Raw genomic sequence first — 55,359 nt, 5'->3', positions numbered from 1 at the left:
CCACAGGCCCAGCACGGGGAGACCGACGAGCAGCGAGCCGAGGACCACCCGCGGGCGGTCGTCGGGCTTCGGTTCGGTCCGCATGAGCGCGACGTCGAGCGGATCGCCGTACCCGGGCTCCGCGGCGTACGGGTCGAGGTCGTCACCGTCGGCGTAGTCGGTCCCGTAGGCGTCGTGGTAACCGTCGGCCGTGTAGTCGTCGTACTCGTCGCCGCCGCTGGCGGTGCCGAAGAGCGACCGCAGCCGATCCGGGACGTCGCGCACCGTCGTCCCGGTGAGCAGCAGAACGCCGAACAGGATGGCGAGCAGGAGCAACGGAACCGCCAACCACACGGTCACACCGCCGGCCAGAGGACCACCGACGACGAATCCCAGGACGCCGCCACCCGTGGCGCGACCGTCCGCGTCGGTCGGCGAGCCCGCGCCCAGATGCCACAGGCCCAGCACGGGGAGACCGACGAGCAGCGAGCCGAGGACCACCCGCGGGCGGTCGTCGGGCTTCGGTTCGGTCCGCATGAGCGCGACGGCGAGCGCGACGCCGAGCAGCGGCAACACCATGGCCGCGCTGCCGACCATCGCGCGGAGCCCGATCTCGATCCACTCCCCCACCGGGCCGCCGGCGGAGAACCACAGCCCGGCCGCGACGACGACGCTGATCGCCAGCGCGCCCAGCGCGAGTCCGTCGCGCCGGTGACCGTGCTCGATGTCGCCGGCCCGACCGACGGTGCGGGTGGTCGCGCCGACACCTCTCGCGGCGAGGGCCCACCCCGACGCGATACCGCGGCCGACGGCGCGGACGGCATTGCCACCGGCCGACGGGCCGGACGTGGTCCTGCGGGCGGGTGCGCGGCCCGTCCCGCCACGGGACGCGGCGGGCTTGCGTGAAGCCGCCGCCCTGCTCGATCCGGCGGCCTTGCTCGACCCGGCGGTCTTCCGGGGAGCGGTCGGCTTGCGGGGGGTGGTGACGGTGCGGCCGCCCGACCCGCCGCGCGCGGCGGTCGACCGGGACGATCCGGTCGTACCGGATCGGGACGCGCGCGTACTCGCCTTGCCTGCCATACCGCTCAGGTTAGTCGGTCGAACCTCACGAGGACCATCCGCAACACGAGCACCACGCCGTCAGAACGACCGGTCGAGCGCCTTCACCGCGGCGACGTCGGCCTCGTCCCCGTCGAACTCCAGCGCGACGGCGTCGCGCCCGAAGGCGTGCAGCGCCAACTCCGACGCCGGTCCCCGCAGGACGACACGCCGGGAACCGGACCCGAAGGACCGCGTCCCGAACTCCGGCGCCTCCCACACCACGGTCACCGGGGACGACCGGTACGCCTTGCGTCCCATCAGGCCGCCGAGACCCCAGAGCGCCTTCTCGAGACCGCGATCGAGGTCGCGGGGCTCGACGACACCGCGCCCGCGCCGTACGTCCTCGTGATGGACGAACATCTCGCCGATGTTCGCCACGGCGTCGAGCAGCTTGAACGGCGACCAGATCGGCGGACCCGACCGCACGTCGGCGAGCAACCGGTCGAACGGCCGCCGCGCGACGCCGTCCTGCACCGACTGCGTGTAGCCGGCCAGGGGCGGGAGCAGGATCCCGACGGACGCATCGGGGCGCCGTTCGCGGACGACGAGATGGGCGGCGAGATCGCGCACCGTCCACTCCCCGCACAGGGTCGGGGCGTCGGGGCCGGCCGAGCTCATGGTGTCGACCAGGCGGAGGCGTTCGTCGTGGGCAAGGCTCATGCGAGACGAATCTAGCCGTGTCGTAGCGTCCCAGTCGTGCCGGTCACCGAAATCGTCCTGATCCTGCTCGCGGGCTTCGCGGCCGGCGCGATCAACGCCATCGTGGGGTCCGGAACGCTGGTCACCTTCCCCACCCTCATCGCGTTCGGCTACCCCCCGGTGACCGCGACCATGAGCAACGCCATCGGCCTCGTCGCGGGATCGGCCTCCGGTACCTGGGGCTACCGCGAGGAACTGAAGGGCCAGTGGGGACGGCTGAAGTGGCAGTTGCCCGGGTCGCTCCTCGGCGGAATCCTGGGCGCCTGGTTGCTGCGCCACCTGCCCGAGAAGACCTTCACCGCCGTCGTTCCGGTGCTGCTGATCCTGGCGCTGGTGCTCGTGCTGGCCGGCCCCCGCATCCAGCGGTGGGCCCAGCAGCGGTCCGAGCGCAGCGCCGAGTCCGGCCTCGGCCGGGGACGGTTCGCGCTGCTGATAGTCGGCACCTTCGCCGTCGGCGTCTACGGGGGCTACTTCACCGCCGCGCAGGGCATTCTGCTGATGGGCGTGATGGGCGCCCTGCTCCCGGAGAGCATGCAGCGGATGAACGCCGCGAAGAACCTGCTCTCGCTGGTGGTCAACATCGTCGCCGCGCTGTCCTTCACGCTGCTCGCGTTCGATCGGATCAGTTGGGCCGCTGCGGGACTGATCGCCGTCAGTTCCCTGGTCGGTGGGGTGGTCGGCGCGAAGTACGGCCGACGCCTGTCCCCCACCGCCCTGCGACTGTGCATCGTGGCGATCGGGTTGGTGGGACTCTGGCGGCTCCTCGCGTCCTGAGAGGACGCCGGAGCCCCACCCAACCCGACTGCGTCAGTCGGTGTTCACCTCGAGCACCGTCGGCACGATCATCGGGCGACGACGGTACTTGTCCGCCACCCACCGACCGACGACGCGCCGCACGGCCTGCGCGATGCGGTGCGTGTCCTTGACGCCCTCGCCCGCGAGGCGCACCATTTCGCTCTCGACCAGCTTCGCCGCCTCGCCGAGCGCGTCGGGATCGTCGGAGAAGCCGCGACCGGAGACCTCGGGCGTCCCGACGGAGCGCCCCGTGGCGGCGTCGACGGCCATGGTGATGGCGATGAACCCGCCCTCGCCCAGTACCAGTCGATCGGACAGGGTCGAGTCGCCGACGTCGCCCACCGAGAGGCCGTCGACGTACACGTGGCCGACCGGGACCTGACCGACCACCTTCGCCAGACCGTCGACCATGTCGACGACGACGCCGTCCTCCGCGAGAACGATGCGCTCCTCCGGCACACCGGTGGCGGCGGCGAGAGCCGCGTTGGCCCGCAGGTGCCGCCACTCGCCGTGCACCGGCATGGCGTTGGTCGGGCGCACCGCGTTGTAGAGGTAGAGCAACTCGCCGGCCGACGCGTGGCCGGAGACGTGCACCTTGGCGCTCTGCTGGGTGATGACCTTGGCGCCGCGCTTGGCTAGCCCGTTGACGACGGCGAACACGGAGTTCTCGTTGCCGGGGATCAACGACGACGCCAGGACGACGAGGTCGTCGGCACGCACGTTGATCTGGCGGTGCTCGCCGCGCGCCATCCGCGACAGCGCCGACAGCGGCTCGCCCTGCGAGCCGGTGGAGATGAGGACGAGCCGGTCGTCGGGCAGCTTGGTGGCGGTGTCCATGTCGACCTCGACGCCGTCGGGCACCGTGAGGTAGCCGAGTTCCTGCGCGATCGCCATGTTGCGCACCATCGAGCGACCCACGAACGCCACCTTGCGGCCGTACCGGGCCGCCACGTCGATGACCTGCTGGATGCGGTGCACGTGCGAGGCGAACGACGCGACGATGACGCGGTTCCTCGCCTTGCCGATGACCGTGTCCAGCACGCCGCCGATCTCGCGCTCGGGGGTGACGAACCCCGGCACCTCGGCGTTGGTGGAGTCGACCAGGAACAGGTCCACGCCCTCGTCGCCGAGGCGGGCGAAGCCGCCGAGGTCGGTCAGGCGACCGTCGAGCGGCAGCTGGTCGAGCTTGATGTCACCGGTGTGGAGCGCCACGCCCGCGTCGGTGCGGATGGCGATGGCCAGCGCGTCGGGAATCGAGTGGTTGACCGCGAAGTACTCGAGGTCGAACGGGCCGTGCTGGGTGGAGTCGCCCTCGCGGACCTCCACGAGGTTGGGCCGCTGCCGGTGCTCGCGGCACTTCGCGGCGAGCAGGGCCAGGGTGAACTTCGCGCCGATCACCGGGATGTCGGGGCGCAGGCGCAGCAGGAACGGCACGGCGCCGATGTGGTCCTCGTGCCCGTGGGTGAGCACCAGGGCGACCACGTCGTCCATCCGGTTCTCGATGTGGCGGAAGTCCGGAAGGATCAGGTCGACGCCGGGCTGCTGGTCCTCGGGGAACAGCACGCCGCAGTCGACGATGAGCAACTTGCCCTGGTGCTCGAACACCGTCATGTTGCGGCCGATCTCGCCGATGCCGCCGAGAGCGACGACGCGCAACCCCTTCTTCGGGGCCTTGGGCGGGGTGCCGAGACGACCGCTGTGGTCGACCGTGCTGCGGGTGTCCGGCCGCTGCGTCGCGGCAGCTCGCGAATCCGGCCGCTGCGTCGCGGCAGCTCGCGAATCCGGCCGCTGCGTCGCGGCAGCGCGCGAATCCGGCCGCTGCGTGGCGGCCGAATTTTGCGGCACGCGCGGCGCGGACGCCGCCGGCCGGGATGCGGAGGGTGCCGTCGGCGGCGCCGGCGGGCCGGCGCGTCGAGAGGCGGATCGCCGCCGGGGCGGTCGGGTCATGTGAGAACTCCTGCGTGGTGGAGATCGACGGCGAGTGCGTCGATCTGTTCGGTGGTCGGCGCGACCTGCGGCAGGCGCGGGTCACCGACGTCGATACCGACCAGGCGAAGCCCGGCCTTCGATGCCGTGACGCCGCCGAGACGCGCGACCGATCGGACGATGGGGAGCAGTCGGACGTTTATCCGCTGCGCGGTGGCCACGTCGCCGGCGGACCAGGCGGCGTGCAGCTCACGCAGCGGTCCGGGCACGAGATGGCCGATGACACTGACGAACCCGACGGCTCCGACACTGAGCCACGGGAGATTCAACGGGTCGTCACCCGAGAAGTACTGCAGGCCGGTCTCGGCGATGATCTCGGCGCCGGAGGCCAGGTCGCCCTTGGCGTCCTTGACGGCCACGATGTTGGGGTGGTCCGCGAGGCGCCGGAGCGTGTCGCTCTCGATGGGCACCACCGAGCGCGGCGGGATGTCGTAGAGCATCACGGGCAGGTCCGTCGCGTCGGCGACCGTCGCGAAGTGCGCGAGCAGGCCCGCCTGGGGCGGCCGGGAGTAGTACGGGGTGACGACCAGCAGACCGTGGGCGCCCGCCGCCGCGGCGGTGCGCGCCAACTCGACGCTGTGGGCGGTGTCGTTGGTGCCGGCGCCCGCGACGACGCGGGCGCGGTCGCCCACGGCGTCGACGACGGCGCGGAGCAGGTCCGCCTTCTCGCGGTCCGTGGTGGTGGGCGATTCACCGGTGGTGCCGGAGACGACGAGGCCGTCGCAGCCGGAGTCGACCAGGTGCGCGGCCAGCGACACCGCGGCGTCGACGTCGAGTGCCCCGGCGGAGGTGAACGGCGTCACCATGGCGACGGACACCGTGCCGAACGGCGACTTCGGGCCCACGGTGGCGGTCGCGTGGTCGGGGCGCACAATTCCCACATGCGTGGTGGGGTCACCGGTGATCATGGTCCGGAAGATTACCCGCCGTCAGGGGTGGATCCGTCGCTCACTCCCCCGGGTACGACGAGCGCGCCACCTCGGTTCCGTCCGGGAGCGTGCGGATCTCGAAGTCGCCGAAGACGGCGGGCGCCACCTCTGCGAGTCGTCGCAGGCAGGCCACGGCGAGTCGGCGGATTTCCAGATCGGCGTGCTCGGTCGCGCGCATGGTGACGAAGTGGCGCCACGAGCGGAAGTTGCCGGTCACCACGAGCCGCGTCTCGACGGCGTTGGGCAGGACCGACCGCGCGGCCTGGCGGGCCTGCTTGCCGGCGACGACGGCGGGAGCGTCCGGCCCGGCGGCGGCCTCGAGGGCGGTCAGCAGGCGGTCGTAGGCCGCCCGGGACTCGTCCGTCGCCTCGCGGAAGAGGTCGCGGAGGGTCTCGTCGGCGTCGATGGCCGGCGGGACGACCATGCGCGCGTCGCGTTCGCTGACCGATCTCTGGGACAACTGCGAGAACGAGAAGTGCCGGTGCCGGATGAGCTCGTGACTGCAGGAGCGGGAGATGCCCGTGACGTAGAAGCTCGCGGTCGCGTGTTCGAGCACGGAGAAGTTGCCCACCGCGAGAAGGTGGCGCAGATATCCGGCGTTGGTGGCGGTGCGCGGGTTCGGCTTGTCCCAACTCTGGTAGCAGGCCCGCCCGGCGAATTCGACCAGCGCCTCGCCGCCCTCCGCGTCGGTCTCCCACGGCACGTCGTCCGGCCGCTGGAAGTCGGTGAGCGCGATCAGGGAGACGGACAGCGGAGCGGTGTGCACCCGGGAAGCCTAGGAGACGGCGGCCCGCAGGTCGGCGGCCAGGTCGCCGCGCTCACCCACGGCGACGTCGACGTCCAGCCACGCGGCCATCGCCCGCACCGAGCCCGCCAGGGCGGCCGCGACCTCGGCGCGGCGACCCCGCGCGTCGACCGAGTCCTCGGTGAACGCCCCCGGCACGGTCAGGACCCCGGCGGCACGGTCCACCCGCAGGTCGACGCGCGCGACCAGCTCGTCGTTCAGCAGGAACGGGAAGACGTAGTAGCCGTAGCGTCGCTGCGCTTCGGGCGTGTAGATCTCGATCCGGTAGTGGAAGTCGAAGACGCGCTCGGTGCGGGCCCGGCCGAAGACGAGCGGGTCGAACGGGCAGAGCAACGCGGCCGTGTCGACGGCGCGGGGCCGGCGGGCATCGGCGTGCAGGTAGGCCGGGTCCTTCCATCCGGCGACCGTCGTCGGCACGACGCGTCCCTCGTCGACGAGGTCGGTGAGGGCAGCGGCGGTCTGCGCCGCGGAGAGCCGGTAGTAGTCGCGCAGGTCGGTCGCGGTCGCGATGCCCATCGCGGCGGCCGAGTGGTCGACGAGACGGCGCACCGCGTCGTCCTCGGGGATGCGCCGCGCCGCGACGTCCGGGGGCAGAACCCGGTCGGTGAGGTCGTAGACCCGCACGAAATTGGTCCGTCGCGGCACCGTCAGCACGCCGCTCGCGAAGAGTTGCTCGCAGACCACCTTGACGTCGCTGTGGTCCCACCAGGGCCCCTTGGGCCCGGGGCGCCGACGATCGAGCGCCACCTCGAGGTCCCGTGCGGTCGCGGGGCCGCCGTCGCGGATCGCGTCCAGGACGTCGTCGACCAGGCGGGGGTGGCGTTCGGCGACGCGCTGCGCGCCGCCCCACCGGCCGTGCACGTAGCGGTCCATGCGCCACCGCAGCAAGGGCCAGTCCTCGACGGGGACGAACGCGGCCTCGTGCGCCCAGTACTCGACCATCAGGCGTGGGGATCGGGCCGTGTTCGACCACGCGGCGGTGTCCAGCGCGGCACGGTCGTAGGGACCGACGCGGCTGAACACGGGCGCGTAGTGGGCGCGGACGGCGGCGGCCACGGAATCGATCTGCAGCAGACGGGTCGTCGCGAGCACCGACGACACGGCGCGCCGACCGGACGACGTGGGCCGCAGCCGGCCGAAGCCCTGGGCGGCCACCGCGATCCGCCGCGCCGCGGCGGCCGAGACCTCACGCACGGACGGTCCGCGGACGACTCGTGTCGACCACCGCCACCAGCAACAACGCGGCTCCGACGAGACCGACGAGCGTCAGCCGCTCGCCCAGCACGATCATGGCCAGCACCGTACCCGTGAGCGGTTCCAGCAACCCGATCACCGTCGCCGTGGACGCCGGTGCCGTGCGGAGTCCGCGGAACCAGAACGTGTAGGCGGCCGCGGTCGGGATCACCGCCAGTGCCAGCAGCAGGACCACTGCCGTCGCCGTCACCGTCGGCGCGCGGAGTCCGCCCGTCGGCCCCAGCACCGCCACGAGGATCGCGCCGCCCAGGAGGAAGGACCACCCCGTCATCGCCGATTCCGACAGTCCCGCGACCGGACGTCGTCCCACCAACGTGATGGCGGCGAACGACGTGCCGGAGAGCAGCGCCGTCGCCGCGCCCACCACCGCGGTCGTCGTCGGCACGTCCGCGGGCGCGCCCACCAGGAACACCAGTCCGATCACCCCCACCGCCACCGTGCGGACGGCGACGGGATCGGGGCGTCGTCGATCGGTGAACGATTCGACGGCCACGCAGACCACCGGAGCCGACCCGATGGCCACCAGCGTCGCCGCGGCCACGCCCAGCAGCGAGGTGGCGGCGAAGTACGCGCCCTGGAATACCGCGGCCAGCGCCCCGATGATCGCGATGCGGCGGTACGCGGCCGTGCCGTGCGGTCGCCCGAGTCCACCGGCGACGGCGTACAGGACCAGCAGGACGCCCCCGCCCCCGAGCCGACAGGCCGCGACCGCCGTGGACGGCAGGTCCGCCGCCGCGCCGAAGGCGGTGCCGAGCACTCCCCCCGTGCCCCACATCAGTCCGGCCGTCACCAAGGCCGGAACACCGGGCGTCGTCACCGAACGGACCCTCCTCGGGCATGTATTGCAGTACGGTCGTACTGTAAGGCTGAGCAGACCACGGAGGCGCCCATGTGGAACCCGTCGCAGTATCTGCGGTACGCCGACCATCGTCATCGACCGTTCGTCGAGCTGATCGCCCGGGTGGACCTCGACGCGCCTCGGCGCATCGTCGACCTCGGATGCGGGCCCGGTAACTCCACCCGGCTGCTCGCCGACCGGTGGCCCGACGCCGCTCTCGACGCCCTCGACTCGTCCGCCGAGATGGTGGCCGCAGCGCGCCGCACCGGGCTCGCGGCCGAGCAGGGCGACGTGCGCGACTGGACGCCCACCGAGGACACCGACCTGGTGGTGTCCAACGCTCTCCTGCAGTGGGTTCCGGAACACCGCGAGCTGCTGGGCGCGTGGGCCCGCGCACTACCCCGCGGCGCCGTGATCGCGGTGCAGATGCCGGGCAATTTCGGGGCACCGTCGCACCGTGCCCTGCGGGAGGTCGCGGAGTCGGCCGGGTGGTCCGATCGACTTCCCGCGGGACTGCTGCGCCACGACGACGCCGTGGACGATCCCGCCGACTACGCCGCGCTTCTCACCGAGCACGGCTGCGCGGTCGACGCGTGGGAGACCACCTACGTCCAGCAGCTCTCGGGACCCGACCCCGTACTGGAGTGGATGCGAGGCACGGCCCTGACCCCGGTGTTCGACGTGCTCGACGACGACGGCCGACGGGAGTTCGAGGCCGAACTGGCGGAGCGGCTGCGCCGGGAGTACCCGGCTCGGGCGGACGGAACGACGTTCTTCCCGTTCCGCCGGGTCTTCTGCGTCGCGACGGTCGGGTCGGGCCTGGCAGGGTGAGCGGCATGACACGCGCCGCACTGCTGCTCGCCGCCGTCCTGATCGCGACGACGGCCTGCAGCACCGAGGTGGCCGGGCGCGCCGTGCCCGACGCGTGGGTGCCCACCGCCGACAATCCCGATCCGTCCCTGGCGTTGCCGGGGATCGAGGTGGTGGAGTACCCACCCGCCTATCACGTGTTGCCGGACTACCGTGTGTCGTACCGCTATTCGCCGCCGATGGGCGGACGGCACGACGGTGCGTGGGCCACCTGCACGGGCGTCGTCTACCCGGTGCCGGTGCGCACCGAGAACATGGTGCATTCGCTCGAGCACGGGGCGGTGTGGATCGCGTACGACCCCGACTCCCTCGACGACGACGCCGTGGCCGACCTGGCTCGGCGCGTCGACGGGGTGCCGTACACGATGATGTCGCCCTACCCCGGGTTGGAGCGACCCATCTCCCTGCAGTCCTGGGGTCACCGGCTCCAGGTGGACGACGCCGACGACGAGCGCATCGATCGGTTCGTCACCGCACTGCGCCTGAACCCCAACACCTTTCCCGAACCCGGCGCCACCTGTGCCACCCTCCCGAGCTCCTTCGACCCGACCGATCCGCCGCCCTTCGTGGCGGAACCGGCCGACCCGGACTCGCCCTTGACCGTGCCGGAGTAGCCCGACCACGCGGCCCGCGTCGTCTGTCGGACCCCTGTGTCATGGTGTCGGTGACACGAGATCGGGGGGATTCACGTGGACGACGGATCATGTGGTGACGGGTTGTCGCCGAACGACATTCGACGGTTCCTGAGCCGCATCGCTGCCATCGCGGTGAGCGGTGCCGAGTCCGAGGGCGGGATCGACGACGCCGCTGCGGCGGTCGAGACCATCACCGCGCTCGAGGAGCTGAAAGCCGCCGCCGCGGGGGCGCAAGCGGTCCTCACCACTCAGGTGGCCGACACCATCCGACGCGGGCGGCGCGACGCTGGGCGACCCGCCGCCCGGTGGAACACCGGCATCGCCACCCAGATCGGACTCGCCCGGAAGGACTCACCACACCGCGGCACCACCCACCTCGGCCTCGCCCGCGCCCTCACCGCCGACATGCCCCACACGTTGGGACAACTGCGCCGCGGGGACCTCTCCGAATGGCGAGCGACGATCCTGGTCCGCGAAACCGCCTGCCTGACCGCCGACGACCGCCGGATCGTCGACGAACGGCTCTGCGCCGACCCCACCGTCCTCACCGGCAAGGGCGACAGCACCGTCGCGGCGATGGCCGCACGCCTGGCCGCCGAACTCGACGCCGCCGCCGTCGCCCGCCGCAAAGCCCGCGGCGTTCAGCACCGCCGCGTGAGTGTCCGCCCCGCGCCGGACTTCATGGGCCACCTCGGCGCCCTGCTGCCGATGGACCGCGCCGTCTGCGTCTGGGCCACCCTGCGGCGGGACGCCGACACCCTCATCGCCACCGGCGACGCCGACGGCCGCACCCGCGACCAGGTCATGGCGGACCTGCTCGTCGAGCGGACCATCGGACTCGCCCACCCCCTGAGCCCGCCGGTGGCGGTGCAGGTCGTGATCTCCGACCAGAGTCTTTTCGGCGGCAGCGACATCCCCGCCGAGGTCCCCGGGCACGGGCCGATCCCCGCCGCGGCAGCACGGGAGTGGATTCACGACGCCGTGGACTCCGACACCGCGGTGACGCTGCGGAAGCTCTACGCCCGCCCCACCGACGGGCAGCTCACCGCCGTGGAGTCCGTCGCCCGGTGCTTCCCCACCGGCTTGGCCCGGTTGATCGACCTGCGGGACCGCACCTGCCGCACCCCGTGGTGCGACGCCCCGATCCGGCATCACGACCACATCACCCCGCACGAGGACGGCGGACCCACCACCGCCGACAACGGCCTCGGACTGTGCGCGGCGTGCAACCTCGCCAAGCAGGGCGACGGCTGGGCCACCACCAGAACCGACGACACCGACGGCACCGGCGCCCACGCAGACGTCCACACCGTGGAGTTCCGCACCCCCACCGGCCACACCTACCGGTCGAGACCCCCGGCGCAACCGCTCCCCATGCGACACCGGAAGGCGGGGTGACGCGGCGGTCAGTCCATCAGCGAGGCGGCCACGGTCGCGCCCAACTCCCAGCACGCCTCGAGGTCCTGCGCGGTGGGCTTGTTCGAGATCGCGACGTAGTCGGCGGCCTTGGTCCACCCGAGTCCGGTGGTGATGGAGTCGATCGCGCGTTCGGCGCCCTCCACTCCCTCGTTGCCGTGGAGGTAGAGCCCGAACGGTCGGCCTCGGGTGGAGTCGAGAATCTGGTAGTAGGACCCGTCGAAGGCGTGCTTCAGAGCGCCGGAGATCGAACCGAGGTTCGCGGGGCTCCCCAGCACGTAGCCGTCCGCCGCGAGGAAGTCGCTGGCGGAGACCGACAGCGCGGCGCGGCGGACCACCTCGACCCCCTGGATCTCGGGATCGGTGGCGCCGCGCAGCACGGCCTCGAACATGGCCTGGCAGTGCGGTGACGGCGTGTGGTGCACCACCAGGAGGGTGCTCACGCGCCCTCGGCTCGCTCGAGTTCCACGGCGCGCCGCATGATGTCGCGGGCTCGCGACCGGTCGCCGGCGTAGTCGTACGCCCGCGCGAGGCGGTAGTTGGTGATCCAGTCGTCCGGCGCCGCTTCGTATTCCGCCTTGACGCGCGCGAACAACTCGTCGGCGGCATCGCGCTGGATCCGCCCGGAGGGCATGCGCGGCAGATCGTCGACGTCGAGTTCGCGGCCCTCGTCGCGCGCGCGCTGCGCCAGGTGCTGGTGCCGGAAACCGGCGACCAGCGTGGCGCCGACGATCCACAACCCGATCAGGGGCAACAGCAGAACCCCGATACCGAGCCCGATCCCCACCGGAGTGCCGAGCCGGATCAGTTCGAAGCCCCGCCCGCCGAGAAGAACGAAGTAGACGCCGAGGACGACGACGAGCACCGCGATGACGGTGACGACGCGGGTGTTCCGGCTCATCGCAGGTCCATGAGCGGCTCGATGCCCAACGTCAGACCGGGGCGCGACGCGATGCTCCGCACGCCGAGCAGCACGCCCGGGGTGAACGAGGTGCGGTCGAGCGAATCGTGGCGGATCGTGAGGGTCTCACCTTGCGTTCCCAGCAACACCTCCTGGTGCGCCACCAGTCCGGCGAGACGCACGGAGTGCACGCGAACGCCGTCGACGTCCGCACCGCGCGCTCCGTCGAACTCGGTGCTGGTGGCGTCCGGGCTCGGCCCCACGCCGGCGGCGGCGCGCGCCTCGGCGATCAGGGCAGCGGTGCGGTACGCCGTTCCCGACGGGGCGTCGGCCTTGTTCGGGTGATGCAGTTCGACCACCTCGACGGAGTCGAAGAAGCGCGCGGCCTGCTGCGCGAAGGCCATGCACAGGACGGCGCCGATGGCGAAGTTCGGCGCGATCAGCGCGCCGGTGCCGGGGGACGCCTCGAGCCAGCCCCGCACGCGATCGAGGCGCTCCTCGTCGAACCCGGTGGTGCCGACGACGGCGTGGATGCCCGCACCGATGAGGTACTCGAGGTTGTCCATGACCACGTCGGGATGGGTGAAGTCGACGACCACCGACGCGCCCTGTTCGGCGAACGTCTCGATGCGGTCGCCCTTGTCGACCCGGGCGACCAGGGTGGTGTCCGGGGCCGCGTCGACGGCCTCGCACACCGCGGCCCCCACCTTTCCGGCTGCTCCCAGAACTCCGACGGCGATGGTGTCAGCCACGTGGTATCGATCCCTTGTGTTGGTGAACGGTCGTCGGCCAGCCTAGTGGCCGTCGACCGCCGGGAATTCGATGACCTGACGGATCGCGCGTCCCTCGGCCAGCTGGTCCATCCCCTCGTTGATCTCGTCGAGGGTGATGCGCGACGAGACGAGCTTCTCCACCGGCAGACGCCCCTCACGCCACATCCGTTCGTACAGCGGGATGTCGCGTTCCGGCACCGCCGAGCCGAGGTAGCTGCCGACGATGGTGCGCGCCTCGGCCACCATGGTCAGCGGGGAGAGCGACGACCGCGCGTCGGGTGACGGCAGCCCCACGGTCACGGTGGTGCCACCGGGAGCCGTCGCGGCGAACGCCGTCTCGAACGCCCGAGCGTTGCCCGCGGCCTCGATGACGATGTCGGCGCGGATCCCGGCCTCCGCCAAGCGATCCGGGGTGTAGACGGCCGTCGCGCCGAGCTCCGTGGCGATGTCGAGCTTGTCCTCCATCGCGTCCACCCCGATGACCTCGCCGTGGCCGAGCGACGCGGCCGTCAGCACGGCGGCCATCCCGACCCCGCCCAGTCCGACCACCATGATCGACTTCCCCGGCGCCGGGTCGGCCGCGTTCAGGACGGCGCCGCCGCCGGTGAGGACGGCGCAGCCGAGCACCGCGGCGACGGCGGGTGGGACGTCGTCACCCACCGGCACCACCGACCGACGGTCCACGACGGCGTGCGTCGCGAATCCCGACACTCCGAGATGGTGGGCGACGGTCTCGCCGTCGCGGCGCAGCCGGACGTCGCCCCCGAGCAGCGTCCCGGCGTTGTTCGCGGCGCTGCCGGGGATGCACGGGGTGCGTCCCTCGGACCGACAGCCGGCGCAGTCACCGCACCGCGGCAGGAAGGTCATCACCACGCGGGTACCGACGGGCAGGTCGACGCCGTCGCCGACCTCCTCGACGATGCCCGCGGCCTCGTGCCCGAGCAGCATCGGCACCGGGCGCACCCGGTTGCCGTCGACCACGGAGAGGTCGGAGTGGCACAGCCCCGCCGCCTCGATGCGGACCAGGATCTCGCCCGCACCGGGCGGGTCGAGCTCGAGGGTCGACACGGTCAGCGGGCGGGAGTCGGCGAACGGTCGACTCCGGCCGATCTGCTCGAGGACGGCACCGTGGATCTGCATGGGGCCACCGTAATACGCGTCGCGGACAGGTCAGCCGGAACCGGTGGGCGGGGTGGGAACGCGGGGGTTCAGCAGGTGGGCCACCAGCGCCGTCCACCCGGTCTGATGACTGGCGCCCAGTCCCTCACCGGTGTCGCCGTCGAAGAACTCGTTGAAGGTCGGGTGGCTCGCCCACAGCGGATCGATCGAGGCCTCGATGCGCTCGCCGTCCGCAGGACGACGCCCGTCGACGGGTCGGAACAGATCGGCCAGCCCCGTCTCGATGACCGTGGCCGCCTCGGCCAGCGTGTGCGCCCGCCCGGAGCCGGTGGGAATCTCGACGGTGAAGCTGTCGCCGAAGTAGCGGCCGTAGGCGCGCAGCTTGTCCGCGAGCAGAACGTTGACCGGGAACCACACGGGCCCACGCCAATTGGAGTTGCCGCCGAACATCTCGGTGCGCGACTCCCCCGGTTCGTATTCGATGGACAACGCCCGCCCGTCCACGTCCATCGACAACCCGTCGCGATACGACGCCGAGAGCGACCGGATGCCGTGCGGGGACAGGAACTCCGCGGGGTCGAACATCCGCTCGAGCATGCGACGCAGCCGCACCGGGTCCACGAGGGCGAGCAGCATCCGCCACGTTCCGGACTCGTCCCGCCGACTCATCATCGCGCTGGTCAGCCCGGGCCGCCGGTGCTGCAGCCACCGCAGACGCGCCGCGAGGTCGGGGCACTCGCGTCCGACCCAGTCGGGCACCTCGGTCGCGCCGAGGATCGGCAGCAGCCCCACCATCGACCGCACCCGCAGCGGGACGGGCTCGCCGTTGGGCGGCGCCAGCACGTCGTAGAAGAACCCGTCCTCCTCGTGCCACAACGACAGTCGCGCGGACCCGAACGTCCGCACCGCGTCCGCGATGGACAGGAAGTGGGCGAAGAACTTGGTGGCGGCGTCGTCCCACGCGGAGTCGTACCGTGCGAGTTCGACGGCGATCTTGAACATCTGCTGGCAGTAGAACGCCATCCAGCTGGTGGCGTCGGACTGTTCGAGCCGGAACCCGGGCGGCAGCGGTTCGGACCGGTTGAACAGCCCGATGTTGTCCATCCCGAGGAAGCCGCCCTCGAAGATGTTGGAGCCGTCGGCGTCCTTCCGGTTGACCCACCACGAGAAGTTCAGCAACAGCTTGGTGAAGACCCGCACCAGGAACTCCCGGTCGCGGTGGCCGTCGATCCGGTAGACCTGCCACACCGCCCACGCGTGCACGGGCGGGTTGACGTCGCCGAATGCCCATTCGTAGGCCGGGAGCTGCCCGTTGGGGTGCATCGCCCATTCGCGGCACATCAGCACCAGCTGCTCCTTGGCGAAGTCCGGGTCGACGTGCGCCAGCGGAATGGTGTGGAACGCCAGATCCCACGCCGCGAACCACGGGTACTCCCACTCGTCGGGCATCGAGACGACGTCCGCGAGCGAGAAATGCGACCACGCCGCGTTCCGCGCGGTCGCCGACCGACGCGACTCCGGCGCCGGCGATCCCACCGGATCGCCCTCCGCCCAGTCGGCCACGTCGTAGCGGTAGAGCTGCTTGCACCAGAGCAGCCCGGCGTAGGCACGGCGCGCGACGTGGCGGTCCGCGTCCGAGAGCGACGGCCCGATCACGTGGTCGTAGAACCGATCCGCCTCCGCACGGCGATCGGTGCGCACCACCTCGAACGACGGGCCGAACGTGGCGGCGTCGGGCATGGACGTCGTCAGGCGCAGGGACACCCGACGCGTCTCCCCCGGCGCGACGTCCTCCATCGGGTAGTGGAACGCGCACTTCGTGCCCACCCCGTCCGGATTGACCGCGTCGTCCTCACCGCGCACGATCGCCCGGTCGATGCCGTCTTTCGTCCACCGCGAGCGGTTGCTCTCGGCCCCGAACAGCCCCACCGCGTCGGTCTCGTTGTCGCAGAACAACACTCGCGGTGACCCCTCCGCCGCGAGGTAGTACCGGCCGAGGAACTCGTGGTCCACGCGCACCGCGGACAGCGCCCCCGGCAGGACGTCGTCGGTGGCGTCGACGATGGACGCGGTGCGCTCGTCGCGGCCCCACGCCCAGGTGTTGCGCAGCCACAACTGCGGCACCACGTCGACCGACGCGGCCTCCGGGCCGTGGTTGGTCACCGCGATCACGATGCACACGTCGTCGGGCGAGGCCTTGGCGTACTCCACCGTGACGTCGAAGAAGCGGTTGTCGTCGAGGACCCCGGTGTCGGCCAACTCGTACTCGCGCTCCATGCGCGATCGGCCGGCGTTGACGCTGCGCAGCTGCTCGTACGGGTACTCGGCCTGCGGATACCGGTAGAGCCACGACATCCAGCTGTGCGTGGGCGTGCCGTCGATCGCCCACCAGTACTCCTTGGCGTCCTCCCCGTGGTTGCCCTCACCGTTGGTCAGACCGAACAGCCGCTCCTTGAGAATCGGGTCACGCCGATTCCACAGCGCCACGGCGAAATTGAGAAACCCGAAGCGATCGCAGATACCCCCGAGCCCGTCTTCGCCCCACCGATAGGCCCGCGACCGAGCGTGATCGAACGGAAACGAGTTCCACGCGTCGCCGTCCGCCGAGTAGTCCTCGCGCACGGTCCCCCACTGGCGCCCGGCGAGATACGGGCCCCAGGTGCGCCACGCACCGCGGTCCCCCGGCGACTCCGCGAGGCGCGCGTGCTCGGCGGTGGGATGCGTCTCGGGCGTCACGCGACACAGTGTGCCCGCCGACCCCGCCGATTGTCAGCGCGCCGGGACCGTGACGTCGGTAACCGGGGCGCCGGCGAGCGCACGCTCGATCTCGTTCGCCACCGACTCCACGTGCGGGTCGCGCAGCAGGTCGGTGTGCGATCCGGGGACGTCGGCCACGCGGATGCGCCCGGTCACCACTCGGCTCCACACCCGCGCGTCCTGCTCGTTCCCGGCGGTGCGCAGCAGCGTCATCGACCCGGCCCAGGGTCGCGGCGTGTGCCGCGCCAACATGCGCAACCCCTTGTTGTAGAACAGCATCCACTGGGTGATGGGGGCGAACGTGACGTACCCGGCCACCATCATCTGCAGTCGGATCCGCAGGAGCGCCGGTAGCGACAGACGCAGCTTCTCGTACACCGCGTCGGGGTCCACACCGGCGGCGGTCGCGTCGGCGTTCCGGTCGACGGCCTCCGCGGCACCGACCCCGTCGAGCAGCGTGGTGGTCAGTCGACTGTCGATCACGATCACGTCGACCACGTCCTCACCCGCGTCACGGAGCAGGGACGCCATCTCGAGGGCGACGATGCCGCCCATGGAGTGTCCGGCCAGGGCGTACGGGCCGGCGGCACGGACCTCCCGCAGACGGTCGACGTAGCGCTGCGCGGCGGCCCGCACGGTGCGGTCCGGCCGCCCCCGCGACTCGAGTCCGTGCGCCTGCACGCCGTAGACGGGGCGATCGGGATCGAGCCGGCGCACCAGCGGGATCAGGGAGACGGCGGGCGCGCCCGCGCCGGTGACCACGACCAGCGGCACCCCGGAGCCGGTCTCGCGCAGGGGAACCAGGACACCGGTGCCGCGTCGACTGCGCGACCCCGCCCGCGTGGTCTCGTCGATCAGATCCGCGATCGCGCGGATCGTCGGCTCCGCCGCGACGCGCGCCGGGTCGAGCTCGACGTGGAACCGCTCGCGCACCATCGTGGCCATCCGGACGAAGGACAGGGAGTCCGCGCCCGCGGCCACCAGGTCGTCGTCGAGATCGACGCCGACGCCGAGCGACGTGCCGACCAGTTCGGCGGTGGCCACGACCGTGAGCGACGACGACGTCCGGGTGCGTGGCGACGACGACGCCACCGCCGGTGCCGGAAGCGCGGCGCGGTCGACCTTGCCGCGGGAGGTGCGGGGGATGCGATCGAGGGGAACGACGAACCGGGGGTGCATCCACGGCGGCAGCCGATCACCGGCCGCCGTCCGGACCGCGCGCACCACCTGCTCGGCGTCCCGGCCGCTCGCGCACGCGACGTAGGCCACGAGCTCGGTGCGGTCGTCGACCTGCGTCGACACGACGACGACGTCGGCGACACCGTCCACCGTGGACACCGCTGCGGCCACCTCCCCCGGCTCCACCAGGTACCCGCGGATCTTCACCGCGTCGTCGAGGCGACCGAGCAGGTGCAGCTCACCGTCGTCACCCACCCGGCCGCGGTCTCCGGTGCGGAAGAAGGGCACACCCTCGGCGTCGACGCCGAACCGCTCGGAGTCGCGACCGAGGTAGCCGACGGCGGGCCGACCGCCGCGGACGATCACCTCACCCGGGTCCCCGGTGGGCACGGATCGACCGACCTCGTCCACGATGTCGAGCCACCGGCCCGGCACGGCCCGACCGGCGAGGACCCGACCCTCGGGCACCGGATCGGTCGGCGCGAGCCGTGCGTACGCCACCACGCCGCACTCGGTGACGGCGTACCAGTTCAGCATCTCCGCGGCCGGGGCGAGCGCTCGCCGGCACCGGTCCACGTCCACCCCGAGCAGCGGCTCACCGTAGGTCACCACGGTGCGGACGCCGTCCGGACGGGTGGACGCGTCGTCCCCATCGGGGTCGGCCCCGGCGGACAGCGACCGCACCAACGCCACCGAGGCGTGGAGGGTGGTGGCGCCGACCTCACGCAGCCACGCCCCGAGCCGGTCCGGGTCGGACACCCGCGGATCGACCACCGCGACCGTGGCGCCGGCGAGCAGCCCCGCGAGGACCGCTGTGATCCCCGCGCCGAAGGACACGGGGAGAAGGCAACCCACCACGTCGGCCGGGGTCAGCTCCACCGCGGCACGAAGGTCGTCGGCCTTGCTCGCGACCCCGCCGTGGTCGAGGACGACACCCTTGGGATCGCCGGTCGAGCCGGAGGTGAAGCACAACATCGCGGCCTGGCCACGCTCGACGCGCCCGACCACCGGCCCCTCGGTGGCGCCCTCGATCTCGTCGGACCGCACGACGACGGCACCGGCGGACCGCACGACGGCGGCGCGCTTCGCAGGCGGCAGCCGGTCGTCGAGGAGGACCAGCGGATGGCCGGAGGCCAGGACGCCGCACGCCGCGATCAGCGTCTCCACGGTGGACTCCGCCACCGTCGCGATCGGAACGGACTCCGCCCCGCCGACGCCGTGGGCGGCCGTCAGGCCTGCCGCGCCCCGGCGCGCCGCGGCCGTGAGCTCACCGTAGGTGATGGACCGGCCGGGCGTCGTGATCGCGACGGCCGCGGGATCACGACGCGCCACGCGGGCGATACGGGCGAACACGGCGGGGTCCGTCGTCGCGTCGTCGGGCGCAGGAGTCGCAGACATCGGCGCGGAGATCGTCGCCGAGATCCGACGACGCGGCTCGACGTGCGACACGACGCGGACATTGTCGAGACTCATGAGGACCACCGATCATGTTTCGTCTGTTCGACTCGTATGACCGTTTTATCGTACCGAAAGTCGGTTTGTCACAGCCCGAGGTTTCGGAGATCCGGTTTCACGGGGTCGATCGAACCGGAACGCGGTCCGGTGTCAGCGGGGGTCGGGGTGCCCGACCACGGTGGCGCCGGCGGTCAGACCCGCCAGCAGCGCCACCAGTCCGGTGAGCGTCGCGACGGACGCCGGGAGGTCGAACACCGTTCCCGGCCCCAGTCCCGCCCGTCGCGCGAGGTCGCACGCGGCCACGTGCACTTCCTCGTGCGTGTGGATCGCGCCGTGCCCCGCACCGCCGACCACCACCGCGGTACGCCACCAGTCCAGTGCCGTCGGGGCTCCCGCGGACTCGTCGTCGCCGTGCCAGAGCGCCTCGTCCCACCACACGACGGAGCCGTCGACGTCCTCGTCGGGGGCCGCGGTCTGCCCCAGCGCGACCGCGCCGTGCGCGGTCGACACCGCCTCGCGGGCCGCCGGGGGCCACCGCGCGTCGAGGACGAGTGCGACGTGTCCGGCGGACAGCACGGCGAGCAGGTCGGCCACCGCGTCGACCGACGAGTCGGCGATCAGTGCCAGCGGTGCCGCAGGGTGGGCGCCGTGTCGGCGGCGTACGGCCGCGGCGCGGCGACGCACGACCGCGAAGAGTTCCCCGTACGTGACGGCGTCGCCGTCGACCAGGTAGGCGGTCGACCGGACGTGCCGCCGCGACGCGGTGTCGAGGGCGACCGTCGACGCGCCGACCCGTCGATGCGCTGCCGCACGTGCGATGCCGTTGGTGCCGATGGACATGCGAAGCCACTCTCGTCGATCCCGTTCACCGTCCGGAGGACGGTTCTGTGATCGGCGAGTGTACTCACGGTTTGTTTTGCTCGTCGAGACTCTTCTCGAGACCCACCTCGGAGCCCTGCTCGTCGGACCCGCGACCGAACCACCCGGCCGGCGGCGCCGCGGAGTGGGTCCAGACGTGCTTGAGCTGCTGGTATTCGTGCAGACCGGACGGGCCCAGTTCACGGCCGTGACCGGACCGGCCGAAGCCGCCCCACTCGGCCGCGGGGGTGTAGGGCCCGAAGTCGTTCACCCACACCGTTCCGTGTCGCAGACCGCGCGCCATACGCTCCGCGCGCGACGGGTCCGCCGCCGCCACGCCGGCGGCCAGACCGTACCGAGTGTCGTTGGCCAGGCGCAGCGCCTCGGCCTCGTCGACGAACCGCTCCACCGTGAGCACCGGGCCGAAGGTCTCCTCTCGCACCACGGTCATCTCGCGATCGCAGCGGTCGAGGACGGTCGGACGGTAGAACGAGCCGGCGACGAGGCGAGGGTCGGTGGGCGCCTCGCCCCCGCACCGCAGCACCGCACCCTCGGCGATCGCGCCGTCGACGTACCGCTGCACGGCCTCGCGGTGCGCGGTCGACACCAACGGCCCGGCCTCGCTCGACGGCTCGAGGCCCGGACCGAGCACGATCGCCTCCGCGCGGCGCACCACCTCGTCGACCACCCGATCGGCCACCGACTCCTCGACGATCAGCCGCGTCCCCGCGGAGCAGACCTGGCCGGAGTGCAGGAAGACGCCGGTGAGCACGCGGTCGACGGTCGCATCGAGACGGTCGGGGCCCGCGGCGTCGGCGAAGACCACGTGCGGATTCTTACCCCCGAGCTCCAGCGCGACCCGCGTCAGCAGCGGAGCCGTCGCTTGCAGGATCGTCGTACCGGTCGCCGCGCCGCCGGTGAAGGACACCAGGTCGACGTCCGGATCCGCGGTCAGGGCCGCCCCCACCTCCGCGCCGGACCCGTGCACCAGGTTGACGACGCCCGCCGGCGCCCCCGCTTCCTGCAGTGCCCGCGCGAAGAGCACCGTCGACAGGGGCGTGACCTCGCTCGGCTTGAGCACCGTGGTGCAGCCCGCCGCCAGGGCCGGAGCCACTTTCCACGACATCTGGAGCAGCGGGTAGTTCCACGGAGCGATCGCGACGCAGACCCCGGCGGGCTCCCGGACCACCCGCGAGAGCACCGCCGGATCACCGACGTCGACCACGCGATCGCCGGGTCGCTCGGCCAGGTCCGCGTAGTAGCGCAGCACCGCGACGACGTCGGCGACGTCGATCCGAGCCTCGGCGAGCGTCTTGCCGGTGTCGAGCGTCTCCACCTCGGCGATCGTCTCGCGGTCACGCAGCAGGACGTCGGCCGTGCGGCGCAGCACCGCGCACCGCTCGGCCTGCGCGGACACCGCGGACCAGGTCCCGTCGTCGAACGCGCGACGCGCCGCTCGGACCGCCGCCCGCGCGTCGTTCGTCGACGCGTCGTCGAGGACGACGAGGGTCTGCCCGGTGGCCGGGTCGATCACCGGGCGCGATCGGCCGGATTCGCCGGTCCGCCAGAGGCCGTCGATCAGGACCGGTCGGGCGAACTCGGCGTGGTCCAGTCGGCGCGCGGCGGCGGTGTGCAGTGGGGTGCGCTGCAGAGGGTCGATCTCGGGGGTCACCGGCCCACTCTGGCAGCCGACGCCCGCGACGCGGAAATCGGGGAACGTCCCCGTTTCGTCGCCGTTGACAAACCGTGAGTTCTCGCGCTGTGAATCCGGTGAACAACCGTCGAGGTGGTCGAACCGGCGTCGACAGTCTCGGTACGTTCGCGACCATGACCGCCGAGACCCTGGCCGACGCACCGGCTACGCAGGAGAACGACCCCGCGCAGCACGCGATGGACATGGTCGGGTACCACTACCGCGCCGACGACCACTACGAGGTGGGCCGCGAGAAGGTGCGGGAGTACGCCAAGGCCGTGCGCGACTTCCACCCGGTGCACTGGACCGAGGAGGGGGCCGCCGACCGCGGATACCCCGCGCTGATGGCGCCGCCGACGTTCTTCTCGCTGGTCGGCATCCTGGCGCAGCAGAAGCTGCTCGGCCGCATCGCCGCCGGATACGACCTCACCCGCATGCTGCAGACGGACCAGTACGTCGAGTACTACGGCCCGGTGCTCGCGGGCGACCGCCTGACGTGCGACGTGTCCCTCGACTCGTTCCGCAAGGTCGCCGGTCGCGGCTCGATGGTGACCAAGACGGTCCTGACGAACCAGCGCAACGAGCTCGCGCAGGTCACCTACACCACGCTGCTCATCGATCGGCCGACAGACGGCGACCGCGCGATCGAGGACGCCGCGCGCGGCATGGTCATGGCGGGCATGTTCGGCCCCGACCTCGCGTCCGGCGACGAGCCGACCACCAACCCCGACGGCGACGACCTCGAGGCGTCCTACGACCCGCCCGTTCGGGTCCCCTTCCGCGGGTCCCCCACCCGTCGGTTCGAGGACGTGTCCGTCGGCGACGTGCTGCCCCGACGGACGGTGTCCCTCACGCGCGGCGACCTGATCAACTACGCCGGTGTGGTGGGTGACAACAATCCCGTGCACTGGAGCGACTCGTTCGCCGCCATGCTCGGCCTCGAGACCGTGGTCGCGCACGGCATGCTGACGATGGGTCTCGGCACGGGCTTCGTCTCGGAATGGGTGGGCGATCCCGGCGCGCTGAAGGACAGCACCGTGCGCTTCACCAGCCCGGTCCTGGTGCCGCCCGTGGGCCACACCGAGGTGACCATCGACGGCACCGTCAAATCCCTCGACGCCGAGACCCGCACCGCCGTCGTGTCCATCGACGCCCGGTGCGCGGGCAAGCGCATCCTCGGCCACAAGGCCACCGCCACCGTTCACCTGGCCTGACGGCCGGGTGCGCTACCGGCGCACCGCGCCCCGCACCGCGCGGGGCAGCTCCGACACCCGGTCGTAGGGGCCGACGACGGCGGCCGCCATGGGGCGTCGCAGCAGGTCCTCGGCGACTGCACGGACGTCGTCGAGGGTGACGTCGTCGATGCGGCGGAGTGTCTCCTCGACCGAGCGGTGGTTGCCGTAGTTGAGCTCGCTGCGACCGATGCGGTTCATCCGGGACCCCGAATCCTCCAGTCCCAGAACCAGACTCCCCCGCATCGACCCCTTCGCCCGCGCACACTCGGCGTCGGTGATGCCGTGCGCGGCCACGTCGGCGAGCACGTGGCGCACCGTGTCGGCGACCTCGGCGAGGTTCTCGGGCTGGCACCCGGCGTACACCGAGAACGCGCCCGTGTCGGCGAAGGTGTCCACCGACGAGTAGACGGAGTACGCCAGACCGCGCTCCTCGCGGATGCTCTGGAAGAGCCGCGAACTCAGGCCGCCACCGATCGCGGTGTTGAGCACGGACAGGGCCCAGCGGTGGCCCTCGTACCGGCCGTAGGCCTGCATCCCCAGGCAGAGGTGCGCCTGCTCGCTGTCGCGGGTGGTGAGGCTCAGCGTCGGACTCGCGAGGACGGGTCGGCGCGCGTCCCGGCGCGGGGCGGGGTCGGCGGACACGTCGAGTCGGTCGCCGAACGCACGGCGAACACCCGACACGACGTCCTCGTGGTCGACGTTGCCGGCCACGGCGACCACCATGCGGTCCGGGGTGTACCGACGAGTGTGGAACGAGTGGAGTTGTCGACGGGTCATCGATTCGATCGAGTCGCTCGAGCCGATCACGGGACGACCCACCGGATGGTCACCGAACAGGGCGGTGAGGAACGCATCGCCCAGCAGATCCTCCGGGTCGTCGTCGCGCATGGCGATCTCCTCGAGCACCACCTGCCGCTCGACGTCCACGTCCGCCGATCGACACAGTCCCCGCAGCACCACGTCGGCGACGAGGTCCAGTCCGAGGTGCAGGTCCTCGTCGAGCACGTGCGCGTAGAAGCAGGTGTTCTCCTTGGAGGTGAACGCGTTCAGTTCACCGCCGACGCCGTCCATGACCTGTGCGATGTCGAGCGCGGTCCGGGTGGGCGTCGCCTTGAACAACAGGTGCTCGAGGAAGTGGGCGGCGCCGGCGACGGTGCGCCCCTCGTCGCGTGATCCGACCGCGACCCACACCCCGACCGAGGCGGAGCGCACGCCGGGGACGAACTCGGTGACCACCCGGACGCCGCCGGGCAGCACCGTGCGCTGGACGCCGAGCGGCGGTGCGACCGCAGAACGGCGGCGCGGCACGGAGCCCGAGAGCTCCGCCGACCGCGCCGCCGTGTTCGCGTACTTCTTACTCAGCGCCGACCTCGGTGATCGCCGCAGCCTCGGCCGAGTCGGCGGCCGGAGCGGCCGCAGCCGCCTCGTCCTCGACCGGCACCAGGCTGATCTTGCCGCGGTTGTCGATGTCGGCGATCTCCACGCGGAGCTTGGAGCCGACGTTCACGACGTCCTCGACCTTGTTGATGCGCTTGCCGCTGCCCAGCTTGGAGATGTGCACCAGGCCGTCGCGTCCCGGCAGCAGCGAGACGAAGGCGCCGAACGCCGTCGTCTTCACCACGGTGCCGAGGAAACGCTCGCCGACCTTGGGCAGCTGCGGGTTCGCGATCGCGTTGATGCGATCGATCGCCGCCTGTGCGGACGGGCCGTCCGCGGCACCGACGTAGACCGTGCCGTCGTCCTCGATCGAGATGTTGGCGCCGGTCTCCTCGGTGATCGAGTTGATCATCTTGCCCTTGGGCCCGATGACCTCGCCGATCTTGTCGACGGGCACCTTGATGGCCGTCACGCGCGGGGCGTAGGGGCTCATCTCGTCCGGGGCGTCGATGGCCTCGGCCATGACGTCGAGGATGGTGACGCGCGCGTCCTTGGCCTGCGACAGCGCGCCCGCCAGGACCTGCGACGGGATGCCGTCGAGCTTGGTGTCGAGCTGCAGGGCGGTGACGAACTCGCGGGTGCCGGCGACCTTGAAGTCCATGTCGCCGAACGCGTCCTCCGCACCGAGGATGTCGGTGAGAGCGACGTAGCGGGTCTCGCCGTCGACCTCGTCGGAGACCAGGCCCATGGCGATGCCGGCGACCGGAGCCTTCAGCGGCACACCGGCGTTCAGCATGCCCAGCGTCGAGGCACAGACCGAGCCCATGGACGTCGAGCCGTTGGAGCTCAGTGCCTCCGAGACCTGACGGATGGCGTAGGGGAACTCCTCCTGGCTGGGCAGCACGGGGAGCAGCGCACGCTCGGCCAGCGCGCCGTGGCCGATCTCGCGACGCTTCGGCGACCCGACGCGACCGGTCTCACCGGTGGAGTACGGCGGGAAGTTGTAGTGGTGCATGTACCGCTTGCTGGTCTCGGGGCCCAGCGAGTCGATCTGCTGCGCCATCTTGACCATGTCGAGGGTGGTCACGCCCAGGATCTGGGTCTCGCCACGCTCGAACAACGCGGAGCCGTGCGCACGCGGCACCACGGCCACCTCGGCGGACAGCTCACGGATGTCGGTGATGCCGCGGCCGTCGATGCGGAACTGGTCACGCAGGATGCGCTGACGCACCGAGCGCTTGGTCAGCGAGCGGAACGCCGCGCCGATCTCCTTCTCGCGTCCGGCGAAACGATCGCCGACGATGGTGAGAACCTGGTCCTTGACCTCGTCGAGCTTGGCCTCGCGCTCCGCCTTGCCGGCGATGGTGAGAGCCTCGGTCAGCGGGATCTGCGCCGCACCCTCGACCGCCTCGAAGACGTCCGACTGGTACGGGGGGAAGAGCGGGAAGTCACCGGTCGGCTTGGCGGCCGCCTCGGCGAGCTGCTTCTGCGCCTCGCACAAGGACGCGATGAACGGCTTGGCCGCCTCGAGACCCTCGGCGACGATCGCCTCGGTGGGAGCCTGGGCGCCACCGTCGATCAGGGACAGCACGTTCTCCGTGGCCTCGGCCTCGACCATCATGATCGCGACGTCGGCATCCGCGCCGGAACCGGAGACGATGCGACCGGCGACGACCATGTTGAACACGGCCTGCTCGAGCTGCTCGTTGGTGGGGAACGCCACCCACTGCTTGTCGATCAGGGCCACCCGGACGCCGCCGACGGGCCCGGTGAAGGGCAGACCGGCGAGCTGGGTGGAGGCCGACGCCGCGTTGATGGCGACGACGTCGTAGAGGTCCTTGGGATCGAGGCTCATCACGGTGATGACGACCTGGATCTCGTTGCGCAGTCCGTCGACGAACGTCGGACGCAGCGGCCGGTCGATCAGGCGGCAGGTCAGGATCGCGTCGGTGCTGGGGCGTCCCTCACGGCGGAAGAACGAGCCGGGGATGCGACCCGCGGCGTACATGCGCTCCTCGACGTCCACCGTCAGGGGGAAGAAGTCGAAGTGGTCCTTGGGGTGCTTCGACGCGCTGGTCGCCGAGAGCAGCATGGTCTCGTCGTCGAGGTACGCGACGACCGAGCCGGCGGACTGCTTGGCCAGGCGACCGGTCTCGAAGCGGATGGTGCGGGTGCCGAACGACCCGTTGTCGATGACGGCGGTGGTCTCGAAGACGCCCTCGTCGACCTCGGTCGCGGCGTCGGTGGTGGTGGTATCGGTCATGTCTGTCTTCATCGTCCTCTCGTCTTCGCCGTGCCCACCCGGGCGCGCCGGTGAACCCGCTGGTTCACCCGCGGCGTCGTCCGGTCGGCGCATCTGAGGCGGCCCACGATCGAAGCTCGCCGGCGTACGACATCCGACGAACCACTACCGAAGACCGACCCGACCGTCCGACCGGACGGCACACGGCTGCTTCTTCTCGCCCGCGTTCGGGCGACAAGTGGAAACCCTACCGTTTCGGCCACGAACGACCGAACCGCCGAACGGCCGACGAGGATCAGCCCATCGGGGCTGCCTCGCCGGCTCGTTCGCGACGTACGACGGGAAACTTATCGACGCAGGCCCAGACGCTCGATGAGCGAGCGGTAGCGCGCGACGTCGACCTTCTGCACGTACTTCAGCAGGCGACGACGACGTCCCACGAGCAGCAGCAGGCCGCGGCGGGAGTGGTGGTCGTGCTTGTGCTGCTTCAGGTGCTCGGTGAGGTCCGTGATGCGCTTGGTGAGCATGGCCACCTGCGCCTCGGGCGAACCGGTGTCGGTCTCGTGGAGGCCGTACTCGCCGAGAATCTGCTTCTTCTGTTCGGTGGTCAATGCCACTGAGGTCACTCCTGGAATCACTGTCCGCGCGTGGATGGTGCCGAACGACCGAGGTCGATCGGTGTCGCCGCCGCCGCGAACCGCAGCAGACAACAGTCGACCAGGTTACCAGGCCCGCCGGGTCGCTATCCCGCGGCGAGGACCTCACGCGTGCGCACGACGTCCAGGTCCATCTGCGCGATCAGCTCGTCGACGGAGGAGAACGTCTCCATCCCGCGCACCCGTTCGACGAAGTCCACGGCCACGTGCTGGCCGTAGAGGTCGGCGTCCCCGTCGAGCACGAAGGCCTCGACGGTGCGGGTGCGTCCGGAGAACGTCGGATTGGTCCCCACCGAGATCGCGGCGCGGCAGCGTTCTCCCGGGGTCACCGTGCCCGTCACGGGTCCGGCGCCGAGCACGGTGAACCAGCCCGCGTAGACGCCGTCGGCCGGAATCGCCGCGTGCATGGGCGGTTTGACGTTGGCGGTCGGGTAGCCGATGGTGCGCCCGCGACCGTCGCCGTGCACGACGACGCCCTCGACACGGTGCGGTCGACCCAGCGCGGCGGTGGCCGCGGCGACGTCGCCCGCGTCGACGCAGGCACGAATGTAGGTGGAGGAGAACGTGACCGCGTCCTCGGCGAGCAGGCTCAGGCCCTCGACGCCGAACCCGAACTTGCGACTGGCCTCCCGCAGCAGATCGACGGTGCCGAGGGCCTTCTTGCCGAACGTGAAGTTCTCCCCCACCACCACGTCGACCACGTGGAACCGCCCGACGAGGATGTCGTGGATGTAGCTCTCCGGCGTCACCTTCATGAACTCGCGCGTGAAGGGCATGACGCAGAACACGTCGATGCCGAGTTCCTCGGCCAGTTCCGCCCTCCGGGTGAGAGTGGTCAGCTGCGCGGGGTGACTGCCCGGACGCACGACCTCCATCGGGTGGGGATCGAAGGTCATCAGGACCGCCGGGACGCCCCGCTGCGCGGCGAGTTCGACCGCGCGACCGATGAGTTGCGCGTGACCGCGATGCACTCCGTCGAATACGCCGATGGTGAGAACACATCGGCCCCAGTCGGCCGGTACGTCTTCCAGACCACGCCATCTCTCCACGAGGCCCAAGCCTACGGCCCCGCGTGGGGGCGCGTCCCGGTGTGGCCCCGGCGCTAAGCTGTGCCGCGTGTCCGCCCCCGCCTTGTCCACGGTCGCGCAGGACTATCTCAAGACCATCTGGACCGCCAGCGAGTACTCCGCGGAACCGGTCAGCACCAAGCTGCTCGCGACGCGCCTGAACGTCTCCCCGTCCACCGTCTCCGAGGCGGTGCGCAAACTGGCCGATCAGGGGCTGGTCGACCACGCCCGGTACGGCGCGATCACCCTCACCGAGGACGGCCGTCGCGCGGCCGTCGCGATGGTGCGCCGTCACCGCCTCATCGAGACGTGGCTCGTCGACGAGATGGGCTACGGCTGGGACGAGGTGCACGACGAGGCCGAGGTGCTCGAGCACGCCGTGTCCGATCTGCTGATCGACCGCATCGACGCGAAGCTCGGACATCCCTCCCGCGATCCACACGGCGATCCCATCCCCACGGTGGACGGCACCATCCCGGCGCCGCCGGCGGTCCCGCTCGCGGAGTTCGCCGCGGGCCACCGGGGTCACGTCGCGCGCATCTCCGATGCGGACCCCGAGATGCTGCGCTACTTCGACAGCATCGGCATCACGCTCGACCTGGTGATCACCATGGTCGAGCGTCGGGACTACGCCGGCACGGTGTCGGTGTCGCTGGGCGACAGCGACACCACCGTCGACCTGGGAACCGTGGCGGCCGAAGCGATCTGGATGACCGAGGACCCGGACCACGGCTGAGTGTCGGGGGCCGAGCGTGGCCGAATGTCAGGGGCCGAGCGTGGCCGGATCTCAGGGACCGAGCGTGGCCGGCCGCACCACCATCACCGAGCCCGCGCGCTTGCCCCGCTCCTGTACCAACGCGACCGTGCGCCCGTCCGGTCCGACCGCCGCATAGACGCCGGGAATCCCCACCGGATCGAGCCACCGGCCCTGGCTGAGCGATTCCGCCTCGGCGGCCGAGACGTCGCGGCGAGGAAAGGCCGTGGCCACCGCGGCATCGATGTCGAGGCTCACCCGCGGGTCCGCCCGGAGTTCGTCGAGAGTCCGCGCGTGCTCGAGCGTGAAGGGCCCGACGCGGGTCCGCCGGAGCGCGGTCAGGTGGCCGCCGGTGTCCAGTGCGGCACCCAGGTCGCGGGCGAGCGCCCGCACGTAGGTTCCCGACGAACACTCGACGTGGACGTCGAGGTCGATCGCGTCCGCGGACCGGCGCCGCTGCAGAACCTCGAACCGGGAGACGGTGACGGGTCGCGGCGGGATCACCACCGTCTCGCCCTCCCGGACCAGCGCGTGCGCGCGGCGCCCGTCGATCTTGATGGCGCTGACGCTCGACGGCACCTGCTCGATGTCACCGGTCAGCGCGGCCACGCCGTCGTCGATCGCCGAATCGGGCACACCCGAGACGTCGCCACGCGAGACGACGTCGCCCTCGGCGTCGTCGGTGGTGGTCGCGGCGCCGAGACGGATGGTCGCCGTGTATTCCTTCGTGGTGAGCGAGAGCAGGCCCAGGATCTTGGTCGCGCGCTCCACCCCGAGCACCAGCACCCCCGTCGCCATCGGGTCGAGGGTGCCCGCGTGTCCGACGCGACGCGTACGCAACGCTTTTCGGCAGGCCGACACGACGTCGTGACTGGTGACGCCACCGGCCTTGTCGACGACGAGCAGACCGGCCCCGTCGAGTCCGGACGGCGGTGGAGTGTGGTCGGGCACGAGCGGTCAGTCTGCCAGACGGGTCTCTCAGCTCACGCTGACCGCGGTGAGGACCAGGCCGTCGGCGACGATCCACCGGCCGTGCAGCGCCGTCAGCGGTGCCCCGGCGGTGGTGTGCCCGGGCACGAGCAGCTCGGACCGGAAGGATCCGGTGGGCGCACCGTCCCCGGCCTGCCGCTCGAAGGTGATGTGCGCGTCCTCGAAGCCGAGCCACCGACCGGTCAGCGGGTACCAGGCCTTGTACGTGGCTTCCTTCGCGCAGAACAGCAGCTTGTCCCAGTGCACGTCACCGCCCGCGCGGGTGGCGAGCACCTCGCGCTCGGCGGGAATGCTCACCGCGTCGAGCACCCCGTCGGGCAGGGGCTCGTGCGGTTCGGCGTCGATGCCGACCGACCGCAACCGGAGAGCGTAGGAGACCGCGGCCGCGCGGTAGCCGTCACAGTGGGTCAGGCTGCCCACCACGCCGTTCGGCCAGACGGGAGACCCCATCTCGCCGCGCAGGATCGGCGCCGGGTCCAGGCCCAGCCGACCCATGGCGAGCCGCGCGCAGTGCCGCGCCGATGTGAACTCCCGCTTGCGCTTGTCCACGGCCTTCGCGATCAGATGCGCCTCGCGCGGATGCGGCTCGAGACCGGGCGGGTCCTCGAACAACTCCTCCGCGACGACGCCGGTCGGCAGGATGGCGCTCAGCACCGCGTCGGTCATCGCCGCCTCCGCTCGGTCATCTTCTCCACCTCGGCTTCCATTTCCGGCGTCACCGTGAAGTGACCGCCCCACTTGTTCAGGCTGCCCGGCGGGTACTCGGGCACCGGCAGGATCTGTCGCAGCGGGTTGTCCGGCAGGCCCCGGCGCTTCCACTCGCGCGGGTAGCCGACCGACACCTCCTCGAAGCGCACCCCGTCGTAGTACGTGGTCCGGGGGATGTGCAGATGCCCGTACACCGAGCACACCGCGTGGTACCGCAGATGCCAGTCGGCGGTCTCGGTCGTGCCGCACCACAGGGCGAACTCGGGGTAGAACAGCACGTCGGTGGGCTGGCGGACCAGTGGCCAGTGGTTGATCAGCACGGTCGGCGTGCCCGGTTCGAGGTCGGCGAGCCGGCCTCGGGTGTAGTCCAGCCGCGCCGCGCACCAGGCGTCCAGGGATGCGTACGGGGTGGGCGTGATGAGGAACTCGTCCGTCGCCACGACGTTGCGTTCGCGGGCCAGCGCCAGGCCGTCCTTCTTGGAGGTCGTGCCCTCCGGCAGGAACGAGTAGTCGTAGAGCAGGAACATCGGCACCAGCGTGACGGGGCCGTCGGGCCCGGGCCACTGCGGGAACGGATCCTCCGGGGTGAGGACGCCCAACGATCGACACAGGGAGACCAGGTAGTCGTAGCGCGCCTCGCCGTGCATCTGCACGGGATCCTTGACCGTCGTCCAGAGCTCGTGGTTGCCCGGCACCCAGATCACCGTGTGGAAGCGGCTCGCGAGCAGTGACAGGGCCCACTCGATGTCGTCGGTCTTCTCCGAGACGTCGCCCGCGACGATCAACCAGTCGTCGGGCGAGGTGGGCACGATCGACTCCGTGACCGGTCGGTTGCCCGAGTGCCCCACGTGGATGTCGCTGACCGCCCAGAGTGTCGGCGTCCGGACGTTCTCCTGCTGCGGCACCCGATCACGGCCCTTCGCTCGTCGTACGGTCGGCGCCGGGGACGGTCCACCGACCGGACAGGGTCCGGTGGACCACCGCGGCGGCTCTCAGGGTAACGAACACGGCCAGGCCCACCCAGATTCCCGGCAGCCCCCAGTCGAGGGCGAGGGCCAGCCAGATCATCGGCAAGAATCCGACCAGTGCGCTGAGCAGGGTGGCGGTCCGGAGATACGCCGCGTCGCCGGCGCCGAGCAGCACACCGTCGAGGGCGAACACCACCCCGGCGACGGGCACGATCACCACGAAGATCCACCACACTGAGTCGATCGCCGTCAGCACCGACTCGCCGGTGCTGAACAGTCGCGGCAGCGGTCCGGCGAGTCCGGCGAACACCGCCGCGAGCACGACGGCGAATCCCACCGACCACGCCGTCACGTCGCGGGCCACCCGCACCGCCGCCGAGCGTCGCGCCGCGCCCAGAGCGGCTCCCACCAGGGACTGGGCGGCGATGGCCAGGGAGTCGAGCATGAGCGCGGTGAGGTTCCACAGCTGCAGGACCACCTGGTGTGCGCCGACCGCGCCCGCACCGAACCGGGACGCCACCGCCACCGCGGACAGGAAACACGCCTGGAAGGCCATCGAGCGCAGGATCAGATCGCGGCCCAGCACCAGTTGCTTCCGCACGATCGTGACGTCGGGCCGGAGGGAGCGTGTGCGCGGACCCCGCACCAGCGCCCTCACGAACGCCGCCGCCGACACGCTCTGTCCCACGACGTTGGCGACGGCCGAGCCCTCGAGGCCCAGCGGCGGACCGACCACGCCGTGCACCAGCACGGGGCAGAGCACCGCCGACAGACCGAGGCCCAGCACGACGTACCGCAGCGGGCGCACCGTGTCCTGCACCCCGCGCATCCACCCGTTCCCCGCCATCGTGATGAGGATGCACGGCACCCCGACCACCGCGATGCGGAGCCAGGATTCCGCGCGGTCGGCGATCTCGCCGCCGCCCCCGAGCACCGACGTGATCGGCCCCGCCAGCACCTGCACGATCGCCACCAGCACCAGCCCGATGACGACGGCCAGCCAGGTGGCCTGCACGCCCTCGTTCTTCGCGTCGTCGTCGCGTCCGGCGCCGTGCAGGCGGGCAGCGCGGGCGGTGGTGCCGTACGACAGGAACGTCAGCTGGGTGCTCACCTGCGCCAGGACGAGACCGCCCACGGCGAGACCGGCCAGCGGCACCGACCCCAGCCGACCGACGATCGCCGTGTCCAGCAGCAGGTACAGCGGCTCGGCGATGAGCACCCCCAGCGCGGGGAACGCGAGCCCGAACAGCGTGCGCGCCGAGACCTGCCCGTCCGGTCGGGTCACTCCAGCGCGGCCACGAGCGCGGCCACGGCGTCCTCGACGTCTCCGGTGACGGTGTATCCCGCCGAGAAGCGATGGCCCCCACCGCCGAGCCTCGTCGCGGTCGTCGAGACGTCCACGACGGACTTCGCCCGGAGGGACACCGACCACCCGTGGTCGTTCTCCTTGAAGACCGCAGCGACCTCGGCCTCTGCCGTGGTCCGCACGATGTCGACGACGCTCTCGATCTCCTCCGACCGCAGTCCGCCGACGTCGGCGCGGCGAACCACCGCGTACACCAGGCCGCGAGCGCCCGCCGCGTCCGGCACCAACCGTGCCGACCCGAGCACGCGGCCCAGCATGGGGAGCCACCCGAAGGGATGCGTGTCGAGCAGCGAGCGGGTGATGGCGGCAGCGTCGATACCGGTGGCGAGCAACCGCTCCGCCAGCAGGTGCGTTCCGGGCCGGACCCACCGGAACGATCCGGTGTCGGTCACCAGCCCGGCGAACAGGCAGTGCGCCAGATCCCGATCGACGACGACGTTGCCGGCGTCGAACAGAGCCGCGAGCACTGCGGTGGTCGACTCCGCCGCCGGGTCGATCAGATGGTGGGTGCCGTACCGCGTGTTGGAGCGATGGTGGTCGATCACCAGGGACACCGCGCCGTCCAGTCGGTCCCCGAGGGCGCCGAGACGTTCGCGGCTGCCCGCGTCGACCGTGACGACGAGGTCCACGTCGGTCCGCACCTCGTCGGGCGCCGTGAGGAACTCGGTGCCGGGCAGCCCGACCATCGAGTCCGGCAGGCGCGCCGGCGTCGCGAACGACACCTGCACCGACGTGCCCGCCCGATCGAGCGCGATGGCCAACGCCAGTCCGCTGCCGATGGTGTCCGCGTCCGGCTGGACGTGGCAGAGCACCGTCACCGTCGACGCGGCGTCGAGCAGGTCGAGGGCCGTGCGGACGTCCGCGGCCGAGGAGTCGGTCACTGCTCGTCGGCGGCCGACGCCTCGTCGGTCCGCGGTGCCTTGTACGGATCGGCGTCACCGGCCGGCGTCGCGCCGGCGGCCGCCGCGGCCACCTCGCTGTCACTGCGGCGCGCGCGCTCGAGCAGTTCCTCGAGGTGCCGTGCGGCGTCGGGAACGGTGTCCGCGACGAACGTCAACGTCGGGGTGAAGCGCACCCCGGTGCCCGCCCCGACCTTCGTGCGCAGCGCACCCTTGGCCTTCTCGAGACCGGCCGCCGCCGACGCGAAATCGGGTTCGGCGTCCAGGGTTTCACCGCGCACGGTGTAGTACACGGTGGCGTCGTGCAGATCCGGAGTGACCTTGGTGTCGGTGACGGTCACGAAGGCGAGGCGAGGGTCCTTGATCTCGTGATCGATGGCCGTCGCCACGATGGCGCCGATGCGCTTGGCCAACTTTCGAGCGCGGGCTTGGTCAACCACGACGCGTCTCCCTCTCGGTCAGTCCTCCGGCCCGAACACGCGGCGCCGGACGGCGAGTAGTTGCAGCTCGGGCCGGCCGGCCACGTGCCGTTCGCAGGTGTCGAGCACCTGATGCAGATGGGAGACGTCGGCCGTCGCGACGGCCACGCCCACCATGGATCGACGGTAACGCTCCTGCTCCCCCGTCTCCGCGGCCGACACTCCGTAGCGCTGCAGGGCGGCGACGACCGGCTTGATCACCGACCGCTTCTCCTTCAGCGAGTGCACGTCGCCGAGCAGGATGTCGAGCTCGAGAGCTCCCAGGAACATCGCTCATCACCTCGTGTGTGCGGGACGGGCGTGGCCCGCGGTGTGCACCGCGGGCCACGCCCGTATCCGTCGATCGATCAGTCGCGAGGCTTCTCCCGCAACTCGTACGCCTCGATGATGTCGCCGACCTTGATGTCGGAGTACGTCACCGTCAGACCGCACTCGTACCCGTCGCGCACCTCGACCACGTCGTCCTTCTCCCGCCGCAGCGAGGAGATGGTGACGGTCTCCGCCACCACGACGTTGTCGCGCAGCAGGCGGGCCTTCGCGTTGCGACGCACCACACCGGACGTGACGAGGCAGCCGGCGATGTTGCCCACCTTCGAGGACCGGAACATCGCGCGGATCTCCGCCCGACCGAGGTCGACCTCCTCGTAGACCGGCTTGAGCAGGCCCTTGAGTGCCTTCTCGATCTCGTCGATCGCCTGGTAGATGACCGAGTAGTACCGGATGTCGACGCCCTCGCGGTTGGCCAGCTCGGTGGCCTTGCCCTCCGCGCGGACGTTGAACCCGATGATGATCGCGTTGGACGCCGACGCCAGGTTGACGTTGGTCTCGGTGACACCACCGACACCGCGGTCGATGACGCGCAGCTCCACCTCGTCGTCGATCTGGATCTGCAGCAGCGCCTCTTCCAGGGCCTCCACCGTGCCGGAGTTGTCGCCCTTGAGGATCAGGTTGAGCTGCGACGTCTCCTTCAGCGCGGCATCGAGATCGTCCAGGCTGATCCGCTTGCGGCTGCGCGCGGCCATCGCGTTGCGCTTGCGCGCATTGCGGCGGTCGGCGATCTGACGGGCGATGCGGTCCTCGTCGACCACGAGGAGGTTGTCACCGGCGCCCGGCACGGAGGTGAAGCCCACCACCTGCACCGGCCGCGACGGCATCGCCTCGGCGACGTCGTCGCCGTGCTCGTCGACCATGCGACGGACGCGTCCGTACGCATCGCCGGCGACGATCGAGTCGCCGACCCGCAGCGTTCCGCGCTGGATGAGCACGGTGGCCACCGGGCCGCGGCCGCGGTCGAGGTGCGCCTCGATGGCGACACCCTGCGCGTCCATGTCCGGGTTGGCCCGCAGGTCCAGCGACGCGTCGGCCGTCAGCAGCACGGCCTCGAGCAGCGCGTCGATGTTGGTGCCCTGCTTCGCCGAGATGTCGACGAACATGGTCTCGCCGCCGTACTCCTCGGCCACCAGTCCGTACTCGGTCAGCTGGCCACGGATCTTGGCCGGATCCGCACCTTCCTTGTCGATCTTGTTGACCGCCACCACGATCGGCACGTCCGCGGCCTGCGCGTGGTTGATGGCCTCCACCGTCTGCGGCATGACGCCGTCGTCGGCCGCGACCACGAGGATCGCGATGTCGGTGGCCTTCGCACCACGGGCACGCATGGCGGTGAACGCCTCGTGACCCGGAGTGTCGATGAACGTCACCAGACGCTCGTTGCCCTCGAGCTCGGTCAGCACCTGGTACGCACCGATGTGCTGCGTGATGCCGCCGGCCTCGCCCTCGCGGACGTTCTCCTTGCGGATGGTGTCCAGCAGTCGGGTCTTGCCGTGGTCGACGTGACCCATGACCGTGACCACCGGCGGGCGGGACGCGAGGTCCTCCTCGCCGCCCTCGTCCTCGCCGTAGGTGAGGTCGAACGAGTCGAGCAGCTCGCGGTCCTCGTCCTCCGGGCTCACGACCTGGACGACGTAGTTCATCTCGCTGCCCAGCAGCTCCAGCGTCTCGTCGTTGACCGACTGCGTCGCCGTCACCATCTCGCCGAGGTTGAACAGCGCCTGGACCAGGGCGGCCGGGTTGGCGTCGATCTTGTCCGCGAAGTCGGACAGCGACGCGCCGCGGGCGAGCCGGATGGTCTCACCGTTGCCACGGGGCAACCGCACGCCACCGACGGCCGGTGCCTGCATCGATTCGTACTCGGCGCGCTTCGCCCGCTTCGACTTGCGTCCACGACGCGGAGCGCCGCCGGGACGACCGAACGCGCCGGCCGCGGCACCGCGCTGACCCGGGCGGCCACCGCCGCCGGGACGACCGCGGAAACCACCGGCCGCGGGGGCACCGGCACCGGGAGCGCCGGGAGCGCCGCCGCCGCGGTACCCGCCACCACCGGGACGACCGCCCGGAGCACCGGGACGACCGCCGGGACGGCCGGCACCGGGTGCCGGACGAGCCGCGCGGGACGGCATGGCACCCGGGTTCGGGCGCGGGGGCATGGAGCCGGGGTTGGGACGCGGACCACCGGGACGGGGGCCACCCTGCCCGGCGGGCGGACGACCGGCGCCGCCCTGCGGTGCGGCACCGCCGGCCGGTCGCGGACCACCCTGACCGGGAGCCGGACGCGGAGCGCCGGGACGCGGGCCGGCCTGGCCCGGAGCCGGGCGCGGCGCGGGCCGCTCGGTCGGCGCGGACGAGTACGGGTTGTTCCCGACGCGCGGAGCCTTCGGACCGGGCTTGGGACCCGGAGCCGCCGGTCGTGCGGGGGCGTCGGCACGCGCCGCGGGTGCGGCGGGCGCCTCCGGAGCGGCCGGGGCCGCGGGACGCGCCTCGGTGGGAGCAGCCGGAGCCGCCGGGGCGGCCGGACGCTGCGGAGCCGGGGCGGGAGCCGCCGCGGCCGGGGCCTGCGGAGCCGGGGTGGGCTCCGGCGCGGGGGCCGGTGCCTGCGGAGCCGGCTTGGGGCCGGGACGCGGGGCGCCCGGCTTGGGTGCGGAGGCGCCGTTCCCGGTCGAGGTGCCGGTGCCGCCCGTCGCGGGCGCTGCACCGCCGCCGTTCGCGGCGGGGAACGATTCACGGAGACGTCGGGCCACGGGTGCTTCCACCGTGGACGACGCCGACTTCACGAACTCGCCCTGCTCTTTCAAGCGCGCGAGTAGATCCTTACTGGTGACACCGAGCTCTTTCGCCAGCTCGTGCACGCGGGCCTTGCCTGCCACTGCTCTCCTCACTGAGAGGTCGAGCGCGGCTCCGACCAGGAGCGCCCGCACGACCTCGGGTTATCTCGACACGATGTTCATCGTCGGTGCTTCACGGTGTGCTCATGAATTCGTGAACCTGTTCTCCTCGTGGCGCGGCGATGTGCCGCGGCCGGTCGGCCGGTCGATCGTCGTCCGATCGCACCCGAGTGCGGAGCGATCCAACGGACCGTTCACGCGCAGTGCGCGACCGAGCGCTCGGCGCTTCTCCGCCAGCTGGAAGCACTCCGGACCGGGATGCAACCACGCACCCCGACCGGGCAACCTCCGACGATGATCGACCACGGCCCGCGCACCGCCGTCCTCGTCGAGGACGACCGCGATACGGACCAGGGCGGACAGCGAGTCGCGCCGTTTGCATCCTACGCACGTGCGAACCGGTCCCGACGGGACCGAGGAACGAGCGTCGGACGCGGCGGAACCCACCGTGCGTCGAGCCGTGTCACAGTCTAACGCGGATTCGGGGTCGGTATTCCCACCACCCGCGAGCGGGTCGTTCCCACCGCCGGTCACGGTGCGTCGTCCACCGCCGCGTCGCTGCGGATGTCGATGCGCCAGCCGGTCAACCGCGCCGCGAGCCGGGCGTTCTGCCCCTCCTTGCCGATGGCGAGGGACAGCTGGTAGTCCGGCACGACGACACGCGCGGCGCGGGCGGCCGCGTCGACCACCGTGACCGAGACGACCTTCGACGGCGACAACGCGTTCCCCACGAACGTCGCGGGGTCGTCGTCGTAGTCGATGATGTCGATCTTCTCGCCGGCGAGCTCGCTCATCACGTTGCGCACGCGCTGCCCCATCGGACCGATGCACGCGCCCTTGGCGTTGAGTCCGGCGACGGTGGTCCGCACGGCGATCTTCGACCGGTGTCCGGACTCGCGCGCGACCGACACGATCTCGACGGACCCGTCGGCGATCTCCGGGACCTCGAGGGCGAACACCTTCCGGACCAGGTTCGGGTGCGTCCGCGACAGCGTCACCTGCGGGCCGCGCTGTCCACGCGCGACGCCGACGACGTAGCACTTGATGCGGTCCCCGTGCTCGTACGTCTCCCCCGGCACCTGCTCGGCCGGCGGGAGGACGGCGTCGAGACCGCCCGAGTCGCTGCCCACCCGCACCACGACGGTGCCGCGGGCGTTGAGACGCGCGTCCGCCTGCACCTGGCCGCCGACGATCTCCCCCTCGTGGGTGGAGAACTCGCCGAAGGACTTCTCGTTCTCGGCGTCACGCAGGCGCTGCAGGATGACCTGCCGCGCGGTGGTCGCGGCGATGCGCCCGAAGCCCTCCGGCGTGTCGTCGACCTCGGCGACGTAGTTGCCGTCCTCGTCGGTCTCGCGCACCATCACCCGCACCTGACCCGAACGGCGGTCGACGTCGATCCGCGCGTCGGACCGGTGGCCGGCGGTGTGCTTGTAGGCGGTGAGCAGAGCGGTCTGCAGCGTCTCGATGACCGCGTCGGTGGTGATGCCCTTCTCGGCTTCGATCGCGCGGAGGGCCGTCATGTCGATGTTCACTGGTGTCGGCTTTCGCTGGACTGGTCGGTGTGCACGGTGTCCTGGTCCGAGTCGTCGTCGGAGTCGTCGTCGGAGGCGTCGAGGTCGGTCGGCTCGTCCGGAGGATCGAGCGGGTCGTAGCGGCCGGGAACGACGCCGCCCGCAAGGTCGAGCTCCGCCGGGCTCGGCGGCGAGAACTCCACCCGCACCACGGCACGCTCGACCTCCGCCCACGGCACCGTGCGCACCTGCGGGCCGGACCGCGACTTGATGACCAGGTCGATCTCCCCCGCCTCCGGGCGCAGCTCGCCGACGCGGCCGTCGACGGTCTCGCCGCCGATCGTCACCGACACGGCGCGCCCGCGCGCACGACGCCAGTGGCGCTCGTCCGTCAGCGGGCGATCGATACCGGGGGTGGTCACCTCGAGGGTGTAGGGGCTGTCGCCGAACTCGGTCGCGGCGTCGAGCACCTCGGAGACCTGACGACTGATCGCGGCGAGCACGTCGAGTTCGAACCCGGCGTCGCGGTCCACGACCACCTTCACGACGCTGCGGCTGCCCGCCTTGGACACCGAGACCTCCTCGACGTCGAACTCCCCCTCGGCGAACCCCGGGTTCGCGGCGTGAGCGGAGATCAGCTCGACGACCCTGTCTCTGGACGGCACCGGCATCGCGCGCAGGACTCCTCGTGAAGTTGTGGGTGTTCGCACGGACCGTCGTCGGACCGTGTCACGGCAGGTGACCACGATACCGTGTCCCGAGCGGTGCCGACGACGCTCCGGTTCCCGGCAGATCCCCCCGCGTGCCTCTGGCACAGAACCCCGCCGCGTGCCTCTGGCACGATGTGCGACGTGTCCACGCTCCACCGCCCGCCCGCCGCCCTCACCCGCCGTACTGTGTTGCGGACGTCGGCGTCGCTCGGCGTGGTGCTGGCACTGACCGCGACCACCGGATGCGCCGGCGCCGACGACGACGCGGTCACGGCCGAACCCGATCCGTTGCTCGCCGAGGCCCGGCGGGCACGAGCGGACGCCGCGGCGGCCCGCGCGGTCCTCGCCGACCGCCCCGACCTGGTCGACACCATGACCGTGATCGCGGACCAGCGCACCGCCCACGCGGACGCCCTCGAGGCCGAGATCCTGCGCGCCACCCCGACCACGACGACCGCGACACCGACCACGACGACCGCGGTCCCCGCGACGGCGGTCCCCACCCCCGCAGAACTGCGGGACGACCTGACGGAGTCGGCGCAGCGCGCCGCCACCCTCGCTCGCTCGACGCAGGGCTACCGCGGTGGCCTGCTCGGATCGATCAGCGCGTCCTGCACCCTCGTCGCCGCGGCCGTCCAGGGCTGACCGGGTCGACCGAGACGCGGAACGAGAAAGGGGAGACACAGTGACGGACCTCGGACCCGAACAGCAAGCCCTGGTCGACGCCCTGGCGGCCGAACATGCCGCCGTCTTCGCCTACGGCGTGGTCGCGGCGTTCTCCAACCCGACCCGCGATCCGCTCGTCGCGCAGTACGCCGCCGACCACCGGGCCCGCCGCGACGCGACCATCGACGCGCTGACCGCCGCGGACGTCGAGGCTCCGCCGGCCGCCGCCGGATACTCCGTGCCGTTCCCCGTCACCGACGCCGTCGCGGCGGCGCGCCTGGCGCAGCAGGTCGAGGAGGACACCGCCGTCGCGTGGCGCTCGGTGATCGAACGGGCGCGATCCGCGCCGACGCGGGAAGCCGCCGTCGTCGCCCTCACCGACGCCGCACGTCGGGCCGCGTCGTGGCGGGCCATCCTCGGCATCTTCCCGTCGACGGTCGCGTTTCCGGGCACCCCCGCCTGACGCTCAGTCGGTGACGACGGCGAGCAGCAGTCCGTCCCGGCCGTGCACACCCACGGTCTGCACCGCGGTGCCGTCCAGTCGCGGGTGCGCCGCGACCAGGGTCAGCATCGTGCGCAGCGTGTCTCCCGCCGGTCCATCGGTGTCGACGGCGCCGTCGCCGACCACCCCGTCCGCGATGAGGACGGTGCCCGGCCGGCCGAGCACCAGGGCCCATTCGACGTACTGCGCGCCCGCGTCGACCGGTCCGTCCCGAGCGATGCGCCGCAGGTGGAGGTCGATGACCCCGAACAGCGAGTCGTCGTCGGCGCGAATGCGGGCGAGCGTGGTCAGCGGTTCGCCTACCATGAGGTCGACCCGCGACGCCAGGTCGTCGTCCAGCGACGCCCGCACCGTCTCCGCCGCCGACTCGGTGGCCACCAGGGTCACCACTCGTCCTCGCGGGCCGACGGCGCGTACCGCGTGGGCGGTGGACTCGCCGTCGAGGGGATCGACGATGAGGACCCGCTTCGCGCCGACGGTTCGGGCCATCACCGACGCCAACTTGTCGCCGGCCGACCGCTCGTCGAAGGTGCCGGAGAGTCGACGCTCGGTGGCCGAGATCCGACCGCCGGGGTCCGTCACCGGGCGCCGCGTCCGGTCGCCGCGAGGATCTCGTTCACGGCGTCGTCGGCGGCCACCTCGCGGGTGGACCCGTCGAACCGGTTCTTGATCTCCACGGTGCCGTCCGCCCATCCGCGACCGACCACGAGGGTGAGCGGCACGCCGATCAGCTCGGAGTCCTTGAACTTCACGCCCGGCGACACCTTCGGCCGGTCGTCGAGCAGGACGTCGAGCCCGCGGGCGTCGAGGTCGGCGGCGAGCGATTCCGCGCCGTCGCGCGCGCCCTCGTCCTTGTTGGCGATGACGACGTGCACGTCCGCGGGACTCACCGAGGCCGGCCACCGCAGTCCCTTGTCGTCGTGCATCTGCTCGGCGATCACCGCCACCAGGCGCGAGACGCCGACGCCGTAGGACCCCTGGATCAGGCGAACCGGCTTGCCGTTCTCGCCCAGGACGTCGACGGCGAAGGCGTCGGTGTACTTGGTGCCGAGCTGGAAGATGTGCCCGATCTCGATGCCGCGGGCGGAGACCAGGGTGCCGCGACCGTCGGGAGCGAGATCGCCGTCGCGCACCTCGGCGGCCTCGATGGTGCCGTCCGGGGTGAAGTCGCGGCCGACCACGAGGTCGACCACGTGCTTGCCCTGCTCGTCCGCGCCCGTGATCCACGCGGTGCCGGTGACCACACGGGGGTCGACGAGGTAGCGAACACCGTTCTCCAGCAATGCCTTCGGCCCGATGTACCCGCGCACCAGGAAGGGGTGGGCGGCGAAGTCCGCGTCCCCCAGCAGCTCGAACTCCGCGGGCGCCAACGACGCTTCGAGGCGCTTGGTGTCCACCTCGCGGTCGCCGGGCACGCCGATGGCCAGCAGCTCCCACTCGCCACCGGGGATGCGGGTCTTGACCAGCACGTTCTTCAGGGTGTCCGCCGCCGTCACGGTGCGCCCCAGATCGGCGCCGTTGGCCCAGTCGACCAGCGTCGCGATGGTCGGGGTGGACCCCGTCTCGTGGACCACGGCCTCGGGAAGACCCTCGATCGACCGCGACGGCGGTGCCGGGGTGACGACGGCCTCGACGTTGGCGGCGTACCCGCTCTCCGGGCTGCGGACGAACGTGTCCTCGCCGATCTCGGACTCGGCCAGGAACTCCTCGGACGCGCTGCCTCCCATGGCGCCCGACGTCGCCGCGACGACGACGTAGGAGATGCCGAGCCGGTCGAAGATGCGCTGGTAGGCCTCGCGGTGTGCGTGGTACGACGCCTTCGCGCCGGCCTCGTCGAGATCGAACGAGTAGGAGTCCTTCATCACGAACTCGCGGCCGCGCAGGATTCCGGCGCGCGGACGCTCCTCGTCGCGGTACTTCGTCTGGATCTGGTAGAGCGTGACCGGCAGGTCCTTGTAGGACGAGTACTCGCCCTTGACCGTCAGGGCGAACAGTTCCTCGTGCGTCGGGCCGAGCAGCATGTCGGCACCCTTGCGGTCCTTCAGCCGGAACAACCCGTCCCCGTACTCGGTCCACCGGTTGGTCACCTCGTAGGGCTCCCGCGGCAACAGCGCGGGCAGCGAGATCTCCTGCGCGCCGATGGCGTTCATCTCCTCGCGCACCACCTGCTCCACCCGGCGCAGCACGGTCAGGCCGAGCGGGAGCCACGAGTAGACACCCGGGGCGACCCGGCGGACGTACCCCGCGCGCACGAGCAGCTTGTGGCTGGGCACCTCGGCGTCGGCGGGGTCGTCACGGAGCGTGCGCAGGAACAGATGGGACAGACGGGTGATCACAGCCGACGAGCCTAGTGGGTGAGGGCGGGTTTCCCGCTCGGTAGGGTTGCCGACCGTGCTGATCCTGCTGCCCCCGTCCGAGACGAAGTCCGACGGCGGCACCGGCGGCGCGCTCGACCTCGCCGCCCTCGCGCTACCGGACCTGACCCCCGCGCGGGACGCCGTGATCGACGCCCTCGTCGACCTCGCCGACGATCCCGACGCTCCCCGCGTGCTGGGCCTCGGCACCACGCAGAGCGCCGACGCCGCCCGCAACGCCGAGATCCGCACCTCCCCGACCGCGCCGGCGCTCGAGCGGTACACCGGCGTGCTCTACGACGCGTTCGACGCCCCCTCGCTCACCCGCGCCGGGCGCGCCCGGGCGGCCGAACGGCTCTGGATCGGATCCGCCCTCTTCGGCGCCGTCCGCGCGACCGACCCCGTGCCCTGGTACCGCCTGTCCGGCGGCACCACCCTGCCCGGCCTCGGCACCCTGCGCTCGCACTGGAAGCCGCACCTGGGCGATGCGATCGCCGGCGCCGCGGACGGCGTCGTGGTGGACCTCCGATCCGGGGCCTACCAGGACCTCGGACCGGTCCCCGGCGCCGTGACCGCCACCGTCGTCACCGAGAAACCCGACGGCTCCCGCGCCGTCGTCAGCCACTTCAACAAGCACCACAAGGGACTGCTGGCCCGCGCACTCACCACCACCCGCGCCGAGCCGAGCGACGTGCGCGGACTCGCCCGCGTGGCCCGCACCGCCGGGCTGCGGGTGGAGGTCACCTCGCCGACCCTGTTGACCGTCGTGACCTGACTCGTCCGCAGGCGGCTACCTGAGACACGCGTCAGCCGCGAGCGGCCTCCTGTGCCGCCTTGGCGGAGGCCACGTCGTCCGCGCTGTACCGAATGAACAGGGCGGACACCGCCGCGACGGCCGCCAGTCCGGCACACCCGAGAAGGCCGAAGGTGTAGCCCTCACCCAGGATGCGCACCTGATCCTCGGTCATCGACACCGCCGATCCCGTCACCCCACCGAGCGACAGGGTCTTCGCCGCGGCCATGGCCGACACCACGGCCAGCCCCAGCGGACCACCGAGGTTCTGCGCGACCAACGAGATGGCCGTGAGCGGACCGATGTTCTCCGCCCGCACCTGCGCGATCGCGCAGAGCGGCAGAGCGATCACCGCCAGTCCGACGCCGAAGCCGATACCCCCGATCGGGAGGAACAGGTCCGACCAGTACGACGCGCCCACGTCGATGCGCGACGCGAAGGTCAGGTAGCCGACGGTGAGGACGGCCCCGGTGAAGACGATCCACCGCGGCGCGAGTCGCGGCGCGAGCCACGACGACACGACGGCCGCCAGTGCCATACCGCCACCGAACGGAATGAAGGAGATGCCGGCCCGCAACGGGCTGTAGTCGAGCACGTCTTGGACGAACACCGCGACGATCACCGTCATCGCGAACAGAGCGCCGCCGGAGAAGAAGATGGCCGCGAACGTGGCGACACGATCGCGGTCACGGAACAGGTCGAACGGCAGCAGCGGATTCGCGGCGCGGCGCTCGACCATCAGGAACGCGGCGAGCAGCGCCAGCCCGATCACGATGGACGCGACGGTGATCGTGTCGGTCCACCCACGCTCCGGTCCCTCGACGATGCCGAAGACCACTCCCGTGGAGCCCAGGGTCGCGAGAATCGCTCCCGGGACGTCCAGCGCCGTCCGCTCGGCGGCCGTCTCCACCAGCGACCGCGCGCCCAGCGCGAGGATGGCCACACCGATGGGCACGTTGATCAGGAAGATCCAGCGCCAGGACACCTCGGTGAGCGCACCGCCGATGATGAGGCCCGAGAACGATCCCACCCCGGTCATGGCGGCATAGATCGCGATGGCCTGATTACGGACCGGGCCGGGCGCGAACGTCGTCGCCACCAGGGCGAACGCCGTCGGCGACGCCACCGCGGCGCCCGCGCCCTGCACGATGCGCGCCCCGACCAGCATCGCCTCGTTCTGGGCGAGTCCGCACACCGCGGAGGCCACGGTGAACAGGGCGACACCCGTGAGGAACATCCGCTTGCGGCCGAACGAGTCGCCCATCCGCCCGCCGAGCAGCATCAACCCGCCGAAGGCGAGCACGTACGACGAGACCACCCAGTTGCGCCCGGCGTCGGAGAGGTTCAACTCCGCCTGCAGCGGCGCGAGCGCGAGGTTGACGACGGTGCCGTCCAGCACGGCCATCAGTTGCATCCCGCTGAGCGCGATGATCGCCAGACCGAACGCGCGGCTGGTCACCGGGTAACTGGTCGGCGCGACGGACCGGGAAGCGGACATGGTCGGCCACTCTACTGCCCGGGAACGAGATCCCCGATCCGCGCCGGGAAACCCGCAACGGGTCCGACGACGATGATCGCGGGGGGCCGAATGTTCTCCTCGCGGACCCGGTCGGCGATCGTGGCGAGGTCGGCGTGCACCACCCGTTGCGACCGCGTGGTGCCCTCCTGGATCGCGACGACCGGGGTGTCGGCAGGCCGACCGTGGGCGGTCAGGACCGCGGCGAACGCGTCGATCCGCTCGACGGCCATGAGCAGGACCAGGGTGCCGCGCAGCCGGGCGAGCGCGGGCCAGTCGATCAGCGACTCGGGATGGTCGGGGCGCAGGTGCCCGCTGACGACGACGAACTCGTGGGTGACACCGCGGTGGGTCACGGGCACCCCCGCCGCCGACGGCACCGAGATGGCGCTGGTGATGCCGGGAACGACGGTCACCGGCACGCCGGCCGCGGTGCACGCCTCGAGCTCCTCGTACCCCCGCCCGAAGACGTACGGGTCACCGCCCTTGAGCCGCACGACGAACCTGCCGGCCTTCGCGTGGGTGATCAGGGCGTCGTTGATCGCCTCCTGCGCCATGAATCGCCCGTACGGGATCTTGGAGGCGTCGATCACCAGCACGTGCGGGCCGAGTTCGGCGAGCAACTCGGGCGGCGCGAGCCGGTCCGCGACCACGACGTCGGCGCGGGCGAGCAACCGTCGTCCGCGGACGGTGATCAGGTCCGGGTCGCCCGGACCGCCCCCGACCAGGGCCACTCCGGCGACCTCCGGCTCCGCCGCGTCGGCGATCGCGCCGGACTGCAACCCGTCGAGCACGGCGTTGCGGACCGCGGCCGACCGCCGGTGCTCGCCGCCGGCCAGCACTCCCACGGTGAGACCGTCGTACTCGGCGCTGGCGGGGGTGACGGCGGTGCCGTCGCGCGCGACGTCCGCGCGGACGCAGAAGATGCGGTCCCGCTCGGCCTCCGCGACGATCGCGGCGTTGGTCTCGGGCTCGTCCGTGCACGCGATGGCGTACCAGGCGTCGGCGAGGTCGCCCTCACGGTAGTCGCGCACCTCGAGCACGATCTGGCCGAAGTCGGCGAGAGCGTCGACGGCAGGCGTCGCCTCTCGCGCGATCACGGTCACGCGGGCACCGCACGAGATCAACAGGGGCAGCCGGCGCTGCGCGACACTGCCGCCGCCGACGACGACCACGCGGCGACCGGCCAGGTTCAACCCCACGAGGTAGGGGGAATCGGTCGCATCCACGGGGCGAAACCCTACTGCAGCAACGGGTGACCGGCCGGGCGCCGGGGACCGACGACGGCGCCCCGCGGTCGGCTCCGGCCCGCGTGTGTCACTCCGGGCGGCGGCGTGCTCCCGACGGCGTGAGGTCGAATTCCGCCGTGGTGCGCAGGGTCTGTCGTCCGTCGGCGACCGCCGCGTGGTCGACCCGCAGGTGCAGCGCCTGCGAGTCGGTGGTGAGCGACATCACGCCGTTGTCGAACCACGGACCCGCCTCGGTCCCCCACTCCGCGTGCACCGGCTCGACCTTGGCCCGGCGTGCGAGCCGCTCGAGGGCCCGCGCCACGGGCCGACGGATGGCCAGCCGGTTCACGGCCCGGATGGGGAGGTCCAGCGGATTGCGGAACGGGGACATCGTCAGTTGGTAGAGGGCGGTGGACGTCGGCACGCGGGTCTCCGCGCGCGCGACGTAGGAGCAGTGGACGTCGCCCGACAGCCACACCAGAGAGCGCGGCGCCTGCGGTCCGGTGACCACCTCGTCCACCAGATCGACCATGTCCGCGAAGGACTTGCCGAACGCCGCCCAGTGCTCGAGGTCGAGCGCGATCCGCAGCTTCTCCCCCACCTTCGCCGCGCGACGACCCCACGCGCCCTGCGCGACGGCCTCGTTCCACTGCTCGATGTTGTGCAGCCCCGGCAGCATGAGGAACGGCAGCGACGAGCCGAGGAGCACGTGCTCGGTGCCCGCCGAGAGCGCCTTCTCCCGCACCCAGGCCCACTCGGTGTCGTCGACCATCGCGCGACGCTCCGGCGTCAGGTCCCGCGAGCACCGCGAATCGATCATGATCAGACGGGTGTTGCCGATGTCGCGGTGGTAGCTCCACCGCGCCGACGACGGCTCGCTGTCGGCCCGCAGCGCGAACTCCGCGAGCAGCTTCTCGCGCTCGGCGTCCGACGTCGCCGAGCGCACCGCGGCGTACATCTCGTCCTGCTCGAGTTCCTGCGGCGAGAGGTTGCCCAGATGTTGGTAGACCCAGTACGACGAGAACGCGCCGATCACGCGGTCCTGCCACCACGGGGCGCGGGTGACCTCGGCGCGCCAGTCGGCCGAGGAGTTCCAGTCGTCCCGCAGATCGTGGTCGTCGAGGATCATGCACGTCGGCACCGTCGCGAGGAGTTCCCGGACGCGGATGTCGCCCCACGACTCCTGGTAGAGCCAGGTGTACTCCTCTAAGTCGCAGATCTCGTCCTCGACGTCCTCGGACCGGGCGCCCGCGGCGCGCTCACCGGCGGCCCGGCGGGCGTGGAGCCGGTCCACGATCTCCGGCGACGGATCGTCGGCGTACACCTGGTCCCCGAGGAAGACGAGCAGGTCCGGCCACAGAGCGGAGTCCTGGTCCCGCACCCGATCGGCCAGCCCCACCAGGGCGTCCGCGCCGATGCGGGTCAGCGCCTCGTCGCTGTAGGTGTCGCCGCGGCGGCAGGACCCGAAGGCCACGGTGATCGGGCCGTCGGACCGTTGCGTGTGCACGACGGCGCGACGCCCGGCCGCGGGCCACACCTGGTCACCGTCGATCGAGACCGTGTAGTCGACCACGGTGTCCGGCGGCAGTCCCTCGACGGCGACGAGGGCGTAGTGGTGGCCGTGCAGACCCCAGGTGGGTTCCTCGACACGCCGCGTCTCGCCGGAGTCGGACCGCGTCTGCACCGTCACCGTGCAGGCGCGGTCGGTCTCGACCCAGAACGTGGCGCGGTCGCAGTCGACGTACCGCACCAGGGGGCCGAGGAGAAGTCGGCCGTCGATGTCCGTCATTCCGTCCAGAGTGCCACCTCCGGCGGCGAGGGCGGGCGAGCACGCGAAAACGGACGGATCTACCCGAAGCGGACGGACCGACAGGCCGCCACGAAGCGCACCAGCGCGCCCGCCGTCGCCACGGGGTGCGTGTGCAGGTACGACGCGTGGACGCGGCCCGACGCGCCGACCGCGCCTTCTCGGACGGTCTCGCCGTCGCGTCGCCACGCCCAGGCCGTCGGGTGATCGCCGGCGCGGACGACACGCGTGCGGTGGAACTCGTGGCCGGTCACGCGGGTGCCGGCGTCGAACAGGACGGAGTCGGTGGTCGCGACGGCGTCGCGGTACCCGAGGGTGAGACCGGACCCGAACTCCGCGTCGAGGTCCAGCACCCCGGCCATGGTGTGCCCGTCCAGGGCGGTGGCGAGGTAGAGCAGTCCGGCGCACTCGCCGTGGATGGGGGCGGCGCGGTCGGCGAGGGCCCGGACGTCGGCCAGGAGATCGTGGTTGGCGGCCAGGTCCTCCGCGTGCAGTTCGGGGAACCCGCCCGGCACCACCAGGCCCGCGGCGTCGTCGGGCAGGCGGTCGACGCGGGGGTCGACCGTCACCACCTCCGCGCCGGCGGCGGCGAGGATCTCGGCGTGCTCGGTGTAGCCGAAGGTGAACGCGGGACCGCCCGCGACCGCCACCACCGGTCGCGGACCGGCCGGCATCTCGCCCACGGCGGCGTCGGGAGTCCACGCCGTCGCCGCCGGAACCCGCGCGGTGCGCGCCAGCCGGACCACCGCCTCGAGGTCGACGTGCCGGGCCACCAGGGCCGCCATCGCCTCCACGGCCGCCACCGCTGCGTCGCCGTGCTCGGTGGCGGTGACCAGGCCGAGGTGGCGTGACGGGACGTCGAGCGCGCCGGACCGCGGGATCGCGCCCAGCACGGGCACCCCGACCCGCTCGCACGACTGCCGCAGCACCGCCTCGTGGCGCGCACTGCCCACCTTGTTGAGGATCACCCCGCCGAGACGAACGCGCGGGTCGTGCGTCGCGAACCCGTGCACCACGGCGCCGACGCTCTGGCTCTGGCCGCGCGCGTCGATCACGAGGATCACCGGCGCACCGACCGTCGTCGCGACGGCGGCCGTCGATCCCTCGGCGGCGGGATCGGCGGAGTCCCCGGTCTCGATGCGACCGTCGAACAGGCCCATCACACCTTCGATCACGGCGATGTCGCTGCCCCGGGCACCCCACCGCACCAGCGGCACGAGGGCGTCGGAGCCGATCATCACGGCGTCGAGATTGCGGCCGGGCCGTCCCGCGGCCACCGTGTGGTAGCCGGGATCGATGTAGTCCGGTCCCACCTTGAACGGGGCGACTCGATGCCCCGCCGCGCGCAGCGCGCCCATGATGCCGGTGGCGATCGTGGTCTTGCCGCTGCCCGACGACGGGGCGGCCACGACGACGGCCGGCAGGGAGTCCGTCACCACTCGATCCCGCGTTGACCCTTGCGGCCGGCGTCCATGGGGTGCTTGACCTTCGCCATCTCGGTCACCAGATCGGCGGCGTCCATCAGCGCAGCCGGTGCGTTGCGGCCGGTGATCACGACGTGCTGCTGTCCCGGCCGGGAGGTGAGCGTCTCGACCACCTCGTCGACGTCGATCCAGCCCCAGTGCAGCGGGTAGGTGAACTCGTCGAGGACGTAGAACCGGTGCCGCTCCGCCGCGATCCGCGACGCGATCTCCCGCCATCCCTCGCGGGCGTCCTCGGCGTGGTCCACCTCGTCGCCCTGCTTGCGCGACCAGGACCAGCCGGACCCCATCTTGTGCCACTCGACCGCGCCGCCGACTCCGGTCTCCGTGTGCAGGTCGCCGAGGGTCCGGAAGACCGACTCCTCGCCGACCTTCCACTTCGCGCTCTTGACGAACTGGAACACCGCGACGTCGAAACCCTGGTTCCACGCCCGGAGCGCCATCCCGAACGCCGCGGTCGACTTGCCCTTGCCGGCGCCGGTGTGGACCGCGAGCACGGGCTGATTGCGACGCTGCCGGGTGGTCAGACCGTCGTCGGGAACGCTGCCGGGCAGCGGAACACCTCGGGGCACAGGACTTCTCTCGTCAGGCCGCGGCGGCGCGGACGACGCCCGCGACACTCGCCGAGGACAGTTCGGGCAGGGTGACGTGGGTGCCGCGGAGCGCCCGCGCCAGGTCGCGGGCCAGACCGAGTCGCACCATGCCGGTCTCGCAGTCGACCACGACGGACGCCACCGAGTCCGAGGCCAGGGCCGCGGCGGCGCGTCGAGCCCGGTCGACGGGATCGGGGCCACCGGTGGCGCGGCCGTCGGTGACGGTGACGACGAGAGCTCGGCGGCCGGGCTCGCGCACCCGTTCGCGCGCCACGAGCTCGCGCGCGGTGAGGAACCCCGACGCCAGCGGTGTGCGCCCGCCGGTTCGCGCGCGACGCAGCCGGGTCACGGCGACGTCCACCGAGCGCGTGGGCGGCACCAGGATCTCGGCGTCGGTGCCGCGCACGGAGACGACGGCGACGCGATCGCGCCGCTGGTAGGCGTCGCGCAGCAGGGAGACGACGGCCCCGGTCACGGCCTCGAGCCGATCCCGCGCCGCCATGGACCCGGAGGCGTCGACGACGAACACGATGGTGTTGCCCTCGCGGCCCTCGCGCTCGGCGCCCCGCAGGTCCGCACCGGCGATGGACAGTCGACCCGACGCCGTCGGGTCGCGGCGCTCGGCCGCCCGCAGCAGCGTGCCCACCAGATGCAGGCTGCCGCCGGCGAAGTCGGTGGCGCGCACGACGCGCCCGCTGGTGGTGCGTGCCCGCGATCGTCGTCCCGGCGATCCCTCGCCCACCCCGTCGATCTGCAGCAGCCGGGTGTCGTAACTCGCGCCGATCGACGCCGGGTTCGTGCCGCTGGGGGCGCGGCGATCGGACGCCTCGTCGGACTGCTCGGGCGCCGCGGACGGCGGATCCGGCGCGTCCGGTGCGTCGGTCGGCTCGGGGGCGCCGCCGCCGTCGTCGGGCCCGTCGCCGTCGGGGTCGGGGTCGGGATCCGGCTCGTGCTCGGCCACGGACTCCGCCGCCTTGTCCATGGCGTCGTCGACGGCGCCGTCGTCGAGTCCGGGGGCGTCGAAGGGGTCGCGTCGACGGCGGTGCGGCAGGGCGAGTTCGACGGCCACGCGGACGTCGTCCTCGGTGACCTCGTCGGCGCCGCGCCAGGCGGCGTGGGCGACGGCCGTGCGGGCGACCACGAGGTCGCCGCGCATGCCGTCGACGTCGAAGGCCGCGCAGACCGCGGCGATCCGGCGCAGTTCCGCGTCGGGCAACACGACGGAGTCGAGACGGGCCCGCGCGGCGGCGATGCGTTCGGCGACGGCGGTGTCCGCGTCGGCGTACCGCTGACCGAAGGCGACGGGATCGAACTCGAAGTCCAGACGTCGGCGCACGACGTCCATGCGGGTGTCGACGTCACGGGACGCGGCCACGTCGACGGCCAGCCCGAACCGGTCGAGCAACTGCGGGCGGAGTTCGCCCTCCTCCGGATTCATGGTGCCGACCAGGACGAACCGCGACGGGTAGGAGCGAGAGATGCCGTCGCGCTCGACGTGGACCCGGCCCATCGCCGCGGCGTCGAGCAGGAGGTCGACCAGATGGTCGTGGAGCAGGTTGACCTCGTCGACGTAGAGGATCCCACGGTCCGCCGACGCCAGGAGGCCCGGGGTGAATGCGCGCGTGCCGTCCTGCACGATGCGCTCGAAGTCGATCGAGCCGATCACCCGGTCCTCGGTGGCCCCGACGGGGAGTTCGACGAGACGCGCCGGGCGTTCGCCGTCGTCGTCACGCACCGGCGGGAGCAGTGCTGCCAACGCGCGCACGGCCGTCGATTTCGCCGTGCCCTTCTCGCCGCGCACGACCACTCCCCCGATGCCGGGGTGTACCGCGCAGAGAGTGAGAGCGAGCAGCAGACGATCCTGGCCGACGACGGCCGAGAAGGGATAGCCGACGGTCACTTGTCCTGCCACGGGCTCCCGCCGCCACGGCGCATGGGGGTGTGCGGGATGCCGTCCTCGAGCACCTCTTCGCCGTCGGGGACGAAGCCGTGCTTGGCGTACATCTCCACGAGGTAACTCTGCGCGTTGATACGGCAGGGCGCCGAGCCGACCTCGGCCAACGCCGCGCGCAGCAGCCGGGTGGTGTGGCCCTGACCGCGCGAGGACCGGTGCGTGCAGAGGCGTCCGATGCGGAAGGACGTCTCGCCGTTGTCGTGCTCCTCGAGCAGACGGAGGGTGCAGACCACCTCGCCGTCCCGCTCGAGCCAGAAGTGCCGCGTGTCGGCCAGCAGGTCCTTGCCGTCGAGCTCGGGGTAGGCGCAGGCCTGCTCCACCACGAACACCTCGACGCGCAGCTTGAGGAGCTCGTAGAGGGTTTCGTTCGACAGATCCTGGGCCCAGGAACGCTTGAGTGCTGCCGTCGCTGTCGTCATGTCAGAGTGCTACCACACCGTCGGCGGCGGAAGCGACTCCGCGCTCGGCGGCGCTGCGGTCCAGATGCAGCACGCGTGTGGTGTGGGCCCAGACCTCGTCGAACAGGCGGGGGTTGTCGGCGAGCTTGGTGCCGAGTGAGGGCACCATGTCCGTCAGCGTCGGCTTCCAGGACTCGTAGCGGTCGGCGAAGCACCGCTGCATCACCTCGAGCATGGCGGGCACCGCGGTGGACGCACCCGGCGACGCGCCGAGCAGACCGGCGATGGTGCCGTCTCCGGCGTTCACGACGGCCGTACCGAACTCGAGCACGCCGCCCTTGCCCTTGCGGCGGATGACCTGCACGCGCTGACCCGCGGTGACGAGCTCGAAGTCCTCGCCCTTCGCCTGCGGCATGAATTCGCGCAGGGTGTCGACGCGGTCGTCCTCGGACTGCAGGAGCTCACCGATGAGGTACTTGGTGAGGGCCATCTCGGTCATACCGACGCCGAGCATGGAGAACAGGTTGTTCGGCTTGACCGAGCCGATGAGATCGGTCATCTTGCCGTTCTTGAGGAACTTGGGCGACCATCCGGCGTAGGGCCCGAACAGCAGTCCCGGCTTGCCGCCGATGACGCGGGTGTCGAGGTGCGGGACGGACATCGGCGGGGCGCCCACGGACGCCTTGCCGTAGACCTTGGCCGAATGCTGCTGCACCAGTGCGGGATTGGTGCACCGCAGCCACTCGCCGCTGACCGGGAAACCGCCGAAGCCCTTGGCCTCGGAGATGCCGGACTTCTGCAGCAGCGGCAGAGCGCCGCCGCCGGCGCCGACGAAGACGAACTTGGCGACGATCTTGCGCGTCGCACCGGTGCGGCCGTTGTACACCTTGACCGTCCACGAGCCGTCGGAGTTCTTCGACAGATCGCGGATCTCGTGCCCGAAGTTCACGGACGCCCCGACCGCGGACAGGTTGTTGAGCAGCTGCTTGGTCAACGCACCGAAGTCGACGTCGGTACCGCCGTCGGACCAGTTCAGGGCGATCGGGTCGGTGAAGTCGCGGCCGGCGGCCATGAGCGGGAGACGACGGGCGAACTCGTCGGCGTCGTCGATGTACTCCATGCCGGGGAACAGCGGGTTGGTCGAGAGAGCGTCGTACCGGGCGCGCAGGTACTTCACGTTGTCCGCGCCGTGGACGAAGCTCACGTGCGGAATGGGATTGATGAAATTCTCCGGATCGGACAGCACGCCGGTCTCGACGGCGTGGGACCACCACTGCCGGGACACCTGGAACTGCTCGTTGACGGTGAGCGCCTTGGTGATGTCGACCGTGCCGTCCTTCTGCTGCGGCGTGTAGTTCAGCTCGCAGAGGGCCGAGTGGCCGGTGCCGGCGTTGTTCCACGGATCCGAGCTCTCGGCGGCGGCGGCATCGAGCCGCTCGAACAGACCGATCGACCAGGTGGGCTCCACCTGGTGCAGGAGGGTGCCGAGCGTGGCGCTCATGATGCCGGCGCCGATGAGCACCACGTCGAGCTTCTCCGACGACGCGGACTGCTGGTTCTGCTTGTGTTCGGCCACGGCTGGATCGACTTCCTTCGCCTCGAGTTCTGTCCACGGCAGGTGCCGCGCTCCCGCGTCACGCCACCGGAGGTGTACCCGATTGTGCCCCTCGCGACCCCGCTCTCACGCCATCTACTGTGTGAGGGTGACTACATGGGCGCCGGACGTACTCGGCGACGACTACGAGCAACTGACCATACCGCTCGGCCTCGACCCCGACGGCGAGGGACAGGTGCGGGCCACCCTGGTGCGGTCCCGGCGCGCCCCGGCGACGCCGCGCGGA

Annotated in this window: 50 protein-coding genes (1 of these 50 running past the window's edge); 10 read left to right on the top strand and 40 right to left on the bottom strand. The window is 71.7% G+C overall.

What is annotated here, in order from left to right:
• A partial coding sequence (locus HQ603_RS11750; protein WP_222684716.1) for a DNA translocase FtsK 4TM domain-containing protein occupies window positions 1-1,059 on the bottom strand: 1,059 nt, incomplete at its 3' end.
• 60 nt (window positions 1,060-1,119) lie between these two features.
• Entirely contained in the window at window positions 1,120-1,740 is a 621-nt protein-coding gene (locus tag HQ603_RS11745; protein ID WP_222684715.1) for a TIGR03085 family metal-binding protein, read from the bottom strand.
• Between the two features lie 36 nt (window positions 1,741-1,776).
• Between HQ603_RS11745 and HQ603_RS11740 the strand changes: the two genes are divergently transcribed.
• Complete coding sequence (locus HQ603_RS11740; RefSeq protein ID WP_222684714.1) at window positions 1,777-2,553, top strand: sulfite exporter TauE/SafE family protein; 777 nt, start codon at window positions 1,777-1,779, stop codon at window positions 2,551-2,553.
• A gap of 33 nt (window positions 2,554-2,586) precedes the next feature.
• Here the strand turns inward: HQ603_RS11740 and HQ603_RS11735 are convergent, their stop codons facing one another.
• Genes HQ603_RS11735 through HQ603_RS11715 form a run of 5 tightly spaced genes read right to left on the bottom strand, consistent with a single transcriptional unit; the run spans window position 2,587 to window position 8,365 of the window.
• Window positions 2,587-4,521, bottom strand: a complete 1,935-nt coding sequence (locus tag HQ603_RS11735) for a ribonuclease J (protein WP_222684713.1) — start codon at window positions 4,519-4,521, stop codon at window positions 2,587-2,589.
• A complete protein-coding gene (dapA, locus tag HQ603_RS11730; protein ID WP_222684712.1) occupies window positions 4,518-5,468 on the bottom strand; it encodes a 4-hydroxy-tetrahydrodipicolinate synthase in 951 nt (316 codons plus the stop codon). Before dapA ends, HQ603_RS11735 begins: the two co-directional genes overlap by 4 nt.
• Before the next feature lie 40 nt (window positions 5,469-5,508).
• Window positions 5,509-6,255, bottom strand: coding sequence for an FAD-dependent thymidylate synthase (gene thyX / locus HQ603_RS11725; RefSeq protein WP_222684711.1), 747 nt, complete (start codon window positions 6,253-6,255; stop codon window positions 5,509-5,511).
• Window positions 6,256-6,264: 9 nt separating this feature from the next.
• Entirely contained in the window at window positions 6,265-7,488 is a 1,224-nt protein-coding gene (locus tag HQ603_RS11720; protein WP_222684710.1) for a winged helix-turn-helix domain-containing protein, read from the bottom strand.
• Window positions 7,481-8,365: a DMT family transporter gene (locus HQ603_RS11715; RefSeq protein WP_222684709.1), complete on the bottom strand. Its 885-nt coding sequence runs from the start codon at window positions 8,363-8,365 to the stop codon at window positions 7,481-7,483. Before HQ603_RS11715 ends, HQ603_RS11720 begins: the two co-directional genes overlap by 8 nt.
• Before the next feature lie 72 nt (window positions 8,366-8,437).
• Here HQ603_RS11715 and HQ603_RS11710 point away from each other — a divergent pair, with 72 nt between their 5' ends.
• From HQ603_RS11710 to HQ603_RS11700, 3 genes are all read left to right on the top strand, one after another.
• Window positions 8,438-9,217 carry a trans-aconitate 2-methyltransferase gene (locus HQ603_RS11710; protein ID WP_222684708.1) on the top strand — a complete coding sequence of 260 codons (780 nt, stop codon included), beginning with the start codon at window positions 8,438-8,440 and terminating at the stop codon, window positions 9,215-9,217.
• 5 nt (window positions 9,218-9,222) lie between these two features.
• Entirely contained in the window at window positions 9,223-9,870 is a 648-nt protein-coding gene (locus HQ603_RS11705) for a DUF3105 domain-containing protein (RefSeq protein WP_222684707.1), read from the top strand.
• A gap of 75 nt (window positions 9,871-9,945) precedes the next feature.
• Entirely contained in the window at window positions 9,946-11,289 is a 1,344-nt protein-coding gene (locus HQ603_RS11700; RefSeq protein ID WP_308126480.1) for an HNH endonuclease, read from the top strand.
• Window positions 11,290-11,297: 8 nt separating this feature from the next.
• Here HQ603_RS11700 and HQ603_RS11695 read toward each other — a convergent pair whose 3' ends face one another.
• The 8 genes from HQ603_RS11695 to HQ603_RS11660 all read right to left on the bottom strand — a co-directional run bounded on the left by HQ603_RS11695 (window position 11,298) and on the right by HQ603_RS11660 (window position 21,961).
• Entirely contained in the window at window positions 11,298-11,699 is a 402-nt protein-coding gene (locus HQ603_RS11695; RefSeq protein WP_261773745.1) for a flavodoxin family protein, read from the bottom strand.
• A gap of 47 nt (window positions 11,700-11,746) precedes the next feature.
• Window positions 11,747-12,208 (bottom strand): hypothetical protein, encoded by a 462-nt coding sequence (locus tag HQ603_RS11690; protein ID WP_222684705.1) that lies wholly within the window; start codon window positions 12,206-12,208, stop codon window positions 11,747-11,749.
• Complete coding sequence (dapB, locus tag HQ603_RS11685) at window positions 12,205-12,960, bottom strand: 4-hydroxy-tetrahydrodipicolinate reductase (protein ID WP_222684704.1); 756 nt, start codon at window positions 12,958-12,960, stop codon at window positions 12,205-12,207. Before dapB ends, HQ603_RS11690 begins: the two co-directional genes overlap by 4 nt.
• A gap of 42 nt (window positions 12,961-13,002) precedes the next feature.
• Window positions 13,003-14,121 carry an alcohol dehydrogenase catalytic domain-containing protein gene (locus tag HQ603_RS11680; RefSeq protein ID WP_222684703.1) on the bottom strand — a complete coding sequence of 373 codons (1,119 nt, stop codon included), beginning with the start codon at window positions 14,119-14,121 and terminating at the stop codon, window positions 13,003-13,005.
• 30 nt (window positions 14,122-14,151) lie between these two features.
• Window positions 14,152-16,836 carry an MGH1-like glycoside hydrolase domain-containing protein gene (locus tag HQ603_RS11675; protein WP_222684702.1) on the bottom strand — a complete coding sequence of 895 codons (2,685 nt, stop codon included), beginning with the start codon at window positions 16,834-16,836 and terminating at the stop codon, window positions 14,152-14,154.
• Window positions 16,837-16,869: 33 nt separating this feature from the next.
• Window positions 16,870-19,509 carry an alpha/beta fold hydrolase gene (locus HQ603_RS11670; protein WP_222684701.1) on the bottom strand — a complete coding sequence of 880 codons (2,640 nt, stop codon included), beginning with the start codon at window positions 19,507-19,509 and terminating at the stop codon, window positions 16,870-16,872.
• 132 nt (window positions 19,510-19,641) lie between these two features.
• The gene (locus HQ603_RS11665) at window positions 19,642-20,331 is read right to left on the bottom strand and encodes an AMP-binding protein (protein WP_222684700.1); all 690 of its coding nucleotides are present in this window, start codon (window positions 20,329-20,331) and stop codon (window positions 19,642-19,644) included.
• Between the two features lie 64 nt (window positions 20,332-20,395).
• A complete protein-coding gene (locus HQ603_RS11660; RefSeq protein ID WP_222684727.1) occupies window positions 20,396-21,961 on the bottom strand; it encodes an aldehyde dehydrogenase family protein in 1,566 nt (521 codons plus the stop codon).
• A 215-nt stretch (window positions 21,962-22,176) separates the two neighbouring features.
• On the opposite strand from HQ603_RS11660, the gene HQ603_RS11655 reads away from it, so the two are divergent.
• A complete protein-coding gene (locus tag HQ603_RS11655) occupies window positions 22,177-23,256 on the top strand; it encodes a fused (3R)-hydroxyacyl-ACP dehydratase subunits HadA/HadB (protein ID WP_222684699.1) in 1,080 nt (359 codons plus the stop codon).
• Between the two features lie 12 nt (window positions 23,257-23,268).
• On the opposite strand, the gene HQ603_RS11650 is transcribed toward HQ603_RS11655, so the two are convergent.
• From HQ603_RS11650 to HQ603_RS11635, 4 genes are all read right to left on the bottom strand, one after another.
• Window positions 23,269-24,585 carry a M16 family metallopeptidase gene (locus HQ603_RS11650; protein WP_308126479.1) on the bottom strand — a complete coding sequence of 439 codons (1,317 nt, stop codon included), beginning with the start codon at window positions 24,583-24,585 and terminating at the stop codon, window positions 23,269-23,271.
• Between the two features lie 46 nt (window positions 24,586-24,631).
• Window positions 24,632-26,917: a polyribonucleotide nucleotidyltransferase gene (locus HQ603_RS11645; RefSeq protein ID WP_222684698.1), complete on the bottom strand. Its 2,286-nt coding sequence runs from the start codon at window positions 26,915-26,917 to the stop codon at window positions 24,632-24,634.
• 326 nt (window positions 26,918-27,243) lie between these two features.
• On the bottom strand, window positions 27,244-27,513 hold the full coding sequence (gene rpsO, locus HQ603_RS11640) for a 30S ribosomal protein S15 (protein WP_068100737.1): 270 nt from the start codon (window positions 27,511-27,513) through the stop codon (window positions 27,244-27,246).
• 125 nt (window positions 27,514-27,638) lie between these two features.
• A complete protein-coding gene (locus HQ603_RS11635) occupies window positions 27,639-28,601 on the bottom strand; it encodes a bifunctional riboflavin kinase/FAD synthetase (protein WP_222684697.1) in 963 nt (320 codons plus the stop codon).
• A gap of 67 nt (window positions 28,602-28,668) precedes the next feature.
• Here HQ603_RS11635 and HQ603_RS11630 point away from each other — a divergent pair, with 67 nt between their 5' ends.
• Window positions 28,669-29,355: a metal-dependent transcriptional regulator gene (locus HQ603_RS11630; RefSeq protein WP_308126478.1), complete on the top strand. Its 687-nt coding sequence runs from the start codon at window positions 28,669-28,671 to the stop codon at window positions 29,353-29,355.
• 51 nt (window positions 29,356-29,406) lie between these two features.
• Here the strand turns inward: HQ603_RS11630 and truB are convergent, their stop codons facing one another.
• From truB to rimP, 11 genes are all read right to left on the bottom strand, one after another.
• Entirely contained in the window at window positions 29,407-30,324 is a 918-nt protein-coding gene (gene truB / locus HQ603_RS11625; RefSeq protein WP_222684695.1) for a tRNA pseudouridine(55) synthase TruB, read from the bottom strand.
• Between the two features lie 27 nt (window positions 30,325-30,351).
• The gene (locus HQ603_RS11620; protein WP_308126482.1) at window positions 30,352-31,017 is read right to left on the bottom strand and encodes a 4'-phosphopantetheinyl transferase family protein; all 666 of its coding nucleotides are present in this window, start codon (window positions 31,015-31,017) and stop codon (window positions 30,352-30,354) included.
• A gap of 8 nt (window positions 31,018-31,025) precedes the next feature.
• Window positions 31,026-31,976, bottom strand: a complete 951-nt coding sequence (locus HQ603_RS11615; protein WP_222684693.1) for a metallophosphoesterase family protein — start codon at window positions 31,974-31,976, stop codon at window positions 31,026-31,028.
• 4 nt (window positions 31,977-31,980) lie between these two features.
• Window positions 31,981-33,324, bottom strand: coding sequence for an MATE family efflux transporter (locus HQ603_RS11610; RefSeq protein WP_222684692.1), 1,344 nt, complete (start codon window positions 33,322-33,324; stop codon window positions 31,981-31,983).
• A complete protein-coding gene (locus HQ603_RS11605; RefSeq protein ID WP_222684691.1) occupies window positions 33,321-34,286 on the bottom strand; it encodes a DHH family phosphoesterase in 966 nt (321 codons plus the stop codon). Before HQ603_RS11605 ends, HQ603_RS11610 begins: the two co-directional genes overlap by 4 nt.
• Complete coding sequence (gene rbfA, locus HQ603_RS11600; protein WP_222684690.1) at window positions 34,283-34,744, bottom strand: 30S ribosome-binding factor RbfA; 462 nt, start codon at window positions 34,742-34,744, stop codon at window positions 34,283-34,285. The genes HQ603_RS11605 and rbfA overlap by 4 nt, the downstream gene beginning before the upstream one ends.
• Before the next feature lie 18 nt (window positions 34,745-34,762).
• A complete protein-coding gene (locus HQ603_RS11595) occupies window positions 34,763-35,053 on the bottom strand; it encodes a DUF503 domain-containing protein (protein WP_068105508.1) in 291 nt (96 codons plus the stop codon).
• Window positions 35,054-35,130: 77 nt separating this feature from the next.
• Window positions 35,131-37,986: a translation initiation factor IF-2 gene (gene infB, locus HQ603_RS11590; protein WP_222684689.1), complete on the bottom strand. Its 2,856-nt coding sequence runs from the start codon at window positions 37,984-37,986 to the stop codon at window positions 35,131-35,133.
• A 102-nt stretch (window positions 37,987-38,088) separates the two neighbouring features.
• Entirely contained in the window at window positions 38,089-38,451 is a 363-nt protein-coding gene (locus HQ603_RS11585) for a YlxR family protein (protein ID WP_222684688.1), read from the bottom strand.
• An 83-nt stretch (window positions 38,452-38,534) separates the two neighbouring features.
• Entirely contained in the window at window positions 38,535-39,536 is a 1,002-nt protein-coding gene (gene nusA / locus HQ603_RS11580) for a transcription termination factor NusA (protein WP_222684687.1), read from the bottom strand.
• A complete protein-coding gene (gene rimP, locus HQ603_RS11575) occupies window positions 39,533-40,186 on the bottom strand; it encodes a ribosome maturation factor RimP (protein WP_222684686.1) in 654 nt (217 codons plus the stop codon). The genes nusA and rimP overlap by 4 nt, the downstream gene beginning before the upstream one ends.
• A gap of 180 nt (window positions 40,187-40,366) precedes the next feature.
• On the opposite strand from rimP, the gene HQ603_RS11570 reads away from it, so the two are divergent.
• Window positions 40,367-40,870, top strand: a complete 504-nt coding sequence (locus tag HQ603_RS11570) for a hypothetical protein (RefSeq protein WP_308126477.1) — start codon at window positions 40,367-40,369, stop codon at window positions 40,868-40,870.
• Window positions 40,871-40,910: 40 nt separating this feature from the next.
• Window positions 40,911-41,354, top strand: coding sequence for a ferritin-like domain-containing protein (locus tag HQ603_RS11565; protein ID WP_222684684.1), 444 nt, complete (start codon window positions 40,911-40,913; stop codon window positions 41,352-41,354).
• 3 nt (window positions 41,355-41,357) lie between these two features.
• Here the strand turns inward: HQ603_RS11565 and HQ603_RS11560 are convergent, their stop codons facing one another.
• Window positions 41,358-41,975, bottom strand: coding sequence for an O-methyltransferase (locus HQ603_RS11560; RefSeq protein ID WP_222684683.1), 618 nt, complete (start codon window positions 41,973-41,975; stop codon window positions 41,358-41,360).
• Window positions 41,972-43,729 carry a proline--tRNA ligase gene (locus HQ603_RS11555; protein WP_222684682.1) on the bottom strand — a complete coding sequence of 586 codons (1,758 nt, stop codon included), beginning with the start codon at window positions 43,727-43,729 and terminating at the stop codon, window positions 41,972-41,974. The genes HQ603_RS11560 and HQ603_RS11555 overlap by 4 nt, the downstream gene beginning before the upstream one ends.
• A gap of 55 nt (window positions 43,730-43,784) precedes the next feature.
• Between HQ603_RS11555 and yaaA the strand changes: the two genes are divergently transcribed.
• Window positions 43,785-44,522, top strand: coding sequence for a peroxide stress protein YaaA (gene yaaA, locus HQ603_RS11550; RefSeq protein WP_222684681.1), 738 nt, complete (start codon window positions 43,785-43,787; stop codon window positions 44,520-44,522).
• 31 nt (window positions 44,523-44,553) lie between these two features.
• Here the strand turns inward: yaaA and HQ603_RS11545 are convergent, their stop codons facing one another.
• From HQ603_RS11545 to mqo, 8 genes are all read right to left on the bottom strand, one after another.
• Window positions 44,554-46,038 (bottom strand): MFS transporter, encoded by a 1,485-nt coding sequence (locus HQ603_RS11545; RefSeq protein ID WP_222684680.1) that lies wholly within the window; start codon window positions 46,036-46,038, stop codon window positions 44,554-44,556.
• An 11-nt stretch (window positions 46,039-46,049) separates the two neighbouring features.
• A complete protein-coding gene (gene cobA, locus HQ603_RS11540) occupies window positions 46,050-47,285 on the bottom strand; it encodes a uroporphyrinogen-III C-methyltransferase (protein WP_222684679.1) in 1,236 nt (411 codons plus the stop codon).
• An 88-nt stretch (window positions 47,286-47,373) separates the two neighbouring features.
• Window positions 47,374-49,074 (bottom strand): DUF7800 domain-containing protein, encoded by a 1,701-nt coding sequence (locus HQ603_RS11535; RefSeq protein WP_222684678.1) that lies wholly within the window; start codon window positions 49,072-49,074, stop codon window positions 47,374-47,376.
• Between the two features lie 59 nt (window positions 49,075-49,133).
• Window positions 49,134-50,528, bottom strand: a complete 1,395-nt coding sequence (locus HQ603_RS11530) for a cobyrinate a,c-diamide synthase (protein WP_308126476.1) — start codon at window positions 50,526-50,528, stop codon at window positions 49,134-49,136.
• On the bottom strand, window positions 50,525-51,145 hold the full coding sequence (gene cobO, locus HQ603_RS18950; protein WP_308126475.1) for a cob(I)yrinic acid a,c-diamide adenosyltransferase: 621 nt from the start codon (window positions 51,143-51,145) through the stop codon (window positions 50,525-50,527). The genes HQ603_RS11530 and cobO overlap by 4 nt, the downstream gene beginning before the upstream one ends.
• Window positions 51,146-51,158: 13 nt before the next feature.
• On the bottom strand, window positions 51,159-53,078 hold the full coding sequence (locus HQ603_RS11525) for a VWA domain-containing protein (protein ID WP_222684676.1): 1,920 nt from the start codon (window positions 53,076-53,078) through the stop codon (window positions 51,159-51,161).
• Entirely contained in the window at window positions 53,063-53,539 is a 477-nt protein-coding gene (locus tag HQ603_RS11520; protein WP_222684675.1) for a GNAT family N-acetyltransferase, read from the bottom strand. Before HQ603_RS11520 ends, HQ603_RS11525 begins: the two co-directional genes overlap by 16 nt.
• Before the next feature lies 1 nt (window position 53,540).
• Complete coding sequence (gene mqo, locus HQ603_RS11515; protein WP_308126474.1) at window positions 53,541-55,094, bottom strand: malate dehydrogenase (quinone); 1,554 nt, start codon at window positions 55,092-55,094, stop codon at window positions 53,541-53,543.
• Between the two features lie 127 nt (window positions 55,095-55,221).
• Between mqo and HQ603_RS11510 the strand changes: the two genes are divergently transcribed.
• Window positions 55,222-55,359: the start of an alpha/beta hydrolase gene (locus HQ603_RS11510; protein ID WP_222684674.1), read on the top strand. It continues 906 nt past the right edge of the window; 138 of the gene's 1,044 nt are visible here — the first part of the coding sequence; the start codon lies at window positions 55,222-55,224; its stop codon lies off the right edge, out of view.

Source organism: Rhodococcoides corynebacterioides (assembly GCF_019834675.1).
Lineage (GTDB): Bacteria > Actinomycetota > Actinomycetes > Mycobacteriales > Mycobacteriaceae > Rhodococcoides > Rhodococcoides corynebacterioides_A.
Note: the sequence above shows the minus strand (reverse complement) of the source record. Positions and strands in the feature narration are given on the sequence as shown.

Excerpts from the sequence above, each read along its gene's own strand:
- HQ603_RS11665 (WP_222684700.1), bottom strand. The coding sequence starts at position 20,331 with ATGTCCATCGGCACCAACGGCATCGCACGTGCGGCAGCGCATCGACGG.
- HQ603_RS11690 (WP_222684705.1), bottom strand. The coding sequence starts at position 12,208 with ATGAGCCGGAACACCCGCGTCGTCACCGTCATCGCGGTGCTCGTCGTC.
- dapA (WP_222684712.1), bottom strand. The coding sequence starts at position 5,468 with ATGATCACCGGTGACCCCACCACGCATGTGGGAATTGTGCGCCCCGAC.
- HQ603_RS11745 (WP_222684715.1), bottom strand. The coding sequence starts at position 1,740 with ATGAGCCTTGCCCACGACGAACGCCTCCGCCTGGTCGACACCATGAGC.
- HQ603_RS11695 (WP_261773745.1), bottom strand. The coding sequence starts at position 11,699 with ATGTTCGAGGCCGTGCTGCGCGGCGCCACCGATCCCGAGATCCAGGGG.
- HQ603_RS11680 (WP_222684703.1), bottom strand. The coding sequence starts at position 14,121 with ATGCAGATCCACGGTGCCGTCCTCGAGCAGATCGGCCGGAGTCGACCG.
- HQ603_RS11705 (WP_222684707.1), top strand. The coding sequence starts at position 9,223 with ATGACACGCGCCGCACTGCTGCTCGCCGCCGTCCTGATCGCGACGACG.
- rimP (WP_222684686.1), bottom strand. The coding sequence starts at position 40,186 with ATGCCGGTGCCGTCCAGAGACAGGGTCGTCGAGCTGATCTCCGCTCAC.
- HQ603_RS11735 (WP_222684713.1), bottom strand. The coding sequence starts at position 4,521 with ATGACCCGACCGCCCCGGCGGCGATCCGCCTCTCGACGCGCCGGCCCG.
- HQ603_RS11710 (WP_222684708.1), top strand. The coding sequence starts at position 8,438 with ATGTGGAACCCGTCGCAGTATCTGCGGTACGCCGACCATCGTCATCGA.
- HQ603_RS11535 (WP_222684678.1), bottom strand. The coding sequence starts at position 49,074 with ATGACGGACATCGACGGCCGACTTCTCCTCGGCCCCCTGGTGCGGTAC.
- HQ603_RS11545 (WP_222684680.1), bottom strand. The coding sequence starts at position 46,038 with ATGTCCGCTTCCCGGTCCGTCGCGCCGACCAGTTACCCGGTGACCAGC.
- HQ603_RS11520 (WP_222684675.1), bottom strand. The coding sequence starts at position 53,539 with ATGACGACAGCGACGGCAGCACTCAAGCGTTCCTGGGCCCAGGATCTG.
- HQ603_RS11655 (WP_222684699.1), top strand. The coding sequence starts at position 22,177 with ATGACCGCCGAGACCCTGGCCGACGCACCGGCTACGCAGGAGAACGAC.
- HQ603_RS11595 (WP_068105508.1), bottom strand. The coding sequence starts at position 35,053 with ATGTTCCTGGGAGCTCTCGAGCTCGACATCCTGCTCGGCGACGTGCAC.
- HQ603_RS11645 (WP_222684698.1), bottom strand. The coding sequence starts at position 26,917 with ATGACCGATACCACCACCACCGACGCCGCGACCGAGGTCGACGAGGGC.
- HQ603_RS11670 (WP_222684701.1), bottom strand. The coding sequence starts at position 19,509 with ATGAGTCTCGACAATGTCCGCGTCGTGTCGCACGTCGAGCCGCGTCGT.